This window comes from Acerihabitans sp. TG2 (genome assembly GCF_035013185.1).
GTDB lineage: Bacteria > Pseudomonadota > Gammaproteobacteria > Enterobacterales > Enterobacteriaceae > Acerihabitans.
On the sequence record NZ_JAYGJO010000005.1, the window covers coordinates 57133 to 114803 of the forward strand.

Here is a 57671-nt window from a genome sequence, read left to right on the forward strand (position 1 = left end):
TCATGATGGTTTGTCGCCTTGAGGATACTCATGAACACCTCTAATGATTTATGTCGCAAATTTTCATGTACTTGGGATTGAAAATCAACTGTGACAAGAGTGCCTACAGCCGAGTATAACATTTCATTGTTGAAAAAAAAGGCCAACACCTTTATTTCTCAACCGATAAACCCCCCGGGCGGGGGATAACGCTTTAGAGGGGGTTATATTTCAGAAAAACTTTAGGTGAAACTATGATTAGCGTGGTTCATCTTTTCTCCCTTTCTGTTCAACTTGCATCACCAAGCTGATTGATGCAGGTAAAACCGTCAGGGTTATCAGGGTACCTACCACTAATCCGCCAATAATGGCGAGCGCCATGGGTCCCCAGAATACCTGACGCGAGATAGGCAGCATTCCCAAAATGGCAGCACTGGCCGTCAGAAATATCGGGCGTGAACGGTGTTTCGCCGCAGCGATAATGGCATCGTCGCGCCTCATTCCCGCCCGTGCATGGTTATCGACTTCACTGATCAGGATCACCGCGTTGCGAATAATCATACCCGCCAGCGCGATGATACCCAGCAGCGACACAAAACCCATGGGCGTCCCGGTCGGTAGCATGGACAGTACCACACCAATCAGGCCAAACGGGGCCATCAATAGGGCGAGTAACATACGTGAGATCTGCCGCAATTGAAGCATAAGCAGAACCAGCATCACCACCAGGGTTACCGGCAGCACGGCAAATACCGAGCTGTTACCCTTGTCCGACTCCGCCACGGCGCCGTCTTCCTTGATATGATAGTCTGGCGTGAGTGTGCCGCGTAGCCGTTGCACACGTGACGCTAGCTGTGCCGACACCTCAGCTGCATTCATACCCGGCGCCACATCGGTCTGCACTGTGATGAATGGCAGCCGGTTTCGTCGGTAAATCAGCGGATCATCAATGCCCCATACCGGCGTGGCTATCTGGCTTAACGGCACTTTAGTTCCGTCTGCCGTGGGTATCATTAATCCCCCAAGAATCCCGGTGTCCTGCCGATCCCGATCGTCGCCGCGCAACACGACGTCAATCATGCGGTTACGGTCACGAACCGAGGTGATCACGCGACCTGAATACAAAGTATGCAGCGTATTCGCCAGGGTCTCGGAAGAGACCCCCACAGCGCGTGCGGCGGTTTGGTTGATCTCCAGGGTGATCACCCGTTCCGGCTCGCCGGCCGTCAGGTTAACCTCTCGGGTTAGTGGACTCTCACCCAGGGAGGCGGCCAGTTGCCGGGCAATCGTCTGTATCTTTTCATAATGAGGGCCAATCACGCGATACCTGATGGGCCAACCGACCGGTGGACCCAGTTCCAATGGCGATACCCTGGTCGTCAGGTCACTGAAGTCCCGGGCAAGGACTCGGTCCAATTGATTTTTGAGTCGGTCTCTGGCATCCAGACCTTTTGCCACCACCACCAACTGGGCGGTGTTTTCATTATCTGACAAGACATCCATTGGCAGATAAAAACGTACCGCGCCGCCCCCGATATAACTGGTGAAATGGTCAATATTGGTATTTCCCAGAAGGATTTTTTCTAACCGTTCGGTCTGGCGCGCGGTTTGTTCCTCAGACGCATTGGCCGGCAACGTCAGACTGACTAACAGTTCAGGGCGGTCGGATGCCGGGAAGAACTCTCCTTGCATAAACGTTGAGCCAAATGCAGCCAGTAACAACAACCCCATCGCCGATCCCAGTGTCAGGAGCCGGTGATGTAATACCCACTGCAGTAAATTGTGGTAGCCGCGCATCACCCTGGTCGGTGACGGTTCGTGGTGCGTTGGGGGAACGGACAATAGCCAGGTCCCCATCAGCGGCGAGAAAAGGATAGCCACCACCCAGGAGCAGAGCAGTGAAATCATCACGACGGCGAACAGAGAAAAACAGTACTCGCCAGCGCTCGACGCAGCAAAACCAACCGGTATAAAACCGGCAATCATCACTAACGTACCGGTCAGCATCGGGAAAGCGGTGGTCTCAAAGGCATAAGTGGCGGCGCGCCAACGGCTGTCGCCCGCCTCAAGTCGTGCAACCATTGCCTCGACGCTTATCATGGCATCATCGACCAGCAGGCCAAGCGCAATAATCAGTGCACCGAGCGAAATACGTTGCAGCCCTATTCCGAATAGCATCATACCGACAAACGTCATTGCCAGGACCAAAGGAATGGCGGCGGCAACCACCAGACCCGCGCGCATACCCAGGGAGATAAAAGATACGGCCAGCACAATGATCACGGCTTCGAGCAGGACATGGGCGAAGCCGCTAACGGCCTGTTTTACTACGGCGGACTGGTCCGCGACCTTTATCATCTCAATACCGTGGGGCAGACGGGACTGGATGTCCGCCATCCGGTTGTTGATTGCCTGACCAAATGTAAGCATATTGCCGGTAGAGGCCATGGCGAGGGCAAGACCGATGGCCGGCTGGCCGTTCACCCGAAAGGTCGGCGTAGGTGGCTCGGCAGATTGCCGGCTGATGGTGGCAATATCCGTCAGGGGAATATAGCGCTGGTTAATGTGTAACGTAATCGCCCGAAAACTCTGTTCTGAATCCAGCGCACCGCTGACCCGCAGAGCGATATTCTCCTGGCCGCTTCTTAATACACCGGCCGATACCACGGCGTTTTGTGCTGTCAATGCATCACTGACCTGCTGCAGATCCAGCCCCATACCCGCAAGTTTACGCGGCGAAAAAGCAATGACAATGTGTTCTTCCTGCACCCCCAGCAGTGTGATCTTGCCAATATCCGGCAGCGACATCAGATCGCGACGGATATCGTCCACCTTGTCGCGCAGTTCTCGTGGTGAATAACCTTCAGCGGTAAAGCCGTAAAGGGTGCCAAAGGTATCGTCAAAGGCATCGTTGACCGCGGGTTCTTGAACCCCTTCCGGCAAGGATGAGCTGATATCATGCATTTTTTTACGCACCTGATACCAGATATCCGCCACCCGAGCCGGAGGCGTATCGTCACGCAAGTTGACATAGATTATCGACTGCCCGGCACGGGTTTGACTCTCTACGTCATCGAGATAAGGGATTTCCTGTAGTTTTTTCTCCAGGGGATCGGTGAGCAGATTCACCGTATCCTGTACGTTTGCACCGGCCCACTGAGCGGAAACAATCGCTGTTTTAATGGTAAATGCCGGGTCTTCATTGCGTGGGAGGTTTTGATAGCTCATCACGCCGGCGGCCATGATGAGCAACATGAAAAACACCATCATCTGCTGATTTTTTAGCGCCCAGGCTGAGAGGTTGAAGGTCTGTTTTATTGAACGGTTCTTCATGGTTTATCCTCATCGAGAGAGACTTTCTCTCCCTGACGTAATTTACTGACGCCGGCAGTCACCACCATTTCACCTGGATTTATGCCACTGGCGATAAAGATCTCAGTAGCGGTAAAGTGGGCGAGCTTCACCGGACGAAGCTGCAATTGCCGCGAGGCCCGATTCACGACAAATACCGCCGGGCTCGTCCCTAGACGGGTCAGGGCCGAGGCTGGCAGCACCATCGCCCGCATTCCGGTCTGCTCAATTTCACCCAGCACGCTGGCACCTAGCGCCATGGCGTCGGGTAAGGCATCAAGTGCGACACGAACGCGCCAGGTGCGGGTTTGTGGATCGGCCTGTGGACTGATATCTCGCAGATGTCCAGTGGTATGCACGGATGGATCGGCCAGGAGCGAAAGGGTAAATGGCACGCCAGTGTTGCGGGTGATGACCTGAGGATCGGCAAGATTAAACACCGCATCGCGTCCGCTGCCGACAGCCAGTGTGACCACGGTCTGCCCGGCGCTGAGCACCTGGCCGGGGGCGGCGCTTACGCTTATGATCACGCCGGACTGCTGTGCAGTCAGGTGGGTCCATGAAAGGTTATCCTGGGCGTTTTTCAGTGCGGCCTCATTGCTCCGCCGATGGGATTGGGCTGCTTGCCAGTCTGACTGTGCAGTATCATATTGCGAACGGGCTATTGCACCCTGTGGCATCAGCAGCTTCATGCGTTGCAGGTTAAGTGCAGCGACCCGTTCCGCCGCCTGGGCGCTGTCCAGATCTGCCCTTGCACTGCGCAACTGATTTTGACTGGTATCATTCTCCACGGTGGCAATTAACTGACCGGCTTGAACGTGATCGCCCACATCCACCGTACGGGTCAGTAGACGCCCATCCACACGAAACCCCAGCGTGACGTCATCATGAGCCCGGATTTCTCCGGTCTGGGTGAACGCTATACCGGCTGTCGGTGCCGGTACCACGATGACCCGTACCGGACGTGGAGGAACGTTCTGCTTTGGTTTTTTGTCGCCGCAACTGGAAAGGAGTAGTACCGCGAACACCAGCAATACTAGCGCGATGAGCCCAGGAAATAGCGGTTTCAACCGTCCTGAGCACCAAAGATGATGCAGTGCAGCTTTGGCACAATGGTTAAAGATATCTGTCATGACAATGTTCCTGAACTGAGATAACGCTATTCAATCCAGGTTTTGTCCAGATCCTCTTTATATTTCATCAAGAGATGGTCAAGACGCACAAATTTATTGTTTTTATCGTTTAGTTGGGCGGTAAATGCACGGTAATCAACAGCCCGCCGTTTGCCGGAAGCGTTGCCACTAGGCTACCGCCATGCGCCACACCAATAGCCCGGGCAATCGATAACCCCAGCCCGCTACCGCCTGAATGACGCCCACGTGAAGACTCTGCTCGGGTAAAACGCTCAAACATGATGGGGAGGAAATCAGCAGGCACCCCCGGACCATTATCCTGAAAGGTCATCTCGTATCCGCCGCGTTGCGGGCAGATATTGACATTCAGATACCCACCTTCCGCGGCATAGCGCAGCGCATTTTCCATCAGAATGGTAAACATCTGGCCCAGCCGAAAAGCATCGCCTACATAACGACAAGGCGTTGCCGCCGTCACGGTAATCACCATGGCGCACGCTTGAGCCTGTGGCCTGAGCCAGCTAGCCCGTTCCTGCAGCAGCTCTGCCAGATTCAGCGTATTGTGGTCGAGAGTGAGTTGACCGGCATCCGCTAACGACAGTAGATGCAAATCCTCGGTCAGCCGACTGAGCAGTTGAAGTTGTTTCATGACCATTTCCAACTGTTGCGGCTCCAACCGAAACACACCATCAAGCATGCCCTGCATCCGGCCAATAGCAGCGGTAAGCGGGGAGCGCAGTTCGTGCGCCATTGCCACATGCGAGGCATGCAGTTCCCGTTCATAACGCGCGAGCTGCAGTGTCATCGTATTGAAATCGTCAGTGAACCGAGCAAGCTCTATCGGTGCATTTTTTACCAACCCAGCCCGGATAGTGAATTCACCTCGGGATACCGCCCGTGCGGCGGTGGCCAGATTAATAAACTGTGCCGAAAGCGGTCGGGCGGCATACAGCCCCAGCACGACGATAAAAGGAATGATCACCAGCACCAGCACGCCGACCATAATCCAATCAGCTGACATGATCGAGGGCACTGAGTACCAGATCCCCCAACGCTCATCCATGATCTGATGGAATAAGGCGGGATCAAGTTCTGGACGATCGCGTAGCGTTAAAAACGCCGTTTTCACCGCCGGTGGCATGTGATAGATGATCCACATGTTTTGGAGGTTGAAACGCAGCCACATGCAAAGCGCAATCGCAATAACGGAACCAATGGCCAGCGTCAAAATACGCACGCAAATCCAGCGCCAAAGAGATTGATTTTGCACATTATTCATGGCTGTCTAAACCTGTATCCTACGCTGCGGACGTTTAACAAAATGTTATGTATACCCGCCAATTCCAGCTTTTTTCGCACATTGTAAATGTGCGTATCTACCACGCGTTCCAGGGCCTCACTTTCTGGCAAGCACAGTTCCAACAGATGCTGGCGTGAGAGGGGACGTGTTGGTGTGCGCATCAACGTGGTTAACAAGCTGAACTCGGTAGGGGTTAATTCAGGTCTTGACTGACGTCCTGACGCATCAGTCACTGTGACCGTCAGTGATTCGGTATCGACTTCAAGCCCTTGCCAACGAAGCTGCTTGACCCGCTCACCAGGCGGCGAGATACGCCGCAGCACCGCCTGGACGCGTGCGATGACTTCACCGGGATTGTAGGGTTTCACCACATAGTCATCCGCCCCGTAGCGCAGGGCGCCGATTTTATCGTAGATGTCGCCCATCGCCGTTACCATGATGACCGGAATATCACCCGAACGCCGAATGGCCGCCAGAACTTCTGTCCCGTTCATCCCTGGTAGCATGACGTCAAGTAGCACCAGATCAGGCTTCCAGCGTTTCACCATATCCAGGCCTTTTAACCCATCATCGGCAATGGCAACCTCATAATTTTCACGGCGTAAATAGGCCTCCAGCACATCGGCCGCATCGGCATCATCTTCTATCACCAGTACACGTTTTGTCTGCATTTGGGCAACCTTGACCATTTCTTCATAAAACCCTGACAGTTTATTGATACTGCCTATTCATAATATTGCTTTGATAAACGGCGATGACTGTTTTACATGGCCAGAAACGATCCATTGATGAGGTGTACGATGATAACCAGAAAATGGGTGTTGCACATGGTTTGTCTTGCTGTTTGCGTCACGGCAATAGACGTACAAGCTGATGACGGCAGTACCACGCAGCAAAGTCTCACTGTAGGATTGGGGGCACAAAATGCCCCTCGCTATAGTGGGTCAGACAAACGTCACACTCAAATGGTTCCGATTGTTCAGGCGCAGGATGGTGCTTTTTTCCTCGATTCGGTGAAAGGTGTGGGATATGACCTGCAAAATGCCAACGGCCTCTACATTGAGAATAGTCTCGGTTATGGCTTAGGGCGTTCAGATAAGGATTCCAGTTGGCGAGACGGTACTGATAAATTGAAAGGCATGGGCAATATCGACGCTACGGTTAATACGTCCGTGGCGCTGGGATGGATGGCGACGCAGTGGCTTACGCTGGAAGGCAGGGCAACGCTTCCGCTCAGTGATGGACAGGGTGTCCAGTATCGTACGTCGGTTACGCTCATTGCGCTGCAAAATGACAGTGACACGATCGCACTACAGGTGTCTGGGTTGTTTGGCGACGGGCGCTACATGAATACTTTTTACGGCGTGAATGACCAGCAACGTGTGCAGTCTGGCTATACCCGTTATCGTGCTGCGGGCGGTTTTTATGGCGTGGACAGTAACCTGGCCTGGAGTCATCAGTTCACACCACATTGGGGATCTGCACTCAGTGCAGGTTATACCTGGCTTGGCGATCATGCAGCCAACAGCCCGATTGTGTTCGAGCGTAATCAGACGACAGTGACGGCAGCCGTCACCTATCACTTTTGAGTTTTCTTGGATCAAACACCTGCAATCTGATCTGATTGCAGGTTACTCTGTTTTATCCCGTTGCAGCACACTCGCGCTATCCAGCGGGTGACATTACTTACTGCTTAATATCAGTTTTAAACCCAGTAACCCCATCACACCACCTGCGGTGCAATCAACCAGCGTTTTAACCCGAAGATACGCGTTTCGCGGTTTTTCGGACGATAGCACCAATGCCACCATGGAATACCAGCCGGCATCGACGCAGAAAGTCGCCAGCGGTATCACCGCATAAAAATAGGGTGGAATCTGCTGCGGTAACAATGCCGAAAACACACCGGCAAACACGATAGCCGTTTTCGGGTTGCTCAGTTGCGTAAACAAACCAAAAATATAGGCTTGCCACAGTGAGATAGAGGCCGTTTGGTTCGACGTTAGCCCGTGCAGTGGCTGGCGCGCCGAGCGTAAAATGTTGGATGCAAGCAAGATGAGATAAACCCCACCGACAATTTTTAATAACCAAAACGCCACGGGAACCGCGCTAAATACCGCCTGTAAACCCAGCAAGGCAAAAATTGAAAAGATGAATGCCCCCGACCCCATGCCTAGCGCCGTGGCAAATCCATGCCGCCGGGATAAGGACATTGCATTTCTGGCCACAAAGATAAAACTTGGCCCTGGACTCACCGCGCCCGCCGCTAATGCACCGGTGATGGTAATGAGTGACAGATAAGCTTGCATCATAACCTCGTTTTTTTGGCGATGGATAAAATACATTAGTTTTATGACGTTTCAGGATATTGTGGAGCATGCTTTCTGAGCAGCCATACGATAAGCAACACGCTAAGGGGTAATCCATGAAAAATAACAATCACCACCGCGGGTGAAAACCACACGTAAAACGGGGTGACAATCAACATGCCAATACCGAAACCAGTCATTTGCATCAGGGTCAATAAACTAAAATGTGCTTATGCTCCATCGTTGATATGTCCTACCCCGCCAATTTATCGTGCTGATGGTAGAGAACCGCATCAGGGTACAATTTTTAGTGATTTACATAAATATTTTGGCGACTCCGCATAACCCTGCCTGCCATAAAACCGGTGAGCATCGGTTCGACGGGAATGGCAGTGCACCTCAATGCGGTCACAACCGCGTTGTCTGGCCATGTGGACCGCGTGCTCTTCGAGCGCTTTACCCGTGCCTTTTCCTCTGGTTTCGCCACTGACGCACAGATAGCTAATGCGGCAAAAATCACCGGCAAGCGCAAGTTGAGGGATAAAATGTAAGGAAATGACCCCGGTAACCACCTCGTTTTCTACAGATACCAGCAACCTTTCATCAGGGTGGTTTATAAGTTGTAGCAACCTGTCCTTGATAAAATCATCGGTGCCAGGGTAATCAAGGGCTTCGAGCAGGCTAACGATTGCCGGTGCATCGGTTATCTGTGCGTCACGGATGGCATGCATTGAGTGTACCTTGCCTGGGTTAGGTTAATGGATGTGAAAAGGACATATTCCGTATATTAGGTTTTTTGCGCAAGTACCACGCTAAGTACCTTGCCAACCTCAGAGGGACTAAAACCCGCATCAACCAGTGCTGCCTGTAAGGCTAACCGATCCAGAACAGTCGCGGGCAATAGCCGCAACGACAGTGCCGGCAGGTGGTCAATGACGTCGATAAACGCCTCATGGGCGGTCAATCCATCATGGCTAACCCGCTGGCAAAGCAGGCGATAGAATAATTCAGCCGAGTTCATGATGACCCCGGCGTCGATCAGTACCGTGATCAGGCTACGGCAGGTGTCGTTCTCTAGCGGATGGCCCTGTGGGCGTGGTAATAGCAGCACCTGGCGCTCAAACTCGCGGCAGTCCTTGAGGAACCGTTCACGTTGAACCAAAGAGAGTCCTGACACTTGGGGAATGGCCCTCGGGTTAAGCCAGTTGATATCCTCTGATGGCGTGATCTGTGCCGAAGTGGTGCGTAATTGCACCACCGCGAGGTTCAATGCGTCCCAGATTGGCCAAGAAGAGACGGGTACTTGCACACGAATTTTAGGGAAACATACCGTGAATTCCATTGACGCGCTGTCCGCTTGAGCGAATGCCTCTGACGCGACCGGTATACCTGCATAAATATCCAGATTAATTTGCATGTAATGTTCGCGCAAAGGTGCTAGCAATAACCACAATGCGACTATAGCTGTCTCATGGTGAATATCACATGGCTGTGGAGGGTAGAGGGGTTTTCCATTATCAATCAGATCTTTCAAATGCAGTACAATTTGGGCGTTTAGGGTCGTGTGGTAGCGCTGGCAGATATCGTCAGCGCATTTTTTAATATCATTATCAATGCGGATAGTGAGTGTACCCATTGGGTTGCCCTCATAGTAGCTGCAAAAATCTTACGCCAAGAGAACGGTATAGCATTTATCGGTGCTGACGTGATAGGTTTTCATGGCAGTTTTTTCAGATTTTTCTGAATCCATCACCTTCGCCCTACGACCCGTCTTCACCCTCATTTTATGCGCAAAGTGATGTTGGAATCCATCGACGTTTTTCCCACTGCGTGATTGGGAAAGCATCTGATTCAGTATATTATTCAGTTTGCTAATGATTACCCTGAGGTTGTCATGTCGATTAAGCGTTATCCACACCTTGCGCATTGGGGCGCGTTTACCGCCGTGGTAGACGACGGTAAATTGATTCGCTGCGAGCCTTTTGCCCACGATACGTCCCCCTCGGCAATGCTCGATTCTATTGTCCCGCTGGTCTATTCCGATCTGCGGATTCGCCGCCCCGCGGTGCGCCGTTCGTGGCTGCAAAAACGAGAAAACAGCGACCGTTCTCTGCGGGGCAAAGAAGAGTTTGTTGAAATTGACTGGGATCTGGCGCTGGACCTGGTGGCTCAAGAGAACCGCCGGGTTCGCGAGCAGTATGGCGCCGATGGGTTATTCGCCGGGTCTTATGGTTGGTCATCCGCCGGGCGTTTCCATCATGCCCGCTCCCAGGTACGCCGTTTTTATTTTTCCGGCGGCGGGGCGGTTGATCAACAGGGCAACTACAGTTGGGGCGCCGCGCAGTTTTTCTTACCTTATGTCATTGGCACCTTTCATCCGTTGACCGGCAAAGTCACCGAGTGGCGCAGTGTCGCCGAGCACTGTGATATTTTGCTGGCTTTCGGCGGGCTGGCGCTAAAAAATGCGCAGGTTGCCTCCGGGGGCGCTGGGCAACATACGCTAAAACCGGCGCTGGAGAAGTTGGTAGCCAAAGGCATACCGGTGATTAACATCAGTCCGATGCGTGACGATTGTCCGGCGTTTGTCAACGCTGAATGGATCCCTGTCCGCCCCAATACCGATGTGGCGCTGATGTTGGCGTTGGCATATGAGATCCAACGGCTGGGCGCTGACGATAAAGATTTCCTGCAGCATTATTGTGTGGGCTACGAACAGCTGACCGATTACCTGCAAGGGCGAGGGGATGGCATTGCCAAAACGCCACATTGGGCCAGCGCGATCACGGGCATTCCGGCAACGCGCATCGAACGTTTGGCGCGACAGCTCATCGGGGTGCGCAGTTTTATCACCTGTTCTTATTCCATTCAGCGCGCGCATCGGGGTGAGCAACCTTACTGGATGATGATTGCGCTTTCCTCCATGCTCGGACAGGTGGGTTTGCCGGGCGGTGGTTTCTCGTTCGGACAGGGTTCGATGAACTGCGTAGGCAATGAACGTATCGCCACGCCGGCCCCGGCGTCACCCTCCAGCCTCAACGCCGGGCAAGCGATACCCGTCGCGCGCATCGCCGACATGCTGTTGCATCCGGGAACCGCCTACACCTTTGATGGGCAAACGCACACTTATCCCGATATTCATCTGATTCATTGGGCCGGGGGCAATCCGTTCCATCATCATCAGCAGTTGAATCGGCTGGTTGAGGGTTGGCGTAAGCCGGATACCGTCATCGTACAGGATATTGTCTGGACACCGGCGGCAAGGATGGCGGATATCGTTTTGCCGGTCACCACTACCCTGGAACGTAATGATATCGGCGGGTCTTCCCGCGATCGTTTCATTTTTGCCATGCATCAGGCGATCCCCCCTCAGCACCAAGCGCGTAATGACGTTGATATTTTCAGCGAGCTGGCTCAGCGGCTAGGCCATCGGGACACCTTCACGCAAAATCGCACTGAGCGGCAATGGCTGGAGACGTTGTTTGCGGATTGCGCGGCCAAGCAGCACGCCGCGGCATCCTCCTGGCCGTCATTTGATGAGTTTTGGCAACAGGGGTATGTTGAAATTCCAATGGATGAACAGCCGTTTGTCTTTTTTGAGGATTTCCGTCACGACCCACAGGCGCACGCGCTTAATACCCCCAGTGGCAAAATCGAGTTATACAGTTCGTCCATTGCCGGTTATGGTTATCCTGACTTTGCGCCCCATCCGCAATGGCGTGAGCCCATTGAATGGTTGGGATCGCCCGTGGCGAAAACCTGGCCTTTGCATTGTATTTCCATCCAGCCCGCCGATCGACTCCACAGCCAACTGGCAAAAACGCCCCAGGTGGCGGCCAATAATACTGCCGGTAAAGAGACGCTTTATATGCATCCGCAGGATGCGGCCGCGCGGCAGATTACCGATCGCTCACGGGTGGAAGTCAGAAACGACCGCGGCCGTATTTATGCCGGGGTACAGATTACCGATGGTGTGACCCCGGGGGTGGTAATCATGTCCACCGGTGCCTGGTTTGACCCCGGTTTTGGCCAGAAAACCTGGCACGACGTTGAGCAATCAGGCAATGTCAACGTACTGACCTTGGATATCGGTTCGTCGCCATTGACCCAAGGGCCTAATGCCATGAGCTGCCTGGTGGACGTGGTACGGGTTTAGCCAAACCCACCACGCACTGGCTGGCCGCCGGGGCAATATCATTGCCCCGGCGGCCAATGCGCCGTTATTTTGTCACCCGGCGGCCATTGGCATCAACAACCACTTCGCCATCCTCTTTAGCAAACGCGCCTTGCGGTGCGTCAGGCAGAATATCCAGCACCTGTTCCGAGGGGCGGCATAGTTTGGTGCCCAACGGGGTGACGACGATCGGGCGATTGATCAAGATCGGGTGCGCCAGCATAAAATCCACTAACTGCTCATCGGTCCATTTATCGTCCTCCAGCCCCAATTGTGTATAAGGCTCGACATTTTTGCGCAGCAGCGCCCGTGGGGTCATGCCCATATCGGCGATCAGTGTGGTGAGTTGTTCACGATGTGGTGGGGTATCGAGGTAAAAGATAATGTCCGGTTCCACACCGCTGTTGCGGATAAGTGCCAGGGTATTACGCGAGGTACCGCAGGCAGGATTATGGTAAATCGTAACATTGCTCATAATAGTGCTCTCTTTTAAATTGGCCTGCTGTAGCATCCCAGCCGGCGGATAACGGAAAAAACGATGCAAACTATCGGGATAAACGCCAAACCAGCCACTCCCTGCCAGGCTATCACGTTGCATCATGACACCGTCCTTCAATTAACTCTGTTTTTTCGCCTATCACATAGCAAAATGTTAAACCGTTAATCTCACGGCGTCTTACCCCCCCCACGGTTGCCGTGCCGCGTTCGACACGTTGTTCCGGTGCCGTGATGTTATCTTTTATCCACATTCAGCCGCCACTAAACGTCATTTCGCTGTCATCTCAGCGTCATTGTTGCTTGTTATTTTCCCAGCAATGAGATCGATCTCATTTTGGAGAATGATACGTTATGACCGATTTAAGCAGCGTGGCCAAAATGGCGGGTGTATCACGCGCTACCGCGGCCCGGGCCTTTTCAGCACCAGAACTGTTGCGTCCGAATACCCTCGATCGCGTGCTTGCCGCGTCACAGCAATTGGGCTTTCGCCCTAATCGGGTGGCTCAGCAGTTACGCACCCAATCAACACGTATCATCGGTGTGCTGATCCCAACGCTAAGCAACCCGGTGTTTGCTGAACAGTTGCAGGCCATGGAGAGCGCTGCACAGCAGCTCGGTTATTCGTTACTGGTGGCCACCACCGATTATCAACCGGAGCAAGAGGCCGCTATGGTCGAAAGTATGCTGCGCCAGCGGGTGGACGGACTGATCCTCACCGTTGCCGATGCGGATAATAGCGTGGTCCTGGCGCAACTGACCCACGAAAAGGTGCCGGTGGTATTGGTGCATAACCCGGCCCATCACACCACTATCCCCGCCATTGGTGTGGACAACTACCGGGCAATGTACGAGGTGACGACCTATCTGCAGGATCTGGGCCATTGCCATATCGGCATGCTGACCGGCCCAATCTGGCAGTCTGATCGCGCACGGCTGCGTTACCAAGGTTATCAGCAGGCAATGACGGACCGTGGGCAACAGGCGTTGCCCGCAATCGAAATGCCAACCCACACCCGCACCAGTTTTAACGTGCTGCTGCCCTACTTGCAGGGCCGTTTTGGGCTAACCGCCTTACTTTGCTCCAACGATTTGCTGGCGCTCAGTGCCATTGGTGGACTGACTCGAGCCGGTTATCAGGTACCAGAGCAGGTCTCGGTTGTCGGTTTTGATGGCATTGAACTGGGCCGACATGTGTTCCCGTCTTTGTGTTCGGTGGTGCAACCGCGAGACGAACTGGGGCGCTGCGCCATTGCCACCTTGATGTTGTTATTAGACGGACAGCCGCCAGCGTCATCGGTGGTTGCCCATTATTTACGGCTGGGAGAAAGCATGAGTCCTCCTGCGGCCAACACCCCTCATGATCGTTAACCTTCAACCAACCTGCCAGGAAATCAGATGAAAAACATTCAATTAGCACATTTTGGCTCGGCGGTGTTATTGCTGGGGGCCAGTCTTGCGGCCCACAGTGCGCCGACGCAGCATGCCGTTTGCTACAATTGCCCGCCGGAATGGGCTGACTGGGGTACCCAACTACAGGCGATTGCCAAAGATACCGGCATCCAGGTTCCCCAAGATAACAAGAACTCCGGTCAATCACTGGCTCAGCTGGTGGCGGAAAAGGATAATCCCGTTGCCGATGTGGTGTACTACGGTGTGACGTTCGGTATCCAAGCCGCAAAATCGGGCGTGGTGGCCGCCTATAAACCCGCGTTGTGGGATCAGATTCCGGCGGGGATGAAGGATCCGGACGGTAAATGGGTGGCGCTGCATTCAGGCACCATGGGGCTGATGGTGAATGTCGACGCGTTGGGCGGGTTGCCGGTGCCGCAATCATGGGCTGACCTGTTAAAACCTGAATATAAAGGCATGGTCGGTTATCTGGATCCGTCCAGCGCCTTTGTGGGTTACGTTGGCGCCGTGGCGATCAATTTGGCCGAAGGCGGCAATCTGAATGATTTCACTCCCGCCATCCATTATTTCCAAAAACTTTCGGCCAACGCGCCGATTGTGCCGAAACAAACCGCCTATGCGCGGGTGTTATCCGGCGAGATCCCCATTCTGCTGGATTACGATTTTAACGCCTACCGAGCCAAATACAAAGATCACGCCAATATTGCGTTTGTGATCCCTAAAGAAGGGTCGGTGACGGTGCCGTATGTGATCAGTCTGGTGAAAAATGCGCCGCACATGGCTAACGGTAAAAAAGTGATCGATTATGTGCTTTCCGATCGCGGTCAGGCTATTTGGGCCAACGCGTATCTTCGGCCGGTACGTACCAGTGCCATCTCTGCGCAGGCCAAATCACATTTCTTGCCGGACAGTGACTATAAGCGTGCGCGAACGGTCAATTATCAGCAGATGGCTGACGCGCAAAAAGCCTTTTCAGCCCGGTATCTTAGCGAGGTGAAGTAATGCCCGTTCGGCAACATACCACCACACCGTCTGCCTGGTTAGGGGCGGTGTGCACCGGGCGACGCAGGTGGTGCTTATCCCCTGCGGCCACGTTAACGCTGGTGCCTGCGCTGGTGTTCTTTTGCGCCTTCTGGTTGCTGCCGTTTTGCTACCTGATTGCCTTAGGAAGTATGCCAGACAACAGTTCAGGTCTGAATGCCTACTGGACCATACTGACCCGCCCGCGTTATCTGATTAGCCTGGGGGTCACCGCACTACTTTCGCTGCTGGTCTCGGTGGCCGCGGTGGGCGTGGCGGGGATCATCGGCTGTTTCCTCGCACGCAACAAGTTTCCTGGCAAGTCGCTGTTGTTAGCGATTTTGACCTTTCCTTTGGCCTTTCCAGGGGTGGTGGTGGGGTTCTTGGTGATCATGCTGGCCGGGCGGCAGGGCATGTTTGCCCAGATTGGACTGGCCTTGTTCGGTGAGCGCTGGACGTTTGCCTATTCACTGGGGGGACTGTTTGTGGGGTATCTCTACTTCTCGATTCCCCGGGTGATTATGAGCCTGATGGCAGCCTGTGAAAAATTGGATATCAGCCTGGAGGAAGCCGCGCAGTCGCTCGGGGCCGGTACCTGGCGTATTACCTGGGACGTGATTGTTCCGGGCATCGGTCCAGCGCTGCTGTCTACCGGCGCCATCTGTTTTGCCACCAGCATGGGGGCATTTGGTACCGCCTTTACCTTGGGTACCCGGCTCGACATCTTGCCGTTGGATATTTACGGTGAATTCACCAATTATGCCAACTTTGCCACCGCCGCGGCGCTGTCAGTGCTATTAGGTGCGGTGACCTGGCTGGTCTTGGCGTTGGCGCGTCGTTTGTCGTCCACTGGTTTGGGATCCGGGGTATGAAAAGACCGGTACTGTTTTACAGCCAATTAACGTTCACCCTGGTGGTGTGCGTATTTATGATCGTACCGGTATTGATGTCGATGTTGGCCGGTGTGACGGAAAATTATTTTATCGGTCTACGCAGCGGCCTGACCCTACGTTGGCTAATCCAGGTGTGGCAGATGTATTCGGGCACGTTCTGGCTCTCTTTGTATCTGGCGTTGTCGTGTTTGCTGTGCACGTTGTTGCTCGGGGTGCCTGCGGCCTACGGTCTGCTTAAATCCCGCCAACGTCTGGCTCACCTGATTGAAGAATGCCTGTTATTGCCGGTGGCCATACCAGGATTGGCCACTGCACTCGGACTGCTTATCGTTTATGGCCGGTTCCATGGGCTGCGGGCCAGTTGGTTGTTTATCTTGATTGGCCATGTGCTGTTTACCTTGCCGTTCATGATTCGCCCGGTCTTGTCGGTGATGCGCGCGATAGACCTATTGCGCATGGAAGAAGCGGCAGCCAGCCTGGGTGCCGGTTTTGTTCACCGCTTTTTCACCGTGGTGGTACCAAACTGCGTCAGCGGCATTCTTGCCGGCGCCTGCATGGTGGTCACACTGTCCATCGGCGAATTTAACATTACCTGGATGCTGCATACCCCACTGACCAAAACACTACCGGTGGGGCTGGCGGACAGTTATGCATCGATGCGTCTTGAGGTTGGTTCGGCTTATACCTTGATTTTCCTGATGATGATTGTCCCATTGCTGTTGGCGATGCAATGGCTGGGCAAAACCCGAGAGAAACCGTTATGACACAACCTGTTGCCATCCAATTACGCCATTGTTCCCGTATGTTTTCCCATGACAGGGTGGCATTACATCCCCTTGATTTGGCGATTCACCCCGGTGAAACCCTGGTACTGCTCGGGCCTTCCGGGTGCGGTAAAACCACCACACTGCGCATTATCAGTGGGCTGGAAACCACCGATCCCGGCGGTGAAATCTGGTTTGATGATCGTAATGTGACCCACTTGCCGATAGAGAAACGCAATGTGGGTATGGTATTCCAAAATTATGCCCTGTTTCCCAATCTAAACGTGGCGCAAAACGTCGCTTATGGGCTAAAAATCCTGCGGATGCCGGAAAAGGAGACGCGTAAACGCGTGACGCAAATGTTGGAGATGGTCGACTTGGCCGCGTTTGCCGATCGTCCGGTCCAGGGGCTTTCCGGTGGACAGAAACAACGTGTTTCGTTGGCGCGGGCGATGGCGGCCCAGCCTAAAGTCTTGCTATTCGATGAGCCGCTGGCGGCGCTGGATGCCAAATTGCGCGAACGGCTGCGGGTGGATATCGGCCGTCTATTGGCGAGCCAAGGCATCACCGCGGTTTATGTTACCCATGACCAGCAGGAGGCCATGGCCTTGGGCGATCGCGTGGTGATACTGCAACATGGCCGCATTGCGCAGATAGGTACCCCGAGAGAGATCTATCATCAGCCTGCCAACACCTTTGTGGCGGACTTTATCGGGTCAGTCAACTGTGTACAACAACCCAATGGCTCGGTGCATTATTGCCGCCCGGAAGATGTGATACTGGGTTTGGCGCAGCCCGCCGCATGGCATGGCTCGGTGATCCATAGCCAATTTTTGGGCCAGAGTCAGCGGGTATTGATTGATATTGGTACCCCAACACCGCTGCTGGCAGACTGTAGCACACGTCTGATTTTTCGACCGGGACAGACAGTCGGTTTACATGTGGCGCCAGAGGCCTGGTTTTCCCTTTAATTTATCGAGATACACACCATGACTGCTCCTTTTATCATTGCCCACCTCAGCGATCTGCACATCAAAGCGGGTGGCAAATTATCGTATAAAAAGGTTGATACGCAGGCTGCGTTGTACGCGGCTATTAACACCCTCAATCAGCAGATGCCGCGTCCTGATGTGGTGGTGATCACCGGTGATCTGGTGGATTTCGGCCGTGATGATGAATACCTCACGCTGCGTCAGGCACTGAGCGCGCTCACCATGGCGTATTTTGTCATACCCGGCAATCACGATGACCGACTGGCATTGCGCCGTGCCTTTGGCGATCATGACTACCTGGCGCGGCAATCTGGATTTATCCAATGGGCGGTGAATGATTACCCGGTGCGTCTGATCGGCTTGGATTCCACCGTACCGGGCGCACCCTATGGCGAATTATGTCAGCAGCGCCTTAACTGGCTGGACGAACAACTGGCACGGGAACCTGAGAAACCGACGCTAGTGATGTTGCACCACCCGCCGTTTATCAGTGGCATTGAGCATATGGATTTACAACGACTGGCTAACGCACAGGGACTGGCGGCGGTGATCCAGCGTCATCCACAGGTTGAACGGGTGTTATGTGGCCATGTCCACCGCAATATTCAGTCGCGTTTCGCCGGTACATTGGCCTGTAGCGCTCCCGGGGTATCACATCAGGTCGCCTTTGACCTGAGCCCCGCATCGCCGGCACATTTTGTCTTGGAGCCCGCCGGATTTTTGATCCATCGCTGGTTGCCGGGGCAGGGAATGACCACACATCACTGTTTTGTCGGTGATTTTGACGGCCCTTATCCTTTTTATGATGCCAATGGGTTGATCGATTAGCAGCTAAAAAAAACCGCGTTGCATGGGCACGGGTGTACAGTTTCGGCATCTCTTGCCATATCCTTCTCAGCCAGGGGCATCGGGGTGATTGTTTTGCGAATGACTGAGTTTGGTCAGTAGATGCCATCTTATCCATGGCGCTCTGGCCATGCCGATGCGGGTAAATAATCTTGCTTAATACCTACGCTGCTTTTTAATCGGCATTTTTCATTGTTGGTCTGATGGGCACCTAACATAGATGCATTGCACCCATGATGAAAATAAATAAATTTTTATTTTGTTCAAAAAAACCATTAATTATATAGGACTTTTATTGGCAAAAAATAAGGGCAATACTAGGTGATGAACCTATGAATGGCATGAGGTCCACACATGAAATAAGATATGATAACCTAACATGAGTAGCTTGGGTTTCATAAACTACGCTTAACTCTGTGTTAACTCTGTGTTAACTCTGCGCTGTGCATTATGTCACATGCTTCCAGACTGAAGCAGGAACTTTGTCATATAACTTACCCATGGTCAGTTCTGCCAAGCGGTGGTCCGCTGCGGCCAGAAAAGTCTCAAGTTCATCCGGGGTTGAGTCGTAGCGCTTCTTCTCTATAACGCGTTCCAGCGTATCAATATTACCACAACGCCTGAGTTGCATTAACCAGTCTTGCTTTGTCATAGGGTGTCCTTTTTAGCTATTTTAAACGTAATTCTTATAAGGGTACAACGGATAAGAGTACAACGGATAAATTTAGTTTATAGAAATATCGCTACCGTTATTTTTTTTACAATTTTTGTAAAAAAAAGTAAAAATGGTAATGACATTTGGCCATTGGTGATAACCATGCATCTTAGCTAACTTTTTATTTATTTTTTTAGGATAAATTGTCTGGTGCATATTAACAAATTTTTGATGTGAAATGCACTAAATAAAGTATTCAGCATGTTTTCATTATGTATGCCTAACTGCGTTTTTAATATAGCAGTGGGGTCTGTTTTATTATTTTTTGCTATAAGATTATTCCCTAATCCATAGGATAGACAGCATCATATCATTATAGTTGTATTATCGGCTATGTGCGATAGCGGAAGAAGTCGATGAAGGCGCGCAGTGCCGGTCGCATCTGGCGTCGCGATGGGTAATAGATGTGAAAACCATCGAAAAACGGGCACCACTCTTCCATGACGACGACCAGGCGGCCCGCGCGAATATCGCTCGAGACCGTTTCTTCAAACAGGAAAGCCAGGCCGAGTCCGTCCCGCGCCGCGTGTTGTATCAATTCCTGCTGCGGCAGCAGCAGGTTACCCTTCACCTCTACGCTGATAGCGTGCCCGTCGTGTTCCAGTTCCCAGCGGTATATGCGCCCGCTCTCAAACCGGCGACGGATACAGTTATGTGCCGCCAGGTCGCGGGGATGCGTAGGTGCCGGATGTTTGGCGAAATACGCCGGTGCTCCGACGATCAGCCCACGCTGGGGACTGCCTGCGCGCACTGCGATCATGTCGGCTTCCAGACTTTCACCGAGTCTGATGCCGGCATCACAACCACTCTCGATGATATTCTCCAGAATATCCGAGGCGCGGATGTCAAGTTCGATGGCGGGATAACGCGTCGAAAACTCGGGCAGTCGGCGCATGATGAGCTCACTGACCGCGTGCAGTGGCATGGTGATCCGCAGCGGGCCCGAGGGGGAACCCGCGGCCTCGGTAACCTCCGCAAATCCTACCTCGATCTCGGCAAGCGGCCCGGCTACACGAGTGAGCAGACGTGATCCTTCCTCGGTCGGGCGTGTTGAACGGGTGGTGCGCGCCAGCAGTCGCAAGCCAAGATGCTCTTCTAGCATCGAGATGGCGTGACTGACCGCCGAAGGCGCGATGCCCAGCCGATCGGCCGCCGCACGAAAACTACCGGTCTGTGCCACGGTCACGAAAACCACGAGTTGGGACAGTTCTGTTCGATTCATTAATCTAAATAATAGATTAAGCCAATCTTGATTGCACGCCTTATCATCGTTATTCACGTCAATTATCCTGTATGCACACCTAATGGATTCAAACAGGAATATTTTATGGAATATCGTAAACTTGGAAAAATCGAGGTATCAGCCATCGGTCTCGGTTGCATGGGGCTAAGTCAGGCCTATGGCGTGCAGGACGAAGCCGACTCTATCCCGACGCTGCACCGGGCGATTGATCTCGGACTAAACTTTTTTGACACCGCTGAGGTCTATGGCCCATACCGTAACGAAATCCTGCTCGGTAAGGCACTTAAGCCCTTTCGTGATCGGGTGGTGATTGCGACCAAGTTTGGGTTCACTTACCACCGTGACCGAACCGATTTTGGTGAGATCACCGGCACCGATGGGCGCCCCGAGAACGCGCGGGCGGTGGCCGAAGCCTCGCTGAAACGACTACAAACCGAGGTGATCGACCTGTATTACCTGCACCGCGTGGATCCGGCCGTGCCCATCGAGGAAACCGTCGGTGCGATGGGTGACTTGGTAGCCCAGGGCAAGGTCCGTGCTCTCGGTCTTTCTGAAGTCTCCGCCGAGACGCTGCGTCGGGCGCATGCTGTCCATCCGATCACCGCCTTGCAGAGCGAGTATTCCCTCTGGACCCGGGATGTGGAAACCAACGGGGTGTTGGATACGTGCCGCGAGCTGGGCATCACGTTTATCCCCTTCAGCCCGCTTGGGCGGGGTTTTCTGACCGGAAAATTGCCCGCGACCAGCGAACTGGAAGCGGGCGATTTCCGCCACAAATTGCCGCGTTTCCAACCGGGTAACGTTGAGGCGAACCGACGACTGGTTACGGTGATCGAGCAACTCGCCGCGGCAAGGGAGGCCAGCGCCGCACAAGTGGCCCTCGCCTGGGTACTGGCACAGGGGAGCGATATCGTGCCAATCCCGGGTGCAAAACGCATCGCGCATCTGGAGCAGAATGCTGCTGCCGTCGATGTGGTGCTGACGGCACAGGAATGTGCTCGGCTAGAGGCGACGTTCACGCCTGAGAACATCTCAGGAGGCCGGTACTCCGCTGTGTTTGAGGCCATGGCACAAAAATAAACGACAGTCGCCACTCATGGGGTAATTTGGTCTAACCTTTAGTTATCGCATCTTTATCCAAAGACACCGCCGCAATCTGCATTTAACGGGAGGTTCTCATGAGTTTTTTGGGATGGACCGCGGTGGTGGGTGGATTTCTGCTGCTGATGTCACTGGCGTCGGGCTGGATACACCGCGGCCCGGTGACATCGTTTGGTTTGTATCTGGCAGCGGGTATCGCCTGCGGTCCTTGGGTACTGGATCTGTTGCATGTTGACATCGTCGCCCATTCAGAACTGACCGGCAAGCTGACCGAGATCGCGATGGTGGCATCACTGTTTATTACCGGCTTGAAACTGCGCATTCCTTTTCGCCATCACGGCTGGCGAATGGGTGTGCGACTCGCCTTCCCTGGCATGTTACTGACAGTGGCGGGTATCACGGTGGTAGCGCACTACCTTATTGGCCTCTCCTGGCCGATGGCGCTGGCCTTTGGGGCAATTGTCGCGCCCACCGATCCGGTTCTTGCGAGCCTTATCTCTGTCAATGATGCCAGTGATAAAGACAGTCTACGGGTTTCGCTGTCAAGCGAGGCGGGCATGAATGACGGTTCGGCGTTACCGATCCTCATGTTGGCGCTGCTGCTGATGAATTCCACTGAGCCGGTGACCTATCTGCACATCGGACATTGGGTGCTGGTTGACGTGCTCTGGGCCTTATTTGGCGGGCTAGGAATCGGTTATGTTTTGGGCCGCCTGATTGGGCTGCTTGCCACCTGCCTACGCCATGCTCAGGACGATATCGCACCGAGTGATTTTATCGCGTTGTCGCTAATAGCCCTGAGCTACGCTGCTGCACAAAGCCTTGATGCATCAGGTTTTTTAGCTGCTTTTGCCGCAGGTGTTGGCCTGCGCGGCGCAGAGTTACGAATAGCGAACCGGCATTCGCCCGAAAACATGACCGATAGCCAGCGCTATCGGCCAGCAGAAGAGTTGGTGAATCCGCATAGCCGCCACTCATTTGACGATCACGGTCCGAAAAAATCCATGGGACTGGTCGTGGGGGACGCCCTGTCATTTGGCGATACCATTGAGCGTCTGTTTGCCGCTGCCATTATTGTGTTGTTGGGTATCACGTTGTCGCGGCATTGGGAACCGATGGGATTACTGATTGCGGCGGTGTTGTTTATCGTGATTCGCCCGGCATCGGTATATATAGCCACCATCGGTGGCCGAGTCCCGCGTGCGCGGCGTCTGATGATTGGCTGGCTGGGCATCCGGGGCATCGGCAGCATCAACTATATTGCTTACGCTTATACCCACGGCATGGCGGGCGCGCAAGCCGCATACATGGTTAACATCGTCTTTACGGTGATTGTTACCAGCGTGGTTGTCCATGGTTTAACGGTAACACCGCTGTTCAACTGGCGTCAGGGTAAGCTGGCAATACGCGAAGAACAGCAAAAGCAGCAAAAGCAGCAGTGATGTTTTTCCATTAAGGGAATACCGGAATTATCGCGCATTACCCGGTTGTGCCGGCTGGCATAAATCCCACCTTTGCCCCGATAGGGTGAATAATACCTAACCATCAATGCTGGATCCGGCGGATTACATATCGAAAAAACACGCTTGGTTGAGAATCGAGGCGGCGATTTTTGTACGAGGCTACACATTCTGGCCTGAACATCACCACTGACACGAATGGCCAACGGCCCACCGGGCATATGCACGTTAAGCCGTTGTCATCCCTCTCGATATATGTAGAATGCACTTATTTACTAAAGAGGAGTGCACAGTGGCAAGTCATCATGTGCAAAAGACACGCATTGACACTCAACTTCGCGATCTTCACGGGGCTTTGCTTGAGATCATCGGGGTAATGAACCGTCCTCAACGTGATGAGGTTATGGTGCAGGAGGCGGGCATCTCTATTGATCGCGCGTTATTCCCGCTGCTGGTGTTGGTCGAGAGGTTTGGCCCCATCGGCGTTGTCGAGCTCGCCGATCGTGTAGGGCGCGACTACACCACTATCAGTCGGCAAGTTGCCAAGTTGGAGGGACTAGGGCTGGTCAATCGTCAATCAAGTGCAATAGACCGTCGGGTCCGTGAAGCGATTATCACCAAGCAAGGAAAGGTGATGACTGATCGCGTTGATGAGGCGCGCACGAGGATTGGAAAGTCGATTTTCGCCAAATGGAACGAGCAGGATGTCGACAATCTGGTACGGCTAATGTGCAAGTTTGCACACGACATTACAGACGACGCTTGGATTGAACAAATAATCAAAAAATGAATTGTGTGCTCGGGATTGACCGCTGTGGCATAAACGAAGCCAGGCAGTATCATTTGCCAATACAAAGGGTACAAAAATGACGCTAGGTATACGAATGGCTCAGCCGGATGATTCGATTGTATTGAATACACTGGGTTGTATGATCTATCGCGCTCATTTTGAGCACCTATGGGTAGCCAAACCGGAGCTGGATGCATTTCTGGAAAGCGAGTATTCCGTACCCGTGCTGGAAAAAAGCCTGGCAGATCCCGATGTACAGTGGTTTGTAGCACAGACGGATAAGCCTATTGGGTTTGCCAAACTCACATGGCGAAGTCCCCTCCAAGATACTGCTATCTCAGGCGCGCTTCTCAACAAACTTTATCTGAGTCCGCAGGAGACAGGTAAAAACTATGGGAGGTTGATGTTTGAGAAGATCGTGCAGGTTGCCCAAGAACATGGAGAAAGCTATCTGTGGTTGGAAGTCCTGGAGCAAAACAGACGCGCCCGTAAATTTTATGACTCTCTTGGTATGCGACACATTAGGAATACAACATTCACCACGCCATCACAAAGCAGCATACTGCATATATTGGGCATAGCCATCTGAGGGTTACCTCATTGTTGGTGAGTTGTCCTGGGTTATACTGAACGACAACCTCATACCGCTTGTTTCAGAGAATGTAGATGATGAATGACCTATCAAATAGGGGAGTAGCTCGTTATTGATTTAGACGGTCACTGCAGCACCCCATTGATAATGGAAGGGTTAGCGTACCATTCATCACGAGTAAGGGTAAATAGCAGGCGTGGCGATGCGTTGTTCACATCATGGATTTCTCTGACATATCTCAGGCCGGATTTCAGCAGAACGTGCTGTGATGCTCTATGATGGCTTCTGACAACTGCGGATATCTCATTGAGTGCCAATGTATCAAAACCATATCGGATTGAGTTCAACGCGAACTCCGTAGCAAGTCCTTTTCCCCAGGCATGAGTAGCAAAACGATATCCAAGATTATTGATGGTCGTATTGGCATAACTGCTGATGCTCAGCCCGCCAAAACCGATGATTTTTTCTGGGCTTTCCAGTAGCGATATGGCCCAGTTTCCGAAACCGTTGTTTGCCCAGTGGCTGACCCAGCGAGCGAGAACGGTTTGGGCATGCTTAATATCGGGATAAGGCCCGGCAGGGTTGAATGTGTTGGTCGCCGGGTCGCCATAAATTCTGAAGAGATCATCGGTATCAGATGGCCTGACCGGTCGAAGATATAGTCGTTCTGATTGAAGATGCACATTGCCCCCTTACCCATGTAGTCGCAAATGAGCTTAATGAAGGGGGGCCCTTGTGAAAGTAAAACCCCCGATCGGTGTCGTGCCCCAGAGTGGGGGCTCGCCTTATTAAACCCGGGTCATGCTGCGTGCGGAATGCCGGACGCAGTACCCGTAAGGATTAATGGGTGACGAATGCGTTTTTGCCCGCATAGACCGCTACATCGCCCAGTGCATCTTCAATGCGCATTAATTGATTATATTTTTCAACGCGCTCACCCCGGCACGGCGCACCGCTCTTAAGATGGCCTGCTCGCAGTGCCACGGTCATATCGGCAACAAAACTGTCGGTGGTTTCGCCACTGCGATGGGAAATAAACGCGCCCCAACCATGGCGCTGGCATAATTGAACCGCATCGAACGTTTCGCTTAATGAGCCAATTTGGTTAAGCTTGATCAACGCCGAATTGGCCAGCTTCTCATCAATACCACGCTGGATATATTTCACGTTGGTGACAAACAGATCGTCGCCGACTAATTCAACTTTATTGCCAATGGCGTCATACAGTACTTTCCAACCCGCCCAGTCGTCTTCGGCCAGTCCATCTTCTAGCAGCACTATCGGGAATTCATTGATCAATTTGGCGTAATACTGCGTCATCTCTTCAGAGGTCAGCACACTGTTCTCGGTGCGCAGGTGATATTTACCGTCGGTATAAAACTCGCTGGAAGCCGGATCCATGCAGATGGCAATATCTTCCCCCGGACGATAGCCGGCTTTTTCAATGGCCTGGACGATAAATTCCAGCGGCTGTCGATTAGACGCCACCATCGGGGCGAATCCCCCTTCATCGCCGACGCCGGTGGACAATCCTTTATCCAACAGAATTTGTCTCAGGGTTTGGTAGACTTCACTGCCCCAGCGCACCGCTTCGCGAAACGTCGGTGCGCCCAAAGGCGCAATCATGAACTCCTGAAAATCGGCACCCTGATGACGGGCATGCACGCCACCATTAATAATATTCATACACGGAACCGGCAGTAGATTGGCACCGATGCCGCCCAGATAGCGATAGAGTGGCTGCTGAACCAACGTAGCCGCCAAACGGGCGACCGCCAACGAAACACCAAGAATGGCATTGGCGCCCAGTCGACTTTTATTTTCCGTGCCATCAATGGTCAGCATCATATTATCGATGGCTCGCTGATCACGCACATCCTGTCCCCGTAGGGCATCGTTCAGTTCGTGGTTGATACTGCTCACCGCATCCAGTACCCCTTTGCCGCCAAAGCGTGACTTATCACCGTCACGTCGTTCAATCGCTTCACGCGAACCGGTGCTGGCGCCCGACGGAACCGAGGCCCGTGCAACGGTGCCACATTGTGTGTAAGCATCCACTTCCACCGTTGGATTGCCCCGTGAATCCAGTATTTCTCGTGCGATGATTTTTTCCAATAAAAAGCTCATGTCATATTCCTTAATGGGTTTCAAAGATGATGAATCAACATATCAATAGAAAGATGGTTGATAAATTCGGTCGACCATGAGGTATAGGTGCCCATAAACCGATTTTTGTGTCCGGCAATAACCACATCGATCCCGTTATCTTCAATAAACTTCTCGACATCCTTAAAGCGATGTATGGTCACTAACTCGGCAATTTCGACGGGTAAGGTGGTTATTTCAACCACCCGGCTGAGCATGTCTTTGGCGCCAATCACCTCTTTTGATTGGGTATCCTCCATGCGTCCGTCGGAGACGGCATTCATGGGCCGGTAATCGTTACTGAGATGGCAAAGTGTGATTTTCGCGCCAAGGGTTTTGAGCAGTGCGGCGACATGTTGCAATAAGGCCAAACCGTTGGTTTCATCGTGAATCAACACCAATGCATGGGTATATGTGGCCATAGGATCACCTGTTATGGTTTTTTATCTGTTCGGTTAACCAAGGACGTGCTTCTGGTTTTCGGCTGAGTCCCCCCAGCAAGGAAACGTACCCACGTCGCACCCGGTTGTGTATCTGTGAAATCCGCCCGCCAACGTGCTTTATCCGCCAGGCTACCTTCCAGCAATGCTGGCGTGGTGTTAGCGGTGTGGTTGAGGATGTTGTGGGTGTTGATCTCGCCCAGCCTGAAAGGCACGGCGCGTTGGTCGCGGTAATACAGCCAGTCTGCGGCAATTCTCGCGCTGCAATTACTGTTGTTGTCAGGGCTTTTGTGGCTGAAAATGTATGGCATGTTTTCTCCTGTCGGGCAGAAGAGAAACGTATGTGATTCAGGGGGAAAAATAAAAAGCCTGACATACCAATCTCTTCTTATAAAAGAATCGGATATCAGGCGTCATCAGCTGGTTCAGAGTGAATCCAGCGGTTGGGAAAGGTGGCACGCCATCACCTTCTTACTGTTAAAATTAGTACATAAAGCTCGCCAAGGCAATACTCTTTCACCCTTAATCTTTATTACCCGCAACGACGCTTGATAAGACGGCAGGCTTAAGGTATCTAGACAATATGTTGCGTTTTTCAATCACGGCAAGGTGCGGCACTGAATGTTGGCATAATTGAGTCAATCAACTCTCAGCGACGTGAGTTTGAACCCTGGGAGTATTGGTGAGGTAACGATGTTCCACATGTCAGAGGTGACAAAAAACGCTGTAGAGTTGCAACGATTGGTCTGTGAACTGGATGCATTTCAACAGGCGCTTTACCCCGAAGAGAGTAACCACTGTGTCAATTTAGCATCTCTAAGCGATGAAAAAATACGCTGTTTGCTGGTTTGTGATGATGACGGTAAAGGCATAGGTTGTGGGGCTATCCTGTTGCAACAGGGTCATCAGGCGGAAATTAAACGACTGTATGTCGCCCCTTCATATCGAGGTAACCATCTGGGTGAGCAGATTATTGCGCAGTTGGAAAAAATAGCCCGCGAGTCGGGCCGTTTTTTGCTGCAGCTTGAGACCGGAATACATCAGCAACCTGCTATCCGGCTTTATCAACAATGCGGTTATGCACGTTGTGCCCCATTTCCGCCGTATACCGACGATCCGCTGAGTGTCTTTATGTGCAAGCTATTATCGTAATTCAGACATCGGATCTTTGCTCAGACACAAACCGATAATACCCAGCCGCGTTATGCTGCGACGATCCCAAATCACAAAATTAAGCGGGTGCACATCTCCCGGTTTCCATGGGTGCTGGCGACTGTCAAAAAGAACCCGATTTTCCTCAACCGAAAGAATGTCAGAGATGTATCGCATAACATTTTCATCCTGACGCAGACGCAGAAAAAAAGGCCAGTCGTTATCGGCCTGTTTTTGAAGGAGAAACCGCGAGGTGGTCAATGGCTTCATATCATTCTCATGGGGTGCTAACGTAGGACTACCTTATTTTACGTAATGCGTAAAATCAACGCCGTATAACAGTCTGTTGCGCTAAAGTGGCATAGGGAGTCCCCGTCCGTCGGGGGACGGGGACCCGTCCTCAGTTTTGTTGCACCGCTATTTCCGCGTTACGTGGATTTCTCAGCACCCTCAATGCGCAAAGCGCCACAACAGCACTATAACCCGCCAGTAGCCAAAAGGGTGTCAACGGCGGCATTGCCGCCACCACTTGGCCAACAATCAGCGGACCGGTAACGCCACCCGCCAGTGCCGCGGTCACAATGATCGAACCGGTTTTGGCATCTTTGCCCATGCGGTTAGAGCCAAAAACAAAGAAGTTGGGGAAAATACTGCCGATAAATAACCCAGCCACGGGGTAAGTGAGCGTCGGATAAATACCGCTTCCCGCACAGGCCAGCAGCACAGCGCTGCCAAAAAAACCGCCAATCAGCATGGGTGCGGTCGGCAGACGATGTCCGATAAAACTGAGGAGGATCCGCCCGCCAAGGAAAAATGCGAAGAATAACGATAGCGCACTGGCGGCGGCGCTGTCAGAAAAATGGGCGCTAACCAGGATCACCGGTCCCAGGCCAATCAGGCAGGCTTCCACTGCCGTTCCTGAGGCGCCAATCAGCAATGTTGGCAAGGAGATGTGGTTGGCGCGTTTTTTTTCAGTAGATTTTTCCGCCACCCGCTGCGGCGGGAATAGGAACGACAGCAGAAACGGTAAAATCAACCCCACCGCCAGAATACCGAAACATAATTTCGGGTTGCGCGCCAGCGCGACAAACACCAGTGGCGCCACGATTGCCCCACCGCCGAACAGTGCATTCACCAGGCTGACCATCGAGGGTCCAGCCCGTTCGAAGGACTGTAACAGCCGGGAGTTAATCAGCGCCAGGCTGGCACCATAACCTGCGCCGAAGGCCAGTGACCCAAGCAGGGTGATCGGCCAGTTAATCTGCCATGCCATGAGTGCCGCGCCGACCACCAACAAACCAAATGCCACACGCGTCCAGTCACGTTGCCCGCCAAAAAACAGCGCGATAACCCCAAGCAGCGCGCCTACCCACTGCGCCGTCACTGCCATACTGGCGGAGGCCACCGACAGCGTGAAAATGTGCCGGAACTCCGGCAGTGCAGGTCCCATCAGCGACTGTCCTGCGCCCATAAGTACAAATGCGATGATGCTTCCAACCAGTAGCAAACTGTTTTTTTTGACCGATTCCATATAACTCGCTCCAAACGATACATGTGTCGTTTTGTTATGTAGGGTGATTATCACGTCGGGTTGCTATTCTTGTGGTACAAGAAAGGCCCCTCGCGTAACGGGTACAGAAAACATGAATATTTTCAATGGCTAATGCCGATTTTCGCTGAATGGCTTGGCTTGTTAGCGTAATGAATATGTTATTCATGTTCACATTACTGTTACATTGATATTGACATTAGTCTACTGTTGTTGACATATGTAATGTGTACGCAACGTTAAATAATGATGGATTCGTGAGGCAGATCGCATGTTCAGCAATGAAAAAAACAGTCAGCCACCTCAAACCCGGCAAAGTGCCTGGGAAGCGCTGAAGGCCAATCCCACCCCGGAGGTACTGATCATCGGCGGTGGCGTGAATGGTGTTGGGTTATTACGGGATCTTTCCCTGAATGGCGTTTCGGCAACGCTCATTGACAGCGGGGATTTTTGCAGCGGCGCCAGCAGTGCGTCCAGTCGCATGGCACACGGTGGATTACGTTATCTGGAAGGGCGAGAGTTTGATCTGGTGCGCGAGTCGGCACGTGAGCGAAATATGCTGCTGCACGATGCTGGACATTTGGTTAAGCCGCTGGAGGTGGTGGTGCCGGTGCTGCATTGGGTGAAAGGATTGCCACAAACCGCGCTGCGTTTTTTTGGCCTATCCCGCACGCCGGGACCCTTGAGTTTTATCGCACTGAAAAGCGGTTTACTGGTGTATGAGCGGTTTGGCGCCATCCGGCGCACACTTCCCCATCACCGGGTGGTCATGCGACGGTCTGGTTTTCCATCGGGTACACCACAGCCGATTTGTGCCGTGATCAGTTATTACGATGGACAAATTACCGGCCCTGAAGCGCTGATCTTCGAGATGCTTGGCGCGGCAATTGACTGTGATGGCGTGACTGCCGTTAACCACCTTGAGTGGTCTTACCGCGCGCCGGGTCAGTTTGTGATAACCGATCCCGTCAGCAATGAAACGGTGACGCTTAAGCCGCGCATGGTTGTCAATGCGACAGGTGCGGCCATTGACCGCGTGAACGATCGCCTGGGCCTCAGCTCGCAGCTGGTGCGCGGCGTGAAAGGTGCGCATCTGGTATTACATCATCCAACGCTGCATCAACGCATGTGTGGACGCGCATTCTATTTCGATGATGGACATGGACGCATGGTGATTTGCCTGCCGGTTCAGGACGTCATTCTGGTCGGTACCACTGAAGTGGAAACCCACGATCCGCAAGATCACAGCGTGATGGCGAGCGAAATCGATTACCTGCTGACATCACTGAATTCACTGTTCGACGATGTCCGCGTTACCGCTGAGCATATCGTGGCGGTGACCAGCGGTATTCGCCCACTGCAAGCGAGCAGCGGCAGCGCCACGCAGGCCGCGCGCGATCATGCGCTGATCCAGGATCGGGTTGACCATCTGCCATTGATCTCGCTGGTGGGCGGCAAATGGACAACCTTTCGGGCTTTCACCGCGTTGGCGGCTGATGTGGTGCTCAACCATGTGGGTAAAGCGCGAACGGCTTCGACCCTTGACCGGCCTTATCCAGGGGCGGGTGCCATAGATGTGGCGCAACTGACGCAACGTAGCGGTCTGTCTACGGCCCACATTGAACAACTCTACGCACGCTACGGCACACTGGCTGAACCTATCGCGCTTTTCTGTGCGCAAGGCGATGATGCCCCGGTTGACGATGCCCCTGGTTATTCTCAGCGTGAAATCATCTGGCTGACGCGCTACCGCATGGCGTTGTCGTTGGAAGACATGATCTTGCGGCGTACCAATATCGTCATGACCGGTCGTCTGTCAATCACCGCGCTTGAACATATTTCCGCCATCATGGCTGACACACTGGGTCATGATAAGGCATGGGCTAAGGCGCAATTCCAAGGCTGCGCCGGCGATCCTCGTATACTTTGGAACGGAAAATAATAATGATAACTCAACCCTACAAACCACTCATCCTCGCCATTGATGCAGGCGGAACCGCAGTAAAAGTTGTGCTGTTTGATACCGATGGGCACATCGTCAATCACTGCAATGCGAACGTCATGACCGAGCACTATCCCGATGGCCGCGTTGAGCGTGATGGCGAAGCCTTTTGGCAGGAGACGTTAACCGCAATGCGTGAAGTGCTCAAGGGGGGCGTTGCACAGCATGTCGTTAGCGTAGGTTGTACCGGTTTCGGCAACGGAATTTTCCTCGTTGATGAAGCGGGTCAACCCACCCGTCCTGGCATCGTCTCTGTGGATCACCGCGCGCAACCTATTGCCGATCGCCTGCTGAGCAATGGACAACACCGAGTACTCAGCGCCGCCAACGGCCATCGCCCATGGGGAGGTCAAACCCTGATTCAGTTGGCCGGGTTGGCGGAGGATGAGCCGGAGGTGATGATAAAAACGCGCTGGGGTTTGGCCTGCAAGGATTTCATCCGTTTTTGTCTGACACAAAACGCGATGACCGATCCCACGGACGCCAGCGGCGGCGGGCTAATGAATCTCGATCGTCAGGATTATTCGCATGAGGCGTTAACACTGCTCGGCCATGAACGGCTGGTCGACAAGCTGCCGCCGATTGTTAACAGTTCTGCTATTGGTGGCCGCATCAGCGCGTGCATTGCTCGTGAAACGGGATTGCCGGAGGGCACGCCGGTGGCCGGTAGCATGATGGATGTTGCGTCCTGTGCGCTGGGTGCGGGGGTTATTTCACCGGATCGTATGGTCTTTATCGCCGGCACTTGGGCGATCAACGCCGTTGAAGTCCCACAGCCGGTGACTGACAACTATCCTCTGCTTAACATGCTCTATCGCGATAGCGCGGCCCGCTTGGTGGCCGAAGGCAGCCCCTCTTCAGCCGCCAATCTCGGCTGGTATTTGAAAAATGCGCTGGGTGATCGTCTTAGCGTTACCGACGCGCTCGCCTTGGCTGAGACCTGCCCGATAGCGAGCAAACGCTGCTATTTCATGCCTTATATCCATGGCCCGCAACCCTACCAGGGCAGCTTCATGCGCATGGGGGCGTCGGATAATGAAGCCTCAATGATCCGCGCCATCTGTGAAGGCGTGGCTTTTGAACATCTGCGCCACGCCGAGTCATTGATCGTGCATACCGGCGGTCACTGGCCGGAAGCGATCCGCTTGACCGGTGGTGCCGCCCGGTCCCCCTTCTGGGCGCAAATTTTCGCCGATACCTGTAACCGACCCGTTGAAGTGGTCGACGTTGCTGAAGTGGGCGCGCTGGGTGCCGCAATCTGTGCCGCAGTGGCGGGAGGCGTGTATCGCACCCTAGAGGATGCGGTCGCTGCCATGAGCCGGATTACCCGTCGACATGAACCGATTGCTGAAAATGTAGCCGTTTTGCAACAGCGATATCGTGAATTCACGCGTCTCGACCAGGGAATTAAAGCGCTACTCGAAGCCGAAGCAATAGACTAATAATGAGGAAAATCACCATGGCTCAACCTGAGCATCAGCAGACACGTTTTGCAGAAAAAATCGCCCGCATTCGTGCGGGACACTACCGTCTCGGCGATTTTATGATTGCCGATGCCAAAGATGCGGATTTGGCCGGCGGCATCACCGCCATGGGGCAGCGCCGCGATGCGACGGGCAAGATTGTAGGCATCCGTACCCGTCCCGAGTTTCACGATCAGATCCGTGCGCTCATTAAGCAAGACGTACTGGATATTATGCTTGCGTCGACCTCCACCATTGAAACGCTCACACACGAGGGCGCGTTCGAGGGAACGCGCATGCTGGCGGCGTTTCGTGGCAATGAAGCGACCGATGCCTGGGTGGGGATTCGTGGCGGGCGCTACCGGGAATATGCGCCGCTTCCTTATCGTGGTGCGGCGTTGGAGTTGGCGTTAGCGCCAATCTGTCTCTACTCGTTGACCTACGTGAATCATGCCGAGCGGGATGTCGCGTCGCTGGAGGCGTATGCGCACTTTCGGGCCCAAGCGCGGCAGCAGGGATTGATGCATTTTCTCGAGGTGTTTAATCCCAATATCGACACCGGACTGTGTGCCGCTGACACCCCCGCGTACATCAATGACTGTATTATCCGCATGCTGGCGTCGCTTACTCACGCCGAGCGCCCGGAATTTCTTAAGGTGGCTTATAACGGCCCTGACGCACTTGAGGAACTGGTGACGCATGATCCCAGCGTCGTCGTGGGTGTCTTGGGTGGGGGACAGGGTACGCATCGTGATACGTTCGAATTGCTGGCTCAAGCGGAACGGCATGGTGGCAGATTGGCGCTGTTTGGTCGCAAGATCAATGCCGCCGAACATCAGCCGTCAATGGTAAGCTGGATGCGCCGGGTGGTTGATCGCGACACCACGCCCCAAGCGGCAGTACGCGGCTATCATGCCGACCTGCAACGGCTTGGCATCACCGCCGACCGCAATCTTGCAACTGATAGTCAGATAACGGAAGATGTGCTGCGGGCGGACGCACAATAACCGGGAGCAAAACCATCAATACGCAGAACAAGAACACGGCGCCTTCGGACAAAATTATCGCCGAGGCGGCGTGGCTCTATTACGTCAAAAACTTGACTCAGAGTGAAATCGCCGGGCGCATGAAACTATCGCGTCCTACCGTGATCAGTTATTTGCGTCAGGCCAAAGCGCGCGAAATTGTTTCTGTGCGCTTAAGCGGTGAACATTTTCGTACTCATGATCTCGCCGATCGCCTATCTGAACACTTTTCGCTGGACGGTGCGTATGTCATTCCGGTCGAAGGGCTGTCAGATGAAAGTCGATTGCATGAAGTCTGCGAAGCCGCAGCGCACGTCCTGCTCGATTTCCTGCAACCGGGCGATCAACTCGGCGTCAGTTGGGGTGAGACCTTGAGCCAGATCGCCGATAAAGTGCCCTATTGGTCAATCGAGCGTCTTACTATTCGCCAACTGATTGGTGCGATGTCAAACCCACTGCTGCGTACCGCCGAACGTTGCTCCACGGAGATCGCTCACCGACTCGGTGCCTTATGCGTCAATCTTAATGTGCCGGCTGTATGCAGCAATGCCGCGCTTGCCGGTCTGCTGCGGGCGGAACCGATCATTGCCGAACAGTTGCAGCAGTTAACACAGTGCAATAAGGCGATTTTTAGCGTCAGTCCTTGCACGCCTGACGGGCATGTCACCCAATTTAATATCGTGACGGAAAAAGAGGTTGAGCACTACGCCGCACAGGGTGCCGTCGGCATTATCGCCGGCCGCTTTATCGATAGCCTCGGACAGCCGGTGCTCGGTGAGGTGGATGACCGGTTGATGGGCATTGATCTTGCGACTTTGCATCAGATGAGCGGGCTGCTGGTTGCCTCAGGACTAGATAAACTGCCGGCGCTGCTGGCCGCACTAAAAGGAGGGTTTGCTAATCAATTGGTGATCGACAGCCTGTTGGCTGAAGCCATTTTGTCGCGGGTCGACGCGCGCAGTTAACCTGGTTTGTCTCTTGGATCAGTGAGCAGCATTATTATCGCGCGTGGGTGTTACAGACCGGGATACCGAGCCGTAAAATCAAAAAAATCTATTTATTCAACCAATAACCCTGAGTATGGAGAGGCGACATTCAGCCTCTCATCGTTTAATCAAACACCCAGTTTGCCGTGATATTCGTTCATGATATCAAGTAATTTTTTGGTTTCCTGTTTTGCGGGAATCAGTCCTTTCTGGTCGGCCACTGTTTCAATAACAGTAACCTCACTGATGAGTTGTTTCAACCCAGTGTCAAATACCGTTTTATCGGCACCGCGCAGAGAGGTTTTTTGTGCAGACAGTGCGGCATTTTTGAATACAGACAGGTCTTTTTTAAAGGATCCAAGATCATTATCTTTCAAAACAGCACGGTAACTGTGGCTCATCACGCTCATTGAGTCTTTCACTGTTTCTGTCTTCGCCAGTACATTATTAGAAACACACAGTAGTGAACTCAGCATAACTAATACCAGACCCGTTCGTTTCATCATTGCTCCATAGTGATCAAAAATGACAGTCTAACAACCGTCACCTAGGTTAACTTATCATTCAGATTAAATATGATTAATAATACAATTATAGAGATAAATGCTTAAGAAAAAATTAAGGGTGCGGGCGGTGGGAACGATGACCCGAAGGGCTATTTCACCGCACGTCATCGGGTTGAATTTGGCGCTCGCGGACCTCACCCATTGTTTAATATTACTCGGTTATACCAAGCCACAATAGCAGGTTTATCAGGCCAATGGGTGAATGAACGACGGTGAAAAAGTCCCGGGTTGTTGGTTTTCCGGTCGGTAATGTTGAACTTTTATTTTTCCACCGCAGGCCCATACATCATCAGGAAGACAGTGTTCTGATGCCGACGTTCACCAACATGAGATTTTTTCAAAAAGTTTATTTTTGATCATTTTTTTTGATCGGAAAGTAATATATTATTGAAGAAAAATTTAGTAAGGCATAAATGATCATTTCCTCAATCAATGGTCAGGTCTGTTTTCAACCCGAGTACCGGCCTATTGTAGGACTCGCTGGAGATGTCATCGCAATAAAATGCATAGACTACAACCTGATACCCTTAAATAAGCTTTTGTTGCTCTTAAAACAATCTACAGCATCCGATCTCCTGGTGCTGATACATGTTGATTTTTTGATAGCCCAGCAGATAGCCATGCAACCAAACATAAAAGCATTATTGTACTCAATGCTTAATTTACGGCTAGTGGTCAGTGAAAATTTCCCTAATCTTGATGATGGACGCGATAATCCTCTTATCGAGGAATTATGCAAATGTGCGCCCTTGTGGTTTTGGGGATTAGGTAGTGATGGTTCTAGTATGGTAGCCGTTATGAACAGACTATTTGAAGGTATCATCATTGATGGCAACTTTTACTCTGAATATAAGCATAGATTGATATTTGATGTGATGATTAATATTGTAAAAAAATACGCAGAGTATATTATTGTTGATGAAAATAATAGGCTTTATCAAATTAAGTAACGGCAGGTGATTATATTTAGCGTATCAGTTTTTTCTTAATGCCTAAACAGACATATATTCTTTTAACGTGGTTTCAGCGGAGAGTACATTTTCGTTTGGTTTACGGTGAAACCAAAGGGCAATGGCGTCAAGAGATGCCACAATCTGACATGACGTCATCCGCGTTGCACCGTGGTCAATAGATAATGCTTAGCAATATTGCGCCATGCGGTGGGTGAGTGAACCTCTTACGCACCTGCACGTTTATGACATAAAAACAGTTATCGTGCTGTGAGAGTTAGGCGCCTTCAACACCTGTCATAGTGGGTCAGGCGTGGAGGGGAGAACTGAGATAGGATCACATTTTTCAGTGCATAAATGAGAATGAGCTATAATTAAGTTGTAATATTTACGGTTAAAAACCAAATTTGATGAGTGGTTATGCATTTAAAAATAATAAATAATTAAAATTAATCATCAACTGGGACTATATGATGTGTTGTTTATTTCATGTATTTAAAAATGAAAATATTACTGATTGATTTGTATGATTATTTTTCAATAAATATTATTGAGGTAAGGTTTTTTTTGAAAAGCGTCACTAAGCATAAATTTAATTTAATTTTTACACTATACTTAACACATTAAGATAGATAATTCTAATATCATACCGGCTTGTAATATAATTTAAAAAAAGCTGGCTCTTAAATTAATTTTTAAAAACTCATTATAATTAATTGGTTAGTAGGTTGTGCTACTATTGACTGTCACCTGACAAAGCGCCATCGCATTCTTATGTGAAATAACCACCTCATGATGTGAACGCAATCTGTCACCGAAATGATAAAAATAGCAAACAAGAACATGACTAATTAGCAATGTCAACGCTTAATTTATAATAAATGTAAAGCGTTAGTTGTGATATGTATTGTTAATAGCCATGTTGAGGAGACGACATAATGGACGCCCAAGACATTCGTCACGCTATCTATGATTTTAACTTTTCATATTTACAACTGGCACAACGCTTGATAAATCAGGATAAAGCCTTGGCATTATTCCGCTTAAGTATTGATGACACCATGGCCGATACACTAAAAAATGTAGTGCCGTTATCTAACCAAAGAGTCTGTCTATGATGTACAAAAGTATTGTACAGGAAGCAAAAGATATCCAAATTGCCATCGATCTTATCACTCTGGGAGCCCGGCTCCAGATACTGGAATGCGAAACGCAGTTAAGTCGCCCAAGATTAGTTAAGTTATATAAAGAGTTACGTGGTAGTCCACCGCCAAAAGGGATGCTGCCTTTTTCTACCGACTGGTATATGACATGGGAGCAGAATATCCACTCCTCCCTGTTTTATAATATATTTCTGGCATTAAAAAAACAGTGTGAATCTAACGACATAGCGATAATTATACAGGCTTATAATTTGTATCTTGAGCAGTGTCCTCCGCTGGAGAACGAATTGCCGCTGCTGGCCATGACTCGTGCCTGGACCCTAGTGCGATTTATGAATAGCGGCATGCTGCAATTAACGCCATGCAGCCATTGCCAAGGCCTATTCATAACCTATGCTCATCACCCGATTCACAGCTTTGTCTGCAGTTTTTGTCAGCCACCGTCGCGGGCGATCAGAAAGCGTAAGAATATACTAGAACTGGAATTTGAGTGACCAACGGTTTAGTCCAAGATGCTTGAACGTCGTCAGGAACAGCGTGATCTGATCCTGATGACGGCAAAATTTCGATTTATTCAACAAAATCAACGCAGGTTAGAAGGTTTGCCAGTTATCGTCTTTACCGGCAGCACTGGTTTTAACGGCGATACCCTGTGGTTTTCTTTGCACTATTTTTGTTGGCCCATTGGTGTTTTGATCCTGTGCTAACTTGAACACGGCCACTATTTCGGTCAAATTACGCGCCTGTTCTTCCAACGACGCTGCCGCCGCCGCCGATTCCTGCACCAAGGCGGAGTTTTGCTGCGTCACGCTATCCATCTCTGTGACCGCTTGGCCGATTTGCTCAATACCTTTACTTTGCTCATCAGAGGCCGAGGCAATTTCTGCCATGATATCGGTAACATGGGTGATCGCCTGCACGATATCCTCCATGGTTTCCCCGGCATGGGTCACCTGCTTGGAACCGATATTGACCCGTTCTACCGACTCGTTAATCAAGGTTTCAATTTCTTTCGCTGCGTCGCCGCTGCGTTTTGCCAAATTGCGCACTTCACTGGCCACCACGGCAAAACCTCGGCCTTGTTCACCGGCCCTGGCGGCTTCCACTGCCGCATTCAATGCCAGTATATTGGTCTGGAAGGCTATACTGTTAATCACACCAATAATATCGACAACCCGTCTTGAACTGGTGGCGATATTGCCCATGGTTTCGACAACTTCCTGCACACTGACGCCGCCTTTGCGGGCAATCTGCGAGGCCGTTTCAGCCAGTTTACTGGCTTGGTGTGCATTGCCGGTATTTTGTTTTACGGTGGAGTTAAGCTCTTCCATACTGGCGGCAGTTTGTTCCAGCGCGGACGCCTGCTGTTCAGTACGCGACGCCAGGTTGATGTTACCCTGCGAGATTTCATTTGAGCCCTGGTAAATTGACCCGGCACTGCCCCGAATACTGGTGACAGTATTAACCCAATTTTTTTGCATTTCTTGCAAAAAGGGGACGAGTTTACCGACACAGTTATTGCCCATATCCGCAATGGTAAAATGAAGTTGCCCGGCGGCGAGATCCTGGAAGTAAACTTTCAGTAAATCAAGTGGCTTGACCAGATAACGCACCAGATAACGATCGGTGGCGATCATCAACAGAATGCCGGCTGCCAGTGCCGCCATCAGCGTGCGTTGACACCAGTCTACCAGCATATTTATCCGGATACTGGATGCGGCCTTGATGGTGGCTATCGATTGGTTATATTCATGCATAGCCGCGGAGAACTGCGTACGTAACTGAAGGTAAGGTGTATCGAGCAGACGCTCAAAATCGTCATAACGCCCGGTTTTAACCGCCAGAAATAGCGGTTGCATTGCCTGCTGAAACAGCTGGTTCGAACTGTTGAATATGTTATCCACCAACGCTGGGTCTAAAGTGCCGTGATCGATGCTTTTAAACTGCTTAAGCCCTTGATCGATAGCGTCTATCTCGGAAACGGCCAGTTCCATTTCACGCGTTGAATCTGCGGTCGCGCCCGCTTTTTTATCTTTTACCGCCCGTTCCAGTGTGGTGACCAGGCGATAGTAATGATCATTGGCACCATTGATGATGTCGCCATTTAGCTGTTGGTTATCACTAAGGCGTAATGTTTCATTGACTTGATTGAGGGAAAAAAGGGTAAATGTCGATACCGCTGCCCATAGCAGAGAAAAAATAATGAGGATCGCCAATAAAAAAAATCTTATTTTTACGTTCTTTAAAAAGTTCATTTGGCCTTCTTGAGATTCTTATCGCTATGTTTAAGCCTGATACCCTTCCAGAGATAATGAACCCGTACCGCGACCTTGGTAGCGATACTTGTCTAGGGTAGTTCTATCAGCAATATGCCATGTCACTACGGCAATGCAGTGTTAATCGGCAAAAATCACATAAAGATTATAGTTAGATGAATTTAAATATAATTTTGAGTATTAAGGTTAACTTAAGTAATTTTGTAAATGATAAATATTTAGATCTGATATATTTTGTCTATCAATAATAACGGGGTAAATCAATTTTTGATTGAATATATTTATAGGCGTAATTCGTTATATAGAATAGTTTGAAAGTCGGTTTGCTTGTTATTTATTTTATTCATCTATTTTGTTGATATAGTTAGACTATTTTATGCGTGTTGGATTTTTATACCGAGATGGGCAAAGATAAAAAATGCTATTTTACAATTGAGTGCTAAGAAACCGTCATTTATTTTATCAACGACCGTTATGGATAATATTTTCCTATAGTAAACCAGGTCAATTATTCATCGTTAATCGCTAGATTGATCGGGTTATTATGCCTGCTTGCCCGAAAGCATATATACGGGTAGCTATTCCTTTGGCCCGTCCATGGACCTCGCGTGTTTTGTGCCGTAACGAGCATGTTCCCATCTATTATTCGCTGGCATTTTTTCAAGTCAGTAACCGAGGGTTAACCTAACGGGCCGCCGAGAATGGTGTCGCATAATCCCGCGATAATACTTTCACCATTTTCATGATGTAATTGTTGGTACCAATCCTGCGTTACGATCATGTCTTTGCCATGCGTAATGTCACAACGCTTGCGTGCTTTTAACACCAGATCGCGTACCCGATCGCAGCGTTGCGCCTGATAATTGGCTAGCGCAGTCTCAATACTGTGCCCTTCAGCCATGGCGTGCCCCAATACCACGGCATCCTCCATCGCGGCACAGGCCCCTTGACCGATGTCGGGCGTGGTACTGTGCCCAGCATCCCCCAGCAACGCCACTCGGCCGCGCACCAATTGGCTGAAGGGTTCGATATCGTGAATTTCTATCCGATTAACACTATTTGGATCAAGTTGATCGACCAGGCGCTGTACCGGCGCACACCAACCCGCGAAATAGCGTCGCAAATCTGCACTGGCAGTACTGCGGTCTTGGTTTAATCCTTTTGGCAACGGCACATCAAAAAAGAAGTAGAAGCGGTTATCGGCGACGGGCATCAACGAGACCCGTTTTCCCTCGCCGACAAAGGTGGTCCACTGATTAGCTGGCGCAATCATTTCATCAATAACCACCAGCCCATTCCAGTTGACATAACCCGCGTAACGGCGTTCCGGGGCATAACCCAACACATAAGGCCGAACGACTGAGTGTGTACCATCGGCGGCAATCAGCATATCGCCTCTGGCCATGGTGCCATCAGTAAAATAAGCGCTCACACCGGCATTATCTTCTGCAATATGGCTAACGCGTTTACCAAACTGGACACGATCATATCCCCAGAACGATAACATGCTGCTTTGAAGTTCGGCTCGCGCAACCGGGCAAGGGCGCTCGCCAACACGTTCAATCAAGGGTTGCAAGCTGAACCGCGTCATAACGTCGCCCAGTTGATAATCCTGATAGGCCATAAACTGCATCGGGCCAGCACCGCGATCCATCATGCTGCCCATGCCTAAGCGGTTCATGCATTTTACGCCATTGGGCCAGATTGATAGGGCGGCGCCCACCGGTTTAATGTCCTTTACCGCTTCAAATACCGCACAATCAATGCCGATTTTTTCCAGTGCCACCGCCGCACACATCCCACCAATACCTGCGCCAATAATCAGAGCTTTCATCTTATTTTCTCCTGTTATCTACTCAGAATCAGCAATTTGTGTACCAACTGTTATTCATTTCCTCATAGCAACCGCCAGGACCGGTATCACGCCACAGATAACGTGATTATTAGCAAAAAATCGGGTTGCTTTTGTCACCGATAGGATCAGTTGTGGTGCAACAGGTTTTTTTTACGCCTCATTTTGCAACAAAGGTTGCCAATAATGGCACACTAGAACCTAAAGTTTCATTGATCGGGGCGATCGTTCTGGTCTAGAACGACGTTACTGTCTCTGGTAGCCGAGGTTTTATTCGATTGTGTTAACCACACGCATAGGAAAACCGCGGCATGGCGAATAGTGTTACGCATAAGAAAACAGCGGCATGGCAAATAGCGTTAACCTGTATGGCATACTTTATGCTGAGTGAGGTTATCGCGATAACTAACGTGCGCAGCGATGACTCAATGTAATGGAGCGGGTAACCTAGGGGTGATAGCACCACCGGGCAATAACTCGCGTTTATTTTTACCCATGGGGAAGGCCGGGTTGCTTCGGCTTACCGCCACACCAGGAGCAATATGATCACACTCGAACAGTTTAACCAGCTTGATACTTGCCATGCGATAGAATTACTTAGCCCCTGTGTTGCGCTTCCCGCATGGGCGGAGGATGTCACCGCGGGTCGACCATACGATAGTGTGGCTGCATTGCTGGCCGCAGGCCGGCATGCGACCCAGGGCTGGCAGGAAAATCAACTAACACAAGCATTGAGTACCCATCCGCGCATTGGTGAACCGGCGAAAGATCGGTCCCGCGAGGCGAGTTTCTCGCGTGATGAACAATCGGCGCTGGCACATGACGATGCCGAACTGACTCAGGCGCTGCGAAAGGGCAATGCGCATTATGAGGCCAAATTTGGCCGGGTATTTTTGGTGCGAGCCCAAGGTCGTCGCGGCGAAGACATTCTGCACCTTCTGCAACAGCGCCTGCAAAATGACGTTGCGCAGGAAATCGAGGACGCGTTGGCGCAGTTACGTCAAATCACCTTACTCCGACTGGAAGGAATCATCGCAGCATGAGTAGTCTCAGCACCCATATTCTTGATACGTCGCTGGGCAAACCGGCCACGGGCATTTCAATAACACTGGAACACGGTATCAACGGCCACTGGCAGTACATTGCCACTCATATCACTAATCATGAGGGACGCATTAGCGCATTTACGCCGGATGCCCTGACGCCAGGACATTATCGGTTGACGGCGGATATCGGACAATGGTTTGCCGCTACCGGGCGGCAGACGTTATACGTCTGCGCACAAATTGATGTGCAACTCGTGGATGCTTCCCATTATCATTTGCCGTTTCTGATTTCGCCCTGGTCCTGGTCCACCTATCGCGGCAGTTGAATACGGCAGTTGAATGCGGCAGTTGAATGCGATAGTTGACTCAGGGTAGCCAGAGCAAAGCAATAACGCTTATTACCTGAAGCCTGCCAGGCTTTCGATGACCTCGGTCATTTTCTGAATTGTCATCTGCGCAGCGCGGGATAATTGACGTGATGGTGCGGTGCATAAGGCCAATGTCAATGGACGCAGATGATGGTTTTTTAATGGCACAAAACGCAGTTGGTTGTTTTTGACTTCCTCAAGCACATCAAGCAGGCTGAGAATACAGACCCCGCTGCCCTGTCTGACGAGGGATTTTATGAGCCGGATGTCGTTACAGGTAATCCTATTTTCAGGCGAAAAGTCATACTGCCGGTACAGCATTTTCACGCGATCATGAACCATGAGCGGTTCGCCAGGAATAATATGCCTTTCACTGCTGAGCTCCCCCAAAGAGATCTGGGTCTGACGCGCTAACGGGGCGTCGGGTGGCATGATCACACCCATTTCAAGTTCGGCAAAAGCAATGACATTCAGCCCTGCCTGGCCAACAGGGTCGAGCAATAACCCGAAGTCTATTTCCGACTGTCGGATACGTTGGCTGATGGTTTGACTATCATCCACCGAGAGTTCCAGTCGCAACCAGTGGTGCATTTTCGCTATGTCAGAAAACGCGTTGGCCACACAGCCTTCACTCAATGCCTGAACGATGGCGACACTCACCTCCCCACGTTTTAGTCCCTGAATCTCGTCAAACTGTTGTTGTGTAATGCGGAACTCTCTTTGCCAGCGCAGGATATTGGCATACAACAATTCGCCGGCAGTGGTCATTCTCAGCCCTTCGGGTAAGCGCTCAAACAACGGGGTACCAAAAGCAGTTTCTGCCTGCAGTATTTGTCGGTTGATTGCCGATGCTGAGACGTGAAGTTTTTCTGATGCTTTCCTAAGACTACCGCTTTTGGCAACTTCGGCAAAATAGACGGCAAAGCGAGAGAATGGGCTCATGGCTATCCTGTACAGTTTTTTGCAACACACTAATGAAATAACGGCGATGGATGTGAACACCATAAACAGTTAACAATACAGTGACAATACTGAATCACGCTTTTTTGGCCGTAATCATTATGTGAGCCACTGAGAGGACATCGTCATGACGCAACCCAAACCTCCCGCCCATTGTACTTTTGAGCCTGACGACTGGTTAAAGCTTGCCCGCCAGTGGCATCCGATCGCACGTTCATGTGATGTCACTTCTGCCCCGGCAAAAGCCGTCTTGCTTGATGAACCACTGGTTATTTATCGGATCAACGGGGCGGTGGTCGTCGCCAAGGATGTCTGCCCACATCGTGGCGTGCCCTTGACCTTGGGATCCCATGACGAGCAGGGCATCATCTGCCCTTATCATGGTTTGCGATTTGGTGAAGCCGGACACTGCAACCGCATTCCCTCAAGCCCGGACCAGTCAATTCCAGCCAAGCTGAACCTCATGACCTATAGTGTGCAGGAGCGCTATGGGTTGGTGTGGGTGTGTATTGCACCCGATCAGGATCATCCTGCCTCTGTGCCCGTCATGCCGCACTGGGATGAGGCGGGTTTTCAGCAGATAAACTGTCCACATTTTGATGTGGCGTGTTTTGCCGGCCGTCAGGTAGAAGGGTTTCTGGATGTGGCGCACTTTGCGTGGATTCACACGGAAACCTTTGCCGATCCGCAAAACCAGCACGTACCTCCCTATAACCCGGTTGAGACCGATTATGGTTTCTCAGTAGATTACTGGAGCACGGTCGGCAACTACCCGGCAAGCTCTGATCACCGTGCCCCGGATGGCTTTATGTGGCTGCGTCGTTTTGACATGTATCTTCCTTTTACCGCCACCCTCACCATTCATTTTCCCGGTGAGGCGCGGTTGGTGATTATGAATGCCGCCTCTCCGGTATCGGCACGTAAGACGCGGATGTTTGCACCCATCGCACGTAACTTCGACCTGCATGTTCCGGTTGATGACGTTTATGACTTTAACCTGCGCGTCTTTGAGGAAGATCGTCTTATGGTCGAAACCCAACGCCCGGAGACACTGCCGCTCGACCTCACGCTGGAAGCCCATATCCCGGCAGACCGTAGCTCGATCGCCTATCGTCGAGGACTGAAAAAAATGGGCTTTGGTGAGTTCTTTTTAGTGTGATTTGGAGGTATTGATGAACGCGACGTTAACGGTGGTGGTTGATGCGCTATACCGTCAGGGACGGGATAATCTGGCCGTTAGCCTAGTCGCAGAACCTGGGCATAAACTGCCCGCCTGGGAACCTGGTGCACATGTGGATGTCCATTTGGGGAACGGACTGGTTCGCCAGTATTCGCTGACCGGGTGCCATACTGAGTTGAACAGATACCTGATCTGTGTTGCCCGGGAGCGCCAGTCGCGAGGCGGTTCACGTTATGTGCATGAAAGCCTGCGGCCCGGTCAGGTGATTACGATTTCTCCGCCACGTAACGTCTTCCCATTGATTCCAGCAGGGAAAATTATTCTGATAGCGGCCGGGATCGGCATCACACCGCTTTATGCCATGGCTGAACAACTTGAAGCCGCCGCCATTCCTTTTGTTTTGCACTATTACGTCCGTGAAAGAGCGAATGCTGCTTTTCTGGGCGAACTTTTCAGGCCGTTCACCCATGGGTTTTGTGAGGTCTGGTACAGCGGTGAAGGTTACAGTCCCCGGGAGCATTTACCGGTTGAACTGCGTTATCCCGCAGCAGATACGCACCTCTACCTGTGTGGGCCTGAGGGATTTATGGCGCATATTCGCCACCGGGCGTCAGAGAAGGGATGGTTGGATAGCCAAATTCATTCAGAGGCCTTCACCCCAGCCCCAGCACCGCCTACCACCAGCCAGGATGACGTGTTTTTTATTTCGCTGGCGTCGACGGGCCAGCAGTGGCCGGTTCCTGCAGGTAAATCGATCGCCGCCGTGTTGCAAGAAAATGGCGTCAGTGTACCGTTGTCCTGCGAAATGGGCATGTGTGGCGCCTGTTTAACCCCCGTCAAACAGGGCAGGGTCGACCATCGTGATACGGTTCAGTCCGTAGCCGAAAAAACGGCAGAGGATCAGCAGATTGCACTTTGCTGCTCACGCAGCCTCTCTCGATGCATTGTCATCGATCTGTGAGCTGTACTATGTAATGCTTTTTATTTATAACTAATTTCGTAAATCATACCGTATTCTACTCATAACGTGCCTATAGAAATCTAACCTAGAGATCATTTTATGAAACTAGAATCGCTGGCTTTACACCACGGTTATGTCTCAGAAGCAACCACAAAATCGGCCGCGGTACCCATCTATCAGACCACCTCTTACACCTTTGATAATACTCAACACGGTGCCGATCTTTTCGATCTAAAAGTGCCAGGCAATATCTACAGCCGCATTATGAATCCCACTACCGATGTCCTTGAACAACGGCTTGCCGCTATTGAAGGCGGTGTGGGTGCTCTGGCGGTCGCGTCTGGAATGGCTGCCATCGCCTATTCCATCCAAGCGCTGACCGAGGTTGGCGACAATATTGTCAGTACCAGTCAACTCTACGGCGGAACCTATAATTTTTTTGCGCATACGTTGCCACGCCAGGGTGTTGCCGTCCGTATGGCAAACTTTGATGATTTTGACGGCCTTGAAGCGCTTATCGACGATCGGACAAAAGCGCTGTTTTGTGAATCAATAGGCAATCCAGCAGGCAATATTGTTGATATTGCACGTCTTGCTGAAATTGCACATCGGCACGGTGTACCGGTGATTGTAGATAATACTGTCGCAACGCCAGTATTGTGTCGGCCCTTCGAACACGGTGCCGACATCGTGGTCCACTCCCTGACAAAGTATATTGGTGGGCATGGCACGACTATTGGTGGGGTGATTATCGATTCTGGGAAATTCGACTGGGTGGCCAATAAATTTCGTTTTCGTTTATTGAACGAACCAGACCCTTCGTATCATGGTGTGGTGTATACACAAGCCTTTGGTCCGGCTGCTTATATAGGCCGATGCCGGGTGGTCCCCCTGCGTAATACCGGTGCTGCACTCTCGCCGCACAGTGCCTTCTTATTGCTTCAAGGGCTTGAAACATTAAGTCTGCGCATGGAAAAGCATTGCAGTAATGCGCATGCGTTGGCGACGTTTCTTCAAAATCATCCGTTGGTTAATTGGGTTAATTATGCCGCTCTGGCTAATAGTCCTTATCAATCTAATTGTGAAAAAATCACCTCTGGTAAAGCGTCAGGGATCGTGAGTTTTGGTATTAAGGGAGGCAAAGATGCCGGCGGACGGTTTATTGACGCATTAAAGATGATCTTACGACTGGTCAATATTGGTGATACGAAGTCCCTGGCTTGTCACCCGGCCAGCACTACCCATCGGCAGCTTAATCTCGATGAACTGGCACGCGCGGGCGTGAGTGAGGACCTTATCAGGATCTCTGTTGGCATTGAGAATATTGACGATATTATTGATGATGTCACGCAATCTCTTGACGCCTCCCAAAAATAACATAATAGGAAAGTACTGACCTCGGCTCGGCTAAGGTGTGCTTGTATGCCAGATGGCACATGTAACAAAAAATAGTCGTCCGTTTTTCGGTTGTCGCCTGAGTGACTCAAGCGCCAGAATAAGGCACAGCAATCGTTTAACGGGGTTTTTATTGATGAAAGTAAGTGATATTACGCAGTGCGACCTTTGGTACGGTGCGCTGATTGCTCGCTCGACCGAATATGCCGGCGTGTTTTTTGTTGGCGTGAAAACCACGGGCGTATTTTGTATTTCCACCTGTCGGGCGCGTAAACCCAAACGGGAAAACGTCGAGTTTTACCATGATTTTGCATCAGCACTGAGTGCAGGGTTTCGTCCGTGCAAAATTTGCCGTCCCACCGAAAACGCCTGCTCAGCACCGCCGATGGTGGAGCACGCTATCAGCCTGCTGCGTGTTGACCCCAAAACCCGGATTACCGACTGGCAACTACGTCAGCAAAATATCAGTCCAGAACGGGTTCGCCGCTGGTTTATTCAGCATTACGGGATGACCTTTCAGGCATATCAGCGCATGTTGCGGGTTAACACCGCACTACAAGAACTCAAAGGCGGACGCACGACTACGGACGTCGCTTTCGACAGCGGTTATGGCTCGCTGAGTGGTTTTGGTTATACCTGCAAAAAACTCACCGGCAGCGCCCCCAGTGAAGCGGCGCGGGTGATCTTGATTCATCGTATTACCACGCCTATTGGTCCGATGTTTGTCTGCGCCACTGACCGGGGCGTGTGCCTGCTGGAATTTGTCGATCGTCGAATGTTGGAAAGTGAGTTCAGCGATGTGCAACTGCGGCTGAAGGCGAAAATAATCGCCGGAGAGAATGATCATATTCGTCAGGCAGAAAGTGAAATAGGGCAATACTTCGCCGGCACCCGGCGACAATTTACGCTGGCGCTGGACACTCCCGGTAGCGGCTTTCAACAGGCGGTGTGGCAACATTTGCACGATGTACCTTACGGCACTACCGATCATTATCAGGCGCTAGCCGACCGGATGGGCAATCCTGCTGCGGTGCGGGCGGTCGCTGGCGCGAATGGCGCAAATCGGGTGGCGATAGTGATCCCTTGCCATCGCATTATCGGTAAAAATGGTTCGATGACCGGTTATGGTGGCGGCATCGCGAGGAAAAAATGGCTCATCGAGCATGAACGAACGTATTTTTTGTCATATCATGGCTGACGCCGTCGCCGCAACCATCACTCTGCCACGGAGTTGTACATAAGTGACCGATAAATATAAGATTGTGGAAATTCTGCACTACACACTGAAAAAAGGCACTGGTGATGAGTTTCATCACATTATGCGTGAGGTGAGCGTTCCCTTGCACCGTCGCCATGGTATCGATGTGGTGTTGTTTGCCAACTCCATTCATAACCCAGACTGTTATTGTCTCATACGGGCATTTGCGAGTGAGGATAGCATGGCCTCAGCACTGGATACCTTTTATTCAGGCAGTGACTGGCGCACTGGCCCACGGGCAGAGATTATCCGTCGAATCGACAGCAGCATGAAATGTGTATTGACCCTATCACCTGGTGCAGTGGAGAGCCTGAGAGGGTGAAACCATTAACCGTCAGGTGAGATCGTAATAATGAAAAAAACGCGCGAGTCATTATCGTATTTAATGAGAACAGTGAATCAGACCAATACGAGGTTGCAGCCATTCAATGATCAAAGATCAAAACAAAATCGTAGGGCCAAATGTGGGCTGGTCATTGGCTTGTTAAATTCTGAAAAATTCTGCGCAGCGGGCGTCATGGACACTTGCGCCAGTGCGACATTTTCTGCCCCATGCCGGTATGCATTCTGAATGGCATCAGTAATAAGCGAGATATACAGTGCGTTATTCCCGGCGGTGAAAGCCTTCCATGCGTCTGGTACAAAAATAACCTCCGGGTTTTGCGACAGCAACGCTCCAGAGCAGAATAATGCTGTCGTCGCGTCTAAAGTTGATTCTGCAGCATACAGCACCACCGATTTTCCTGGTCTGTGTTGTAATGCTTCGGCGAGCATTCTGTCCGTTCTGTAAACAGGACAGTGATGGCCGCCGTCATCAAAGCGGTCTGCAATCGGCCCCAGAGTCGAGCAGGTAATGACAATGGCATCAAAAAAAGGCGTCTGACTTTGTAAGTAGCGAGTGAGGTTCTCCCGCTGTTCTGACGTCATCCCCCCGGTTTTTTCTGCTGCTGCCAGCAAATGCGGCATAACGACATGACTCACTTTATGGGGTGATATGCCAAGATCTTTTGCCGCCGTGTCGAAAATAGAGATATTGCTCGCCGCAGTATGTAAACACGCAATGACCATGATGGTACCTTCCAGAAATAGAGAGCTCTGTCATGAAGGTACCTGCCAACAACCCATTATGCTACCACCGCAGTAAAAAACGAGGCATTCGGCAATGGGGCGGTTTTACCGAATTCCAGTAAGGCGACAGGGTGAAAAAATGTATGTTATTGCAGCCAGTACTCCCCCTGTCCTGTTTGCGCGTGACTTAGTTGGGCACCCAGTCCCCAAAGATGGCCGGCAAGGTAAAGGTCGCCAGTTGCGCATCCGTCAGTTGTGGTCGGTCTGGATTGATCGCGGCGCCCGGCCCGCGGCTGTGTGCTTCAAAGAAGCGTGAGCTCTGGGGGGAAAACCAGATTTCGGCACCCTGTTTATCCTTACCTGACATGCGGTCCCAGCCGTAGATGTGGTCGTCCATATAACAATCAATAAACACCGACTGCCCGATGGCGTCTGGGTCGGCGTAGCGGCCATCGTTAAACGTGGTGGTGGGATGCCAGGGTCGGCCAAGGGCAAAGCTTTTTTCCGGCACACCGGGTTCTTTCAGTAATTGGCTGTGCAAAAAAATCAGCCCATAGGGCGCAGTGATTTTGGTGCTTGGGGCGGTGAGATAACCATAGGGCGGCGCAATATCGCCACGATTACGGGCGATAATCTTGCAATGATCGAAGACCATGATCCCCGAGCCGAAAATAAAGTCCACGTGGCCGCTGATGTCGCAATCGGTGAAATAGCTGCGGCTGCCGGTTTTGCTATAAAGTGTGTCCTGATAACCTTCAAGCTTCACGTGTTTAAAACGCGCCCGGTCACTGTTCTCGGCCAGCAACAGCGCCACCGCCTGGGTATCCTTCAATTTGCCTGGTGCGCCATCTGCCAGCGCCTGATTGGCAGGAAAGTCGAAGCCGTTACGGATGGTCAGATTCTCGGCGGTGAAATTTTTGCCATTCACCAGTACGGTGCTGCTGCCCGACGTACCCCATTTTTTGCCCTGCGGGTTCAACATGCCGGAGGCCGTGGTGGCGGTAATTATCGTCTCATCGCGCGCTTCGCCTTTTAAGGTCACGTTGGCGCGGTTGATCTCCAGACGTTCATGGTAAACGCCTTTTTTCAGCAACAAGGTAAACGGCGTATCGTCCGCGGGGGCTGATTTCAGCGCCGCCGCAATGGTTGCAAACTCATTATTCTGTGCCTGCGGTGACACCACGGCCTGATACTGTGCGGCATCCGCCACGCTGCTGAGGGTAAAAGCGATCAGCCCCAGCAGCAGCGTCCGGCCAGGCGAAGGCGTAAACGTCATGTTTTGCTCCTTATTTCAGTGAATCGGTTACGTTAGCGCAAAAAAAATATAATAGGCACTAGCCATGCACTAAAAAATAAGCAATAGGCTACAGCGGCGTGTTATAAAAAATAATGCCGTATGAGATTCTTACTCTGCCAGCCCCTCTGGTAATACATAGAGTATTAAAAATAAAACACCGTTTTATTTATCTCGATCACAAATTTTACTTATGACGGACCTGTGTGATAAAAAGGCGCGGTTGCCGATAGGATCGCTAACTTCAACGTCAAAGAGTACTGGTCATCGGGGTTTTATAGGGCGAGCAGCAAGTCGGTATCCATGCACTGATTTTATCCAAACAATGTATGATTTTCATCACGCAATATTTTTCCCAGCACAGGTCGCTGATGTGTGGGTGCACCTTATTGCAAAAAACGAAGAGGGTGGTTCCTAGCTAGGTTTGGTGTAAATAGGCGTTGTGAGCATATCAATACTCTGGCGCATATTCACTGGCTCAAATACCAGCTAGATGTACTTTTATAAGGAAAATAGTTCAAAATCGGCTTTGAGACTTCATCCCCAACCGCTTAGCAAGCCTGTGAAGATTACCGCCATCCACACCAAGAGCCTTTGCACTGGCAGACCAGTTCATCTGATTTTCTTGCAAAGCTCGGGTGATGAGTTGACGTTGGAAATGCTGCGTGGCTTGTTGAAGGCATGGTGTGATCCCGGCAGAGGGTTTCATCTCAGCGTTGGTATATTCTTCTGGCGTGTCCGATGCTGATGGTTGGATATTGAACAAATGAGGGTGTAGCACAACTTCCTTCTGATTTTGCGATGCACGCGCTAACACCGTTGCGCGCTCAAGGGCGTGTTTCATCTCCCGTACATTCCCCGGCCAGCCGTAATTAACCAGCATGGTCAGGGTGTCCGCTGGTAGGCTGAGTTGCGCTATCCCGAGTTTGTTTTTGATATGCTCGACAAAAAAACCGGCGAGCAGAATGATATCTCCTTTGCGCTCACGCAACGGTGGCACGTAAAGCGGGAAAACGCTCAGACGGTGGAACAGATCAACACGGAAATGTCCGTCAACGACAGCTCTTTTAAGGTCGCAGTTAGTGGCGGCTAAGATGCGCACATTGACACGTTTGGTACTGTCTTCGCCTACGCGTTGCAGGTCGCCAAATTGAATCACCCTCAGGAGTTTGGCCTGCAACACCAGTGGCAGTTCGCCGATTTCATCGAGAAACAGCGTGCCGTTGTCAGCCATTTCAAACTTGCCGATGCGGTTGTGAATCGCACCGGTAAATGCGCCTTTTACGTGGCCAAACAACTCACTTTCCGCCACATTTTCCGGCAACGCCGCGCAGTTCAGATACACCAGAGGTTTGCCGGCGCGTGGTGATGAATGATGAACGGCATTGGCGACCAGTTCTTTGCCGACGCCGGTTTCGCCGGTGATCAGGACATTTAGATCCGAGCCTGCGACCACACTGATTTCGTGCCGAAGCTGTTGCATCGATGAGGAAAGCCCGACCATTTCTTCATCTGTTCGATAGGACGTCTGTTTTCTGCCGTTAGCCCCACTGCTTGCCGGTAATGCCTGCTTTTCAAGCGCATCCACCAGCAACGCATTATTCATCGCTGATGATGCCAGCGCGCCAATCAGCCAAAGTTCTTCATCGCTGAATGCATCAAATTGCGCTGGATTCATGCTATCGAACGTCAACGCACCAATCAGTTCCTGATCGGCAAACAGCGGTAGCCCAATACAGGCGTGGACTTTTAATTCATTGTGTCCGGGAATCAAACCATCGTAAGGATCGGGCAAGTGGCTGTCGGCCGGAAAACGTACCACGTTGCCCGCGCGGGCAATGGCTTCCAGCCGTGGGTGGGATGACAGCGGAAAACGACGGCCAAGGACATCCGGGGACAAACCATCAATCGCTAACGGCCGGAATTGCTGGTTCTCATAACGCAACAATGCAGAAGCATCGCATTCAAGCAGTTTTCTCACACTGCCGATCAGGCGCTGAAAACGGTCTTCACCGGTAAGACCGTGTTGTAGTTCGATAGCGATATTCGCCAGAGATTGAATCGACAGGCTCATAGTTGTCATTTAGACACAGTTATAGTCAATATGACCATAATACCTCAATGTCAAAATGACTTAAACAATTTAAATTTGTTTAAAATCAATTAAATAAATCTGGCATGCCCCTTGCCTTATTAAATGAAGTAAACACTTCACTTATTCAGGATGCAATCATGGCTGTTCAGGTAAAAAACAATATCACTTGGGTTGGGCAAAAAGATTGGGAAGTTCGCGACTTTCATGGCACCGAATACAAAACCCATCAGGGCAGCAGCTACAACAGTTATCTGATCCGTGAAGGTAAGAACGTGCTGATTGATACGGTCGACCATAAGTTTAGCCACGACTTTGTGGCGAATTTGGAAAAGGAAATCGACTTAACGACCCTAGATTATATTGTTATCAACCATGCGGAAGAAGACCATGCCGGTGCGCTGACCGAGCTTATGTCGCACATTCCCAATACACCAATTTACTGTACCCCCAATGCAATCGATTCGATTAACGGCCACCATCATCACCCAGAATGGAATTTCCATACGGTGAAAACCGGCGACACGCTGGATATTGGCCAGGGTAAGCAGCTGATTTTTGTTGAAACACCGATGCTGCATTGGCCGGACAGCATGATGACTTACATGACTGGCGACGCGGTACTTTTTAGCAACGACGCCTTTGGTCAGCATTATTGCGACGAGCATCTGTTTAATGATGAAGTCGATCAGGCTGAACTCTACGAGCAGTGCGCCCGTTATTATGCCAACATCCTGACACCATTTAGCCGCCTGGTGACGCCAAAAATTAACGAGATCCTCGGTTTTAATCTGCCGGTTGATATGATTGCCACCTCCCACGGCGTGGTATGGCGCGACAATCCGACGCAAATCGTGGCTAAATACCTTGAATGGGCGGCGGACTACCAGGAAGATCGCATCACTATTTTTTACGATACCATGTCGTCCAATACCCGCATGATGGCTGACGCGCTTGCTCAGGGTATTCATGATACCGATCCCCTCGTTGCAGTGAAAATCTATAATATTTCTCGTCATGATAAGAACGAGATCCTGACACAAATTTTCCGTTCCAAAGGTGTACTGGTAGGTTCTTCCACAATGAATAATGTGATGATGCCAAAGGTCGCTGGAATGCTGGAAGAGTTGGCAGGCCTGCGTTTTCGCAATAAAAAAGCCGCTGCGTTTGGTAGTTTTGGCTGGACCGGGGGGGCAGTGGATCGCATTCAGACCCGCCTGATGGATGCCGGGTTTGATATCTCCCTGTCATTAAAAACCAAATGGCGACCCGATGGCGGCGCACTGGAGGAATGCCGCGAACATGGTCGTAACATTGCCCACGAATGGGCGCAGCACCCGATCAATGCGATCGCGCCGTTTGCGCCTTGCGGTGATCCCGAACAGAAATTGGATGCTGGTGTTTCCATGATTTGTACCGTTTGCCAGTGGGTGTATGACCCGGAACTGGGCGAACCTCTACAGGATATTTCGCTGGGTACTGCATGGTCTGATGTTCCGGAATCTTTCCTTTGCCCAGGCTGCGCGCTGGGAAAATCCGTATTTGATCCGATGTGACAGGAGGTCAAATGGAACAGAATATTATCATTATCGGTTCCGGTTTTGCGGCGCGCCAACTGGTGAAAAATATTCGCCGCATTGACAAACGGGTGGCTATCACCCTGATTGCGGCCGACAGCGGTGACGAATATAACAAGCCAGATCTGAGCCATGTTTTCAGTTTGAGGCAAAAAGCTGACGATCTGACGCGTCAGGACGCTCAGCAGTTTGCCCAGGAAAATAGCCTCAGTTTACATACGCATACGCGAGTAACGGCGATTGACCGTCAGAGGAAGCAAATTTTTTGCGGCGAGCAACGTTTCAATTATCAGAAACTGGTTCTGGCTACCGGCGCCCAGGCCATCTTGCCTTCGGTTTCGGGAAAAGAATGGATTTTCACCTTCAACAGTCAGGCTGAATACCGGCAACATCAGGACGTTTTACACTTAGCTCAGCGGATTGTCGTGCTGGGCGGCGGTCTGATTGGTACCGAACTGGCAATGGATCTGTCTCGTGCCAGTAAGCAGGTCACGCTGGTGGATCGTGCTCATAGCCTGTTAGCTGCGGTGATGCCTGCTAAAATCAGTAGCCGTTTGCAGCATAAATTTAGCCAGATGGGCGTTGAGATGGCATTGAATAATGAGCTGATTCGCATCGATAAAACGGCAAAAGGGTTAGACGTCTCGCTGAAAAATGGCCTGACAATCAACGCTGGCGCGGTGATCGCCGCCATCGGCCTGAAGCCGGAGACTTCACTTGCTGCTGACGCCGGTTTGAATACTCAGCGCGGTATTCTGGTCAACGGCCAACTGCAAACCTCGGATCCTGATATTTATGCGCTGGGAGATTGCGCCGAAATTGAAGGTAAGGTACAGCCGTTCCTGCAACCGGCGCAGCTGGGTGCAATGACTCTGGCGAAAAATTTGCTGGGCGGGACGGGAACACTGCGTCTTTCGGTTATGCTAGTTAAGGTCAAAACGCCGGATCTGCCGCTGTTTTTTGCCGGAGAGACTCGTCGAACTGATCTGAGTTGGGAAATAACGATGAGCAGTAAGGGCATGATGGCGCAAGGGCATGACCCTCAGGGACAGCTTTGTGCATTTATCGCTACTGAAGAAAGTACGTCACAGGCTTTTACGCTGCTGCGTAAATTACCTTATTGATCAGCATACAGACTGAATCAATATTCTGAATAATCTAGGAAAACACGCATGAACGAGTTATTGCCTTACAAAACAATGCCTATTTGGAACAGTAAAAACCTACCTGAAAATTTTATGCAGCAGCACAATACCGAAATGGGTACTTGGGCCAAGCTAGTTATTTTGCAAGGTTCATTAACCTTTGCCATGACCACGGAGTTCGGCAAAGTCACTGAGACCCAGATATTTACCCCAGAGAGTCTTACGCCGTTTGTTGAACCCCAGCAATGGCACCGCATTGTTTCCTTTTCAGATGATATGCAGTGCCAGTTGACGTTCTATTGTACTGTTGAGGATTATTTCACTAAAAAATATCAGATGACGAGGACGCATTCAGACGTGATTGAGGTTGCAAAAATTATTGCTCCTGGTCAGGTCCTGGACTTGGGGTGCGGTGTCGGTCGCAATGCCCTTTACCTGAACCGGAAGGGATTTAATGTCACCGCCTGGGATAAAAACCCTGACAGTATCGATCGTATACAACATCTCATTGAACTGGAAAAATTGTCGGGGATCACCGCAGAGATAAAAGATTTAAACACTATGGCCTTAACAGGCAGTTTCGATTTAATTCTCTCTACTGTCGTGTTTATGTTTCTTGATCGTGATCGAATTCCCTCACTGATCGAAAATATGCAGTCTTGCACCGTTACCGGAGGGTATAACCTGATTGTTGCGGCGATGGACAGTCCTGACTATCCGTGCCGATTGCCTTTTCCATTTACCTTTAAGTCTGATGAACTTAAGGCATATTATCAGGGATGGGAGATCATAAAATACAATGAAGATGCAGGGCAGTTACACAAGACGGATGAAAGCGGTGAACGAATAACACTGCGTTTTGCCACGTTGCTTGCTAAAAAAATCGGGTTTGTTGAATAAATCGGGCTTGTAGTCGCGATCAGGATCAAAATACGCTTTTCCTGGCGGCCTCGATAGCATACCGAAGCAAAACGAAAATTCACTATCATTCACGAGAAGATCCTTTTTGTGATAGCCACCGGCATCAGGAAAACTGAATCTTAGCCGCAGCAATTCCCGTATTGATAGCGAAATGATCTTCGGATGGTGTAGATTCATGCTTCATGCTTCATGCTTCACGCATTATGCATAAAAGCATTATTCATAAAAATAGGTAATTAGCCGGACGGAAACCCTCCCATGCGCGCAGAC

At 51.3% G+C, this 57671-nt stretch carries 54 protein-coding genes, 1 pseudogene and 1 riboswitch (2 of these 56 only partly in view); of the genes and pseudogenes, 31 read left to right on the top strand and 24 right to left on the bottom strand.

What is annotated here, in order from left to right:
- From SJI19_RS06085 to SJI19_RS06105, 5 genes are all read right to left on the bottom strand, one after another.
- Positions 1–32, bottom strand: the beginning of a protein-coding gene (locus SJI19_RS06085; RefSeq protein ID WP_323477378.1) for a hypothetical protein. Its footprint begins 178 nt before the window's first position; only the first 32 of its 210 coding nucleotides appear in the window; the start codon lies at positions 30–32; its stop codon lies beyond the left edge, outside the window.
- A gap of 205 nt (positions 33–237) precedes the next feature.
- Complete coding sequence (locus SJI19_RS06090; RefSeq protein ID WP_323477379.1) at positions 238–3312, bottom strand: efflux RND transporter permease subunit; 3075 nt, start codon at positions 3310–3312, stop codon at positions 238–240.
- Positions 3309–4463: an efflux RND transporter periplasmic adaptor subunit gene (locus SJI19_RS06095; RefSeq protein ID WP_323477380.1), complete on the bottom strand. Its 1155-nt coding sequence runs from the start codon at positions 4461–4463 to the stop codon at positions 3309–3311. Before SJI19_RS06095 ends, SJI19_RS06090 begins: the two co-directional genes overlap by 4 nt.
- A 109-nt stretch (positions 4464–4572) precedes the next feature.
- Positions 4573–5742, bottom strand: coding sequence for a sensor histidine kinase (locus SJI19_RS06100; RefSeq protein ID WP_323477381.1), 1170 nt, complete (start codon positions 5740–5742; stop codon positions 4573–4575).
- Positions 5739–6434, bottom strand: a complete 696-nt coding sequence (locus SJI19_RS06105; RefSeq protein ID WP_323477382.1) for a response regulator transcription factor — start codon at positions 6432–6434, stop codon at positions 5739–5741. Before SJI19_RS06105 ends, SJI19_RS06100 begins: the two co-directional genes overlap by 4 nt.
- A 129-nt stretch (positions 6435–6563) precedes the next feature.
- On the opposite strand from SJI19_RS06105, the gene SJI19_RS06110 reads away from it, so the two are divergent.
- Positions 6564–7352 (top strand): MipA/OmpV family protein, encoded by a 789-nt coding sequence (locus tag SJI19_RS06110; RefSeq protein WP_323477383.1) that lies wholly within the window; start codon positions 6564–6566, stop codon positions 7350–7352.
- Positions 7353–7445: 93 nt separating this feature from the next.
- Here SJI19_RS06110 and SJI19_RS06115 read toward each other — a convergent pair whose 3' ends face one another.
- From SJI19_RS06115 to SJI19_RS06125, 3 genes are all read right to left on the bottom strand, one after another.
- Positions 7446–8072, bottom strand: a complete 627-nt coding sequence (locus tag SJI19_RS06115) for a LysE family translocator (RefSeq protein WP_323477535.1) — start codon at positions 8070–8072, stop codon at positions 7446–7448.
- 293 nt (positions 8073–8365) lie between these two features.
- Positions 8366–8803 (bottom strand): GNAT family N-acetyltransferase, encoded by a 438-nt coding sequence (locus SJI19_RS06120; RefSeq protein ID WP_323477384.1) that lies wholly within the window; start codon positions 8801–8803, stop codon positions 8366–8368.
- Positions 8804–8859: 56 nt separating this feature from the next.
- On the bottom strand, positions 8860–9708 hold the full coding sequence (locus SJI19_RS06125) for a hypothetical protein (RefSeq protein ID WP_323477385.1): 849 nt from the start codon (positions 9706–9708) through the stop codon (positions 8860–8862).
- A 258-nt stretch (positions 9709–9966) separates the two neighbouring features.
- On the opposite strand from SJI19_RS06125, the gene SJI19_RS06130 reads away from it, so the two are divergent.
- Positions 9967–12225, top strand: a complete 2259-nt coding sequence (locus SJI19_RS06130; RefSeq protein ID WP_323477386.1) for a molybdopterin-dependent oxidoreductase — start codon at positions 9967–9969, stop codon at positions 12223–12225.
- Between the two features lie 64 nt (positions 12226–12289).
- Here SJI19_RS06130 and arsC read toward each other — a convergent pair whose 3' ends face one another.
- Positions 12290–12718 carry a glutaredoxin-dependent arsenate reductase gene (gene arsC / locus SJI19_RS06135; protein WP_323477536.1) on the bottom strand — a complete coding sequence of 143 codons (429 nt, stop codon included), beginning with the start codon at positions 12716–12718 and terminating at the stop codon, positions 12290–12292.
- Between the two features lie 374 nt (positions 12719–13092).
- On the opposite strand from arsC, the gene SJI19_RS06140 reads away from it, so the two are divergent.
- From SJI19_RS06140 to SJI19_RS06165, 6 genes are read left to right on the top strand one after another with little or no spacing between them, the layout of a single operon-like run.
- On the top strand, positions 13093–14109 hold the full coding sequence (locus SJI19_RS06140) for a substrate-binding domain-containing protein (RefSeq protein ID WP_323477387.1): 1017 nt from the start codon (positions 13093–13095) through the stop codon (positions 14107–14109).
- 27 nt (positions 14110–14136) lie between these two features.
- Positions 14137–15153: an ABC transporter substrate-binding protein gene (locus SJI19_RS06145; protein WP_323477388.1), complete on the top strand. Its 1017-nt coding sequence runs from the start codon at positions 14137–14139 to the stop codon at positions 15151–15153.
- Entirely contained in the window at positions 15153–16043 is an 891-nt protein-coding gene (locus tag SJI19_RS06150; RefSeq protein WP_323477389.1) for an ABC transporter permease, read from the top strand. The genes SJI19_RS06145 and SJI19_RS06150 overlap by 1 nt, the downstream gene beginning before the upstream one ends.
- Complete coding sequence (locus SJI19_RS06155; RefSeq protein ID WP_323477390.1) at positions 16040–16828, top strand: ABC transporter permease; 789 nt, start codon at positions 16040–16042, stop codon at positions 16826–16828. Before SJI19_RS06150 ends, SJI19_RS06155 begins: the two co-directional genes overlap by 4 nt.
- Positions 16825–17799, top strand: coding sequence for an ABC transporter ATP-binding protein (locus SJI19_RS06160; RefSeq protein WP_323477391.1), 975 nt, complete (start codon positions 16825–16827; stop codon positions 17797–17799). Before SJI19_RS06155 ends, SJI19_RS06160 begins: the two co-directional genes overlap by 4 nt.
- Before the next feature lie 18 nt (positions 17800–17817).
- Complete coding sequence (locus tag SJI19_RS06165) at positions 17818–18648, top strand: phosphodiesterase (RefSeq protein WP_323477392.1); 831 nt, start codon at positions 17818–17820, stop codon at positions 18646–18648.
- A 466-nt stretch (positions 18649–19114) separates the two neighbouring features.
- Here SJI19_RS06165 and hha read toward each other — a convergent pair whose 3' ends face one another.
- On the bottom strand, positions 19115–19318 hold the full coding sequence (hha, locus tag SJI19_RS06170; RefSeq protein WP_323477393.1) for a hemolysin expression modulator Hha: 204 nt from the start codon (positions 19316–19318) through the stop codon (positions 19115–19117).
- 394 nt (positions 19319–19712) lie between these two features.
- Entirely contained in the window at positions 19713–20660 is a 948-nt protein-coding gene (locus SJI19_RS06175) for a LysR family transcriptional regulator (RefSeq protein WP_323477394.1), read from the bottom strand.
- Between the two features lie 48 nt (positions 20661–20708).
- Between SJI19_RS06175 and SJI19_RS06180 the strand changes: the two genes are divergently transcribed.
- From SJI19_RS06180 to SJI19_RS06195, 4 genes are all read left to right on the top strand, one after another.
- Positions 20709–21704, top strand: coding sequence for an aldo/keto reductase (locus SJI19_RS06180; protein WP_323477395.1), 996 nt, complete (start codon positions 20709–20711; stop codon positions 21702–21704).
- A gap of 98 nt (positions 21705–21802) precedes the next feature.
- Positions 21803–23167 (top strand): sodium:proton antiporter, encoded by a 1365-nt coding sequence (locus tag SJI19_RS06185; protein WP_323477396.1) that lies wholly within the window; start codon positions 21803–21805, stop codon positions 23165–23167.
- A 310-nt stretch (positions 23168–23477) separates the two neighbouring features.
- Complete coding sequence (locus SJI19_RS06190; RefSeq protein WP_323477397.1) at positions 23478–23975, top strand: MarR family winged helix-turn-helix transcriptional regulator; 498 nt, start codon at positions 23478–23480, stop codon at positions 23973–23975.
- A gap of 94 nt (positions 23976–24069) precedes the next feature.
- Entirely contained in the window at positions 24070–24564 is a 495-nt protein-coding gene (locus SJI19_RS06195; protein WP_323477398.1) for a GNAT family N-acetyltransferase, read from the top strand.
- Positions 24565–24692: 128 nt separating this feature from the next.
- On the opposite strand, the gene SJI19_RS06200 is transcribed toward SJI19_RS06195, so the two are convergent.
- From SJI19_RS06200 to SJI19_RS06215, 4 genes are all read right to left on the bottom strand, one after another.
- Positions 24693–25250 carry a GNAT family N-acetyltransferase gene (locus SJI19_RS06200; RefSeq protein WP_323477399.1) on the bottom strand — a complete coding sequence of 186 codons (558 nt, stop codon included), beginning with the start codon at positions 25248–25250 and terminating at the stop codon, positions 24693–24695.
- A 157-nt stretch (positions 25251–25407) separates the two neighbouring features.
- A complete protein-coding gene (eno, locus tag SJI19_RS06205) occupies positions 25408–26694 on the bottom strand; it encodes a phosphopyruvate hydratase (protein WP_323477400.1) in 1287 nt (428 codons plus the stop codon).
- Positions 26695–26714: 20 nt separating this feature from the next.
- Positions 26715–27134, bottom strand: a complete 420-nt coding sequence (locus SJI19_RS06210; protein ID WP_323477401.1) for a universal stress protein — start codon at positions 27132–27134, stop codon at positions 26715–26717.
- An 11-nt stretch (positions 27135–27145) separates the two neighbouring features.
- The gene (locus SJI19_RS06215; protein WP_323477402.1) at positions 27146–27463 is read right to left on the bottom strand and encodes a hypothetical protein; all 318 of its coding nucleotides are present in this window, start codon (positions 27461–27463) and stop codon (positions 27146–27148) included.
- An 89-nt stretch (positions 27464–27552) separates the two neighbouring features.
- A riboswitch (Fluoride riboswitch) is annotated at positions 27553–27629 on the bottom strand.
- A 225-nt stretch (positions 27630–27854) separates the two neighbouring features.
- Here SJI19_RS06215 and SJI19_RS06220 point away from each other — a divergent pair.
- On the top strand, positions 27855–28304 hold the full coding sequence (locus SJI19_RS06220) for a GNAT family N-acetyltransferase (protein WP_323477403.1): 450 nt from the start codon (positions 27855–27857) through the stop codon (positions 28302–28304).
- On the opposite strand, the gene SJI19_RS06225 is transcribed toward SJI19_RS06220, so the two are convergent.
- Together SJI19_RS06225 and SJI19_RS06230 are read right to left on the bottom strand one after the other, a co-directional pair.
- Positions 28296–28574 (bottom strand): hypothetical protein, encoded by a 279-nt coding sequence (locus SJI19_RS06225; protein ID WP_323477404.1) that lies wholly within the window; start codon positions 28572–28574, stop codon positions 28296–28298. The two genes, SJI19_RS06220 and SJI19_RS06225, sit on opposite strands and share 9 nt — an antisense overlap.
- A 130-nt stretch (positions 28575–28704) precedes the next feature.
- Positions 28705–29835 carry an MFS transporter gene (locus SJI19_RS06230; protein WP_323477405.1) on the bottom strand — a complete coding sequence of 377 codons (1131 nt, stop codon included), beginning with the start codon at positions 29833–29835 and terminating at the stop codon, positions 28705–28707.
- A 289-nt stretch (positions 29836–30124) separates the two neighbouring features.
- Between SJI19_RS06230 and SJI19_RS06235 the strand changes: the two genes are divergently transcribed.
- The 4 genes from SJI19_RS06235 to SJI19_RS06250 all read left to right on the top strand — a co-directional run bounded on the left by SJI19_RS06235 (position 30125) and on the right by SJI19_RS06250 (position 35308).
- A complete protein-coding gene (locus SJI19_RS06235) occupies positions 30125–31795 on the top strand; it encodes a glycerol-3-phosphate dehydrogenase/oxidase (RefSeq protein ID WP_323477406.1) in 1671 nt (556 codons plus the stop codon).
- 2 nt (positions 31796–31797) lie between these two features.
- Entirely contained in the window at positions 31798–33297 is a 1500-nt protein-coding gene (locus SJI19_RS06240; RefSeq protein ID WP_323477407.1) for an FGGY-family carbohydrate kinase, read from the top strand.
- Between the two features lie 17 nt (positions 33298–33314).
- The gene (locus SJI19_RS06245) at positions 33315–34325 is read left to right on the top strand and encodes a hypothetical protein (RefSeq protein WP_323477408.1); all 1011 of its coding nucleotides are present in this window, start codon (positions 33315–33317) and stop codon (positions 34323–34325) included.
- Between the two features lie 119 nt (positions 34326–34444).
- On the top strand, positions 34445–35308 hold the full coding sequence (locus tag SJI19_RS06250) for a sugar-binding transcriptional regulator (protein WP_323477409.1): 864 nt from the start codon (positions 34445–34447) through the stop codon (positions 35306–35308).
- 149 nt (positions 35309–35457) lie between these two features.
- Here SJI19_RS06250 and SJI19_RS06255 read toward each other — a convergent pair whose 3' ends face one another.
- Complete coding sequence (locus SJI19_RS06255) at positions 35458–35835, bottom strand: cytochrome b562 (protein WP_323477410.1); 378 nt, start codon at positions 35833–35835, stop codon at positions 35458–35460.
- Positions 35836–36308: 473 nt separating this feature from the next.
- Here SJI19_RS06255 and SJI19_RS06260 point away from each other — a divergent pair, with 473 nt between their 5' ends.
- The 3 genes and pseudogenes from SJI19_RS06260 to flhC all read left to right on the top strand — a co-directional run.
- On the top strand, positions 36309–36845 hold the full coding sequence (locus SJI19_RS06260; RefSeq protein WP_323477411.1) for a hypothetical protein: 537 nt from the start codon (positions 36309–36311) through the stop codon (positions 36843–36845).
- 938 nt (positions 36846–37783) lie between these two features.
- Positions 37784–37963 (top strand): flagellar transcriptional regulator FlhD, encoded by a 180-nt coding sequence (locus tag SJI19_RS06265; RefSeq protein ID WP_416347513.1) that lies wholly within the window; start codon positions 37784–37786, stop codon positions 37961–37963.
- Positions 37960–38475, top strand: a pseudogene (gene flhC / locus SJI19_RS06270) (flagellar transcriptional regulator FlhC); the annotation flags it as partial. The gene SJI19_RS06265 and the pseudogene flhC, both read left to right, overlap by 4 nt.
- Positions 38476–38601: 126 nt before the next feature.
- Here flhC and SJI19_RS06275 read toward each other — a convergent pair.
- Together SJI19_RS06275 and hpxO are read right to left on the bottom strand one after the other, a co-directional pair.
- A complete protein-coding gene (locus tag SJI19_RS06275) occupies positions 38602–40263 on the bottom strand; it encodes a methyl-accepting chemotaxis protein (RefSeq protein WP_323477412.1) in 1662 nt (553 codons plus the stop codon).
- Between the two features lie 700 nt (positions 40264–40963).
- Positions 40964–42118: an FAD-dependent urate hydroxylase HpxO gene (gene hpxO / locus SJI19_RS06280; protein WP_323477413.1), complete on the bottom strand. Its 1155-nt coding sequence runs from the start codon at positions 42116–42118 to the stop codon at positions 40964–40966.
- A 560-nt stretch (positions 42119–42678) separates the two neighbouring features.
- Between hpxO and uraD the strand changes: the two genes are divergently transcribed.
- On the top strand, positions 42679–43179 hold the full coding sequence (uraD, locus tag SJI19_RS06285) for a 2-oxo-4-hydroxy-4-carboxy-5-ureidoimidazoline decarboxylase (RefSeq protein WP_323477414.1): 501 nt from the start codon (positions 42679–42681) through the stop codon (positions 43177–43179).
- The gene (gene uraH / locus SJI19_RS06290) at positions 43176–43508 is read left to right on the top strand and encodes a hydroxyisourate hydrolase (RefSeq protein ID WP_323477415.1); all 333 of its coding nucleotides are present in this window, start codon (positions 43176–43178) and stop codon (positions 43506–43508) included. The genes uraD and uraH overlap by 4 nt, the downstream gene beginning before the upstream one ends.
- 72 nt (positions 43509–43580) lie before the next feature.
- Here uraH and SJI19_RS06295 read toward each other — a convergent pair whose 3' ends face one another.
- The gene (locus tag SJI19_RS06295; protein WP_323477416.1) at positions 43581–44492 is read right to left on the bottom strand and encodes a LysR family transcriptional regulator; all 912 of its coding nucleotides are present in this window, start codon (positions 44490–44492) and stop codon (positions 43581–43583) included.
- Positions 44493–44637: 145 nt separating this feature from the next.
- On the opposite strand from SJI19_RS06295, the gene SJI19_RS06300 reads away from it, so the two are divergent.
- The 5 genes from SJI19_RS06300 to SJI19_RS06320 all read left to right on the top strand — a co-directional run bounded on the left by SJI19_RS06300 (position 44638) and on the right by SJI19_RS06320 (position 49626).
- On the top strand, positions 44638–45669 hold the full coding sequence (locus SJI19_RS06300; RefSeq protein WP_323477417.1) for a Rieske 2Fe-2S domain-containing protein: 1032 nt from the start codon (positions 44638–44640) through the stop codon (positions 45667–45669).
- A 13-nt stretch (positions 45670–45682) separates the two neighbouring features.
- Positions 45683–46651 (top strand): PDR/VanB family oxidoreductase, encoded by a 969-nt coding sequence (locus SJI19_RS06305; RefSeq protein WP_323477418.1) that lies wholly within the window; start codon positions 45683–45685, stop codon positions 46649–46651.
- A 99-nt stretch (positions 46652–46750) separates the two neighbouring features.
- Positions 46751–48028: an O-acetylhomoserine aminocarboxypropyltransferase/cysteine synthase family protein gene (locus tag SJI19_RS06310; protein ID WP_323477419.1), complete on the top strand. Its 1278-nt coding sequence runs from the start codon at positions 46751–46753 to the stop codon at positions 48026–48028.
- Positions 48029–48182: 154 nt separating this feature from the next.
- Positions 48183–49244 carry a methylated-DNA--[protein]-cysteine S-methyltransferase gene (locus SJI19_RS06315; RefSeq protein WP_323477420.1) on the top strand — a complete coding sequence of 354 codons (1062 nt, stop codon included), beginning with the start codon at positions 48183–48185 and terminating at the stop codon, positions 49242–49244.
- A 43-nt stretch (positions 49245–49287) separates the two neighbouring features.
- Positions 49288–49626, top strand: coding sequence for an NIPSNAP family protein (locus tag SJI19_RS06320; RefSeq protein WP_323477421.1), 339 nt, complete (start codon positions 49288–49290; stop codon positions 49624–49626).
- Between the two features lie 110 nt (positions 49627–49736).
- Here the strand turns inward: SJI19_RS06320 and SJI19_RS06325 are convergent, their stop codons facing one another.
- The 3 genes from SJI19_RS06325 to norR form a co-directional block, all read right to left on the bottom strand.
- Positions 49737–50372, bottom strand: coding sequence for a glutamate racemase (locus tag SJI19_RS06325; RefSeq protein WP_323477422.1), 636 nt, complete (start codon positions 50370–50372; stop codon positions 49737–49739).
- Positions 50373–50559: 187 nt separating this feature from the next.
- Positions 50560–51648 (bottom strand): pectinesterase family protein, encoded by a 1089-nt coding sequence (locus SJI19_RS06330; protein ID WP_323477423.1) that lies wholly within the window; start codon positions 51646–51648, stop codon positions 50560–50562.
- A 535-nt stretch (positions 51649–52183) separates the two neighbouring features.
- Positions 52184–53740, bottom strand: coding sequence for a nitric oxide reductase transcriptional regulator NorR (gene norR / locus SJI19_RS06335; protein ID WP_323477537.1), 1557 nt, complete (start codon positions 53738–53740; stop codon positions 52184–52186).
- Positions 53741–53898: 158 nt separating this feature from the next.
- On the opposite strand from norR, the gene norV reads away from it, so the two are divergent.
- The 4 genes from norV to SJI19_RS06355 form a co-directional block, all read left to right on the top strand.
- Positions 53899–55314, top strand: coding sequence for an anaerobic nitric oxide reductase flavorubredoxin (norV, locus tag SJI19_RS06340; protein ID WP_323477424.1), 1416 nt, complete (start codon positions 53899–53901; stop codon positions 55312–55314).
- 11 nt (positions 55315–55325) lie between these two features.
- A complete protein-coding gene (gene norW / locus SJI19_RS06345; protein WP_323477425.1) occupies positions 55326–56459 on the top strand; it encodes an NADH:flavorubredoxin reductase NorW in 1134 nt (377 codons plus the stop codon).
- A gap of 48 nt (positions 56460–56507) precedes the next feature.
- The gene (gene tehB, locus SJI19_RS06350) at positions 56508–57380 is read left to right on the top strand and encodes an SAM-dependent methyltransferase TehB (RefSeq protein ID WP_323477426.1); all 873 of its coding nucleotides are present in this window, start codon (positions 56508–56510) and stop codon (positions 57378–57380) included.
- Positions 57381–57659: 279 nt separating this feature from the next.
- A protein-coding gene (locus SJI19_RS06355) for a nitrate- and nitrite sensing domain-containing protein (RefSeq protein WP_323477427.1) crosses the window boundary here: on the top strand, positions 57660–57671 show its 5' portion. 1272 nt of this gene lie beyond the right edge of the window; 12 of the gene's 1284 nt are visible here — the first part of the coding sequence; it begins with the start codon at positions 57660–57662; the stop codon falls past the right edge of the window.

Bases quoted from the DNA above. Each gene is read 5' to 3' on its own strand.
- SJI19_RS06165 (WP_323477392.1), top strand. From the start codon at position 17,818: ATGACTGCTCCTTTTATCATTGCCCACCTCAGCGATCTGCACATCAAA.
- SJI19_RS06265 (WP_416347513.1), top strand. From the start codon at position 37,784: ATGGACGCCCAAGACATTCGTCACGCTATCTATGATTTTAACTTTTCA.
- SJI19_RS06230 (WP_323477405.1), bottom strand. From the start codon at position 29,835: ATGGAATCGGTCAAAAAAAACAGTTTGCTACTGGTTGGAAGCATCATC.
- SJI19_RS06330 (WP_323477423.1), bottom strand. From the start codon at position 51,648: ATGACGTTTACGCCTTCGCCTGGCCGGACGCTGCTGCTGGGGCTGATC.
- norW (WP_323477425.1), top strand. From the start codon at position 55,326: ATGGAACAGAATATTATCATTATCGGTTCCGGTTTTGCGGCGCGCCAA.
- SJI19_RS06140 (WP_323477387.1), top strand. From the start codon at position 13,093: ATGACCGATTTAAGCAGCGTGGCCAAAATGGCGGGTGTATCACGCGCT.
- SJI19_RS06090 (WP_323477379.1), bottom strand. From the start codon at position 3,312: ATGAAGAACCGTTCAATAAAACAGACCTTCAACCTCTCAGCCTGGGCG.
- SJI19_RS06150 (WP_323477389.1), top strand. From the start codon at position 15,153: ATGCCCGTTCGGCAACATACCACCACACCGTCTGCCTGGTTAGGGGCG.
- SJI19_RS06105 (WP_323477382.1), bottom strand. From the start codon at position 6,434: ATGCAGACAAAACGTGTACTGGTGATAGAAGATGATGCCGATGCGGCC.
- SJI19_RS06195 (WP_323477398.1), top strand. From the start codon at position 24,070: ATGGCTCAGCCGGATGATTCGATTGTATTGAATACACTGGGTTGTATG.
- SJI19_RS06240 (WP_323477407.1), top strand. From the start codon at position 31,798: ATGATAACTCAACCCTACAAACCACTCATCCTCGCCATTGATGCAGGC.
- SJI19_RS06295 (WP_323477416.1), bottom strand. From the start codon at position 44,492: ATGAGCCCATTCTCTCGCTTTGCCGTCTATTTTGCCGAAGTTGCCAAA.
- hpxO (WP_323477413.1), bottom strand. From the start codon at position 42,118: ATGAAAGCTCTGATTATTGGCGCAGGTATTGGTGGGATGTGTGCGGCG.
- SJI19_RS06125 (WP_323477385.1), bottom strand. From the start codon at position 9,708: ATGGGTACACTCACTATCCGCATTGATAATGATATTAAAAAATGCGCT.
- SJI19_RS06185 (WP_323477396.1), top strand. From the start codon at position 21,803: ATGAGTTTTTTGGGATGGACCGCGGTGGTGGGTGGATTTCTGCTGCTG.
- SJI19_RS06180 (WP_323477395.1), top strand. From the start codon at position 20,709: ATGGAATATCGTAAACTTGGAAAAATCGAGGTATCAGCCATCGGTCTC.
- SJI19_RS06160 (WP_323477391.1), top strand. From the start codon at position 16,825: ATGACACAACCTGTTGCCATCCAATTACGCCATTGTTCCCGTATGTTT.
- SJI19_RS06110 (WP_323477383.1), top strand. From the start codon at position 6,564: ATGATAACCAGAAAATGGGTGTTGCACATGGTTTGTCTTGCTGTTTGC.
- norV (WP_323477424.1), top strand. From the start codon at position 53,899: ATGGCTGTTCAGGTAAAAAACAATATCACTTGGGTTGGGCAAAAAGAT.
- SJI19_RS06315 (WP_323477420.1), top strand. From the start codon at position 48,183: ATGAAAGTAAGTGATATTACGCAGTGCGACCTTTGGTACGGTGCGCTG.
- SJI19_RS06215 (WP_323477402.1), bottom strand. From the start codon at position 27,463: ATGCCATACATTTTCAGCCACAAAAGCCCTGACAACAACAGTAATTGC.
- SJI19_RS06115 (WP_323477535.1), bottom strand. From the start codon at position 8,072: ATGCAAGCTTATCTGTCACTCATTACCATCACCGGTGCATTAGCGGCG.
- SJI19_RS06120 (WP_323477384.1), bottom strand. From the start codon at position 8,803: ATGCATGCCATCCGTGACGCACAGATAACCGATGCACCGGCAATCGTT.
- SJI19_RS06325 (WP_323477422.1), bottom strand. From the start codon at position 50,372: ATGGTCATTGCGTGTTTACATACTGCGGCGAGCAATATCTCTATTTTC.
- SJI19_RS06095 (WP_323477380.1), bottom strand. From the start codon at position 4,463: ATGACAGATATCTTTAACCATTGTGCCAAAGCTGCACTGCATCATCTT.
- tehB (WP_323477426.1), top strand. From the start codon at position 56,508: ATGAACGAGTTATTGCCTTACAAAACAATGCCTATTTGGAACAGTAAA.
- uraD (WP_323477414.1), top strand. From the start codon at position 42,679: ATGATCACACTCGAACAGTTTAACCAGCTTGATACTTGCCATGCGATA.
- SJI19_RS06130 (WP_323477386.1), top strand. From the start codon at position 9,967: ATGTCGATTAAGCGTTATCCACACCTTGCGCATTGGGGCGCGTTTACC.
- SJI19_RS06145 (WP_323477388.1), top strand. From the start codon at position 14,137: ATGAAAAACATTCAATTAGCACATTTTGGCTCGGCGGTGTTATTGCTG.
- SJI19_RS06235 (WP_323477406.1), top strand. From the start codon at position 30,125: ATGTTCAGCAATGAAAAAAACAGTCAGCCACCTCAAACCCGGCAAAGT.
- SJI19_RS06210 (WP_323477401.1), bottom strand. From the start codon at position 27,134: ATGGCCACATATACCCATGCATTGGTGTTGATTCACGATGAAACCAAC.
- SJI19_RS06155 (WP_323477390.1), top strand. From the start codon at position 16,040: ATGAAAAGACCGGTACTGTTTTACAGCCAATTAACGTTCACCCTGGTG.
- uraH (WP_323477415.1), top strand. From the start codon at position 43,176: ATGAGTAGTCTCAGCACCCATATTCTTGATACGTCGCTGGGCAAACCG.
- SJI19_RS06100 (WP_323477381.1), bottom strand. From the start codon at position 5,742: ATGAATAATGTGCAAAATCAATCTCTTTGGCGCTGGATTTGCGTGCGT.
- SJI19_RS06255 (WP_323477410.1), bottom strand. From the start codon at position 35,835: ATGATGAAACGAACGGGTCTGGTATTAGTTATGCTGAGTTCACTACTG.
- arsC (WP_323477536.1), bottom strand. From the start codon at position 12,718: ATGAGCAATGTTACGATTTACCATAATCCTGCCTGCGGTACCTCGCGT.
- SJI19_RS06260 (WP_323477411.1), top strand. From the start codon at position 36,309: ATGATCATTTCCTCAATCAATGGTCAGGTCTGTTTTCAACCCGAGTAC.
- SJI19_RS06220 (WP_323477403.1), top strand. From the start codon at position 27,855: ATGTCAGAGGTGACAAAAAACGCTGTAGAGTTGCAACGATTGGTCTGT.
- SJI19_RS06305 (WP_323477418.1), top strand. From the start codon at position 45,683: ATGAACGCGACGTTAACGGTGGTGGTTGATGCGCTATACCGTCAGGGA.
- SJI19_RS06250 (WP_323477409.1), top strand. From the start codon at position 34,445: ATGAAACTATCGCGTCCTACCGTGATCAGTTATTTGCGTCAGGCCAAA.
- eno (WP_323477400.1), bottom strand. From the start codon at position 26,694: ATGAGCTTTTTATTGGAAAAAATCATCGCACGAGAAATACTGGATTCA.
- SJI19_RS06300 (WP_323477417.1), top strand. From the start codon at position 44,638: ATGACGCAACCCAAACCTCCCGCCCATTGTACTTTTGAGCCTGACGAC.
- SJI19_RS06225 (WP_323477404.1), bottom strand. From the start codon at position 28,574: ATGAAGCCATTGACCACCTCGCGGTTTCTCCTTCAAAAACAGGCCGAT.
- hha (WP_323477393.1), bottom strand. From the start codon at position 19,318: ATGACAAAGCAAGACTGGTTAATGCAACTCAGGCGTTGTGGTAATATT.
- SJI19_RS06310 (WP_323477419.1), top strand. From the start codon at position 46,751: ATGAAACTAGAATCGCTGGCTTTACACCACGGTTATGTCTCAGAAGCA.
- SJI19_RS06245 (WP_323477408.1), top strand. From the start codon at position 33,315: ATGGCTCAACCTGAGCATCAGCAGACACGTTTTGCAGAAAAAATCGCC.
- norR (WP_323477537.1), bottom strand. From the start codon at position 53,740: ATGAGCCTGTCGATTCAATCTCTGGCGAATATCGCTATCGAACTACAA.
- SJI19_RS06275 (WP_323477412.1), bottom strand. From the start codon at position 40,263: ATGAACTTTTTAAAGAACGTAAAAATAAGATTTTTTTTATTGGCGATC.